The following is a 51196-nucleotide window of genomic DNA, read 5'->3' on the forward strand; positions in this document are numbered from 1 at the left end:
GATCGTGGACATCATCGGGGTGATCGACGGCATCGCCTTCCAGACCAATATCCTGGCCCTGAATGCCGCCGTGGAAGCGGCCCGCGCCGGCGAACAGGGTCGCGGCTTCGCGGTCGTCGCCACCGAGGTGCGCAACCTGGCGCAACGCAGCGCGGCCGCCGCCAAGGAAGTCAAGCAACTGATCGATGCTTCCGTGGACAACGTCGAAGCCGGCACGCGCCTGGTGGAACGTGCCGGCGAGACCATGGAACAGATCGTGACCAGCGTGCAGCAGGTCACCGATGTGATGGGCGAGATTTCCACCGCCAGCCATGAGCAGAGCGTGGGCATCGAGGAAGTGCACAAGGCCATCGCCCTGATGGATCAGGTCACCCAGCAGAATGCCACCCTGGTGGAGCAGGCCAGTGCAGCCGTTTCCAGCCTGCAGGACCAGGCCCAGCACCTGACCCGGGCGGTCGACGTATTCCAGCTGGCACCGCCCTCCGCCTCCGCGGTGCCAGCCGCCGCGGCAGCGGCCGCCGCAATGACGGTCGAGGTCAACCCGCCCCGCACCCTGGCCGGCCATGCGGCTTCGCCGCTGCGCCTGGTGGCGGCTGGGGATCACGGCAATGGCTGACATCGTCCCGGCCCGGCCGAACGATGAACTGCAGCGCCTGGCGGCGCTGCATGCCTTGCATCTGCTCGATACCGGCTCTTCCGAAGACCTGGACAACATCACCCGCCTGTGCCGCTCGCTGTTCGGCGTCAACGGTGCGTACGTGTCGCTCATCGATGCCGATCGCCAGTGGGTCAAGTCGCAGAGTGGTCCGGACATGTGCGCGCCCTCGCGCGAACTGTCCTTCTGCGATCACACGGTGAGCCGACGCGCGCTGATGGTGGTAGAAGACGCCAGCACCGATCCGCGCTTCGCCAATAATCCGCTGGTGGCGGGGCCGCCCTACATCCGCTTCTATGTGGGCGCGCCGCTGCTCACGCCGGAGGGCCACGCCATCGGCGCGCTGTGCGTCACCGATACCGCGCCGCGCAGTTTCGATGCGGCCCAGCGCAAGCAATTGCAGCAGCTGGCGGCGCTGGCGATGGCGCAGATGCTGCTGCGGCGGGCCATCGGCCGCGTCGATCCGCTCACGGCCATGCCCAACAAGTACCAGTTGCGCGAAGACCTGGCCTCCCTGGCGCCGGCAGGCGAGGTGCCGGCCGACGAGCCGGTGGCCACCCGGGCGCTGGCCTATATCGACATGCCGGATGCGCACACCTCCTTCGAGATCGCCAGCGTGCTGGGCTCGCGTATCCACGACGAACTGATCCGCAACGTCGGCGCCCGCCTGCAGGCACTGGTGCTGGGCAAGGGCGATGTCTATCACATCAGCGACGGTCGTTTCGCGCTGCTGTCGCACGCCGGTAAGGCCGAGCAGATGAGCCACCACCTGCGCAGCATGAGCACGGCGCTGGAGCAGCCGGTCGACAGCATGGCCGTGCCGCTGAACCTGCCCAGCTATGGCGGCATCGTCGAACTGCAGCAGACCCCCGAACAGCTGCGCGATGCCCCGCGCAAGGCGGTGGCGGCGCTACATGAAGCGCTGGCCAGCCGGCGCCGCTGGGCCGACTACGATGCCGACGCCGACGTCATGCACCAGCGCCGTTTCCGCCTGCTGCACGACATTCCCGAGGCACTGCTGCCCGAGCGCCAGCCGGGTGGCGGCCTGGCGCTGGCCTACCAGCCCAAGCTGGACCTGCGCAGCAACCGCTATCACGGCGGCGAAGCGCTGCTGCGCTGGCAGCACCATGAACTGGGGCCGATCTCGCCGGCCGAATTCATCCCGCTGGTGGAGCGCACGGCGCTGATCCGGCCGGTATCGGAATGGGTGATCCAGGCCGCCCTGCAACAGATGGCGACATGGAACAGCGAGGGCATGCCGGTCAAGCTGGCCATCAACCTGGCCGCGCCCAACTTCGAGGAATCCGACCTGATCGGCCGACTCGAACGCGGCTGCCGCGATGCCGGCATCGATCCGGCCATGGTGGAGATCGAATGTACCGAAGGGGTGTGGATGCACAGCCCGGCGGTGCTGGCGCTGCTGCACGAGATCCGCGCCCTGGGCATGGGCCTGGCGCTGGACGACTTCGGCACCGGCTACAGCAATTTCGCCTACCTGCAGCAGGTACCGGCCTCGGTGGTCAAGATCGACCAGTCGCTGATCCGCCATCTCGACACCCGTCAGCGTGATCGCCGCATCGTGCAATCGCTGATCGCGCTGGCCAAGGAACTGGACTACCGGATCGTGGCCGAGGGTGTGGAAACGGCCGAGACCCTGGAACTGCTGCGCAACTGGGGCGTGGACGAGGCGCAGGGCTATTACCTGGCCCGGCCGCTCACGCCGGAGGCGTTCTCGGCCCACGTGCGGGCAGCGGCCTGAGGATCGACCACCGGCCCGAGGGGCCGGTGCGGGACCGCTAGCTGCCAGGCGGCCCCTGCTCTTCCAGCTTGCGATACAACTGCTGGCGCGAAATGCCCAGCCGGCGCGCGGCTTCGGCACGGTTGCCGCCAGCCGCCGCCAGTGCGCGCTCCAGCATCAGCTTCTCCACCTGCGCCACCGCCGCTGCCAGCGGCCCGTCCCAGTCGATGGCCGCGCCCTGTATCGCGCCCGGCACGGACGGCCCCGGCAGGGCGATATCCTCGACCTCGATGCAGCTGCCATGGCTCATCACCGCCGCCCGCTCCATGGTATTGCGCAGTTCCCGTACATTGCCCGGCCAGCCATGCTGCAGCAGTCGCCGCGCCGCGGCCGCGCTGATGCGCTTGGGCTGCTCGCCGCCATGCTGGCGCAGGAAATGCTCGGCGATGGCCAGGATGTCCCCCGGCCGCTCACGCAGCGGCGGCACCAGGATAGGCAATACCTGCAGCCGGTACCACAGGTCCTCGCGGAATCGCCCCTCACGGATTTCCTGCGGCAAGTCGCGGTGGGTGGCGGCGATCACGCGCACATCGACCCGCAACGGCTGGCTACCACCCACCGGGGTCAGCTCCCGTTCCTGCAGCACGCGCAGGATCTTGGCCTGGGTCGGCAAGGCCATGTCGCCGATCTCGTCCAGAAACAGGGTGCCGCCATCGGCTTCCTGGAAACGCCCCATGCGGTGCTGGGTGGCGCCGCTGAAGGCGCCCTTGACGTGGCCAAACAGCTCGCTCTCGATCAGTTCGGCGGGAATCGCGGCACAATTGACGGCCACGAAGGCGCGCGCCGCCCGGCTGCCGTTGCGATGCAGGGCGCGTGCCACCAGCTCCTTGCCGGTGCCGGTTTCGCCCAGGATCAGCACGGTAGCATCGCTGGTGGCAGCACGGCCGATCTGCTTGAAGACCTGGCGCATGGCTTCGCTGTCGCCCACCAGCTGGTTGCGTTCGCTGGCGGCGGCAGTGGCGGCGACCGCCTGCCCGGCGGCGTCCGGTGAGGCCGCCGCACGCTGGCGCAGGGCCCGTTCCAGGGTCTCCACCAGGGCCACGCGCGGCACCGGTTTGGTGAGGTGATCGAAGGCGCCCAGGCGGATCGCTTCGATGGTGTTGTCGCCGCTGGCATAGGCGGTAAGCATGATGCAGGGCACGGCAGCGATGGCCGGCGCGCGCTGCAGGAAGACCAGGCCATCCTCGTCCGGCATGCGCAGATCGACGATGGCCACGTCGATCGGGTGCGCCGCCAGCAGACGCAGGCCGGCGGCGGTGCTGCCGGCCTCCAGCACCTCGTGGCCGAGATCGCCGACGGTCTCGGCCAGGCTGCTGCGAAAGGCGATGTCGTCATCGACGATCAGGATGCGCGCCATGGCAACTCCATATCGAAACGGGCACCACGCGCGGTGGTGGCCAGGGTGATGCTGCCGCCATGCGCATGCACGATCTCGCGCACCAGTACCAGTCCCAGGCCGGTGCCGCCGCTGCGCTGGCTGACGAAGGGATCGAACAGGCTCTCGCGCAGTTCGGGCGCCACGCCGGGGCCGTCATCGGCGACCCACAGCAGCAGGCGGGCATCCTGCACCAGGCGCGCGCCGATCTGGATAAGGCCGCCGGGCTCGCAGTGGGCCAGCGCATTGAGCAGGAGATTGTCCAGGGCGCGCGCCATCTGTACCGGGTCCAGGGCGGTGGTGCTCAGGCCGCCGGCGAAGCTGGGTAGGTTCAGCGCCGTGTCCAGGCGCAGCTGCTTGCGTTCGGCCAGCTCGGCATGGGCCTGGCGCCGTTCCTCGATCCAGGCGCCCAGGTCGATGCGCTGGCGCTGCACCTGGAACGGCTGGGCCAGCGCCAGCAGGCTGGCCACCAGCGCGTCCAGCCGTTCGGTCTGGCTGACCACCATTTCCAGCGCGCCGGTGACGCGCGCCGCGCGCACCTGGGCCGGCGCAGCCAGGGCGTTCTCGGCCTTCATGCGCATGGCGCCGATGGGATTGCGGATTTCGTGGGCCATGCCGGCCGCCACCCGGCCCAGCGTGGCCAGCCGCTCGGCATGCGAGAGCTGGCGCGACAGCCGTTCCGACTGGCTGCGCCAGCGGCTGAGGGTGCTACCCAGCCAGGCCCCGCTGGCGATGACGAAGGCCAGCAGCAGCGCGATGGCCACCAGCAACTGGTTGAGCACGCCGGCACTCATCACCGGCACCCGCTTGAGGGTCCAGCCCACCAGCGGCACCCCGCCCAGCGCGACCGGGCAGGCGGCGAACACCACCGCCTCGCGCAGGCCGGGCCGCACGTCGGTCACGCCGGTGGCGCCATCGAGGGCGCGCTGGGCGGTGGCGACGATGCGTTCCATCTCGGCCCCGGGCGGATCGCGCTTGATGCCGCTGCCGTCATAGGTGGGAAAGGCATAGGCCACCACCTCGTGCTGCGGATGCCAGAATCCGCCCTCGACGCCGGCCTGGTCGCGCAAGGACAGGTCGATCACCGCCTGCATCAGCGAACGGGCCGGCAGGCCGTCGGCGCCGGGCTGGCGCGGCGTACCACCGGCGCTGCCCGACAGCGCATGGGCCAGGCCGGCGCTCATGGCCGCGCAACTCACGGCGGCCTGGCCGGTAGCCTGGCTGATCTGCGAGGACGCGCCCTGGCGGCTCAGTTGCAGCAGCAGGAAGGCCAGCACGAGCGCAATCAGGGCGATGAAGGCCCACAGGATGACCAGGTCGCGCTGGATGGTGTTCTTGATGTTCAGGTGACCTCCGGAAGGCAGGGGGCGGGTCGCTTTTCGTGGCGCTCGCATTTAAACATGAATGCCGCCCCGCTGATAAGCCATCTGACAGGAAGGGCCGGATCGCGGTTCATCTTTTGTTGCAACTCAATCACGTTGCCACCGATCAAGATGGAAGCTGTTTTTGCTTTGTGCGTTAATTGCGCCTGGGGTCAAGCAGGGGGACATAAAATTAAGCAGTTGAAGAAATACCTGGTGGTGGTATTGGGTATCGCCATGTTGATGGTGGTCATCATGTGCGCCACTACGCTCTACCAGAGCTACCGCCAGACACGACTGTCGGCCGTGGCCAATGCCAGCAATGTGACCCTGATCGCGCAGCGGGCGATCTCGCGCAACATGGAAGTGCTGTCGCTGTCGCTGGATACGCTGGCCTATCGCTACCAGCATCCGCTGGGCGGCCGGCGCCTGGACGATGCCCAGCGCTATGCCTATCTTTTCGGCAGCACCGCCAATGTCAGCCATATCGCCGTGATGGCGGTGATCGACGCCAGCGGCACGGTGCAGGCCAGTTCACGCCGGCGCCAGGGCGATCCTGCGCCCAACTACGGCGACCGCAGCTACTTCCTGGCCCATCGCGATTCGACAGCGGTCGGGCTGTATGTCTCCAAGCCCATCCTCGCCAACCTGGCCAATGCCGGCCATGATGTGCGGGTGGTGGTGTTGTCCAAGCGGCTGTTCAACCAAGACGGCAGCTTCGGCGGCATCGTCGTGATGGCCCTCGATCTCAGCTATTTCCGGGAGCTGTTCGAAGGCCTCTCGCTGGGTGCCGATGGCGTGATCTCGCTCTATTCCGACGATGGCGTGGCCTACATGCGGGTGCCCTTCAGCGAACAGGTGATCGGTCGCGACCTGAGCAACAGCGCCAACTTCCAGCGCATCCAGAGCGCCCTGCAGCACGAGGAAGGCAGCTTCTTCGCACGCGCCCACAGCGACGGCGTGGAGCGGCTCTACACCTTCCGCCGCATTCCGGATTCGCCACTGATCCTGTTCGTGGGCTATGCGGAACAGGCCATCTTCAAGAGCTGGTACAAGACCCTCTATGCGGTCATCCTCTCGCTGTTCATCTTTGGCTTGCTGTCGGCCTATCTGCTCTCGCACGTGCGCCAGGAACTGCGCCGCCGCGTGGCCACCGAGCGGCGGCTGGAAGAACTGGCCCTGACCGACGGCCTGACCGGCCTGCTCAACCGCCGTGCCCTGGACGAAGCCCTGCAGGCGGCCTGGGAGCGCTGCCGGCGCAACCTCAATTCGACCTTCTCGGTGCTGTTCATCGATGTCGATCATTTCAAGCCCTATAACGATACCTACGGTCACAAGCTGGGCGACACGGTGCTGCAGGAAGTGGCGCGCACCATCAGCGAGAACCTGCCGCGTCACACCGATTGCGCCGGTCGCTATGGCGGCGAGGAATTCGTGGTGCTGCTGGAACTGACCGATGCCGAAGGTGCGCGCCTGATGGCACAACGCCTGTGCGACGCGGTCTACAGTCGCCTGATCGTACATGCCAGCAGCCCGTTGCGGGTGGTGACCATCAGCGTGGGCGTGGCCACCTTGCAGCGGGCGCATCATCGCCGGGTGGAGGACGTGCTCAATGCCGCCGATGCCGCGTTGTACCAGGCCAAGCGGGACGGGCGCAATACGGTGCGGGTGAGCGCCATGGATTGAGCGCCGGGCGGCACGTGGCGAAAAAAAAGCGCCGTTTTCACGGCGCCCTGTTCGCATCGCCGGCCCGTCCGGGCCGGCTCGCTCAGACCTCGCTCACATCCAGCGGTGCTTCGGTCTTCTCGATCACTTCTTCCTTGGTGACACCGGAAGCCAGTTCGATCAGCTTCAGGCCACCGGGGGTGACGTCGATCACGCCCAGGTCGGTGATGATGCGGTTGACCACGCCCACGCCGGTCAGCGGCAGGTTGCAGTCGTTCAGGATCTTCCTGGACGTGCTGCCGTCCTTGGCCTTGGCCACGTGCTCCATCAGGACCACCACGCGGCCGACACCGGCCACCAGGTCCATCGCACCGCCCATGCCCTTGACCATCTTGCCGGGAATCATCCAGTTGGCTAGGTCACCCTTGGCCGAAACCTGCATCGCGCCCAGGATGGCGATGTTGATCTTGCCGCCGCGGATCATGCCGAAGGAATCGGCCGAACTGAAGAAGGACGAGCCAGGGATGGTGGTCACGGTCTGCTTGCCGGCGTTGATCAGGTCGGCGTCGACCTGATCTTCGGTGGGGAAGGGGCCGATGCCCAGCAGGCCGTTCTCGGACTGCAGCCACACTTCGATATCGCTGGGAACGTGGTTGGCCACCAGGGTGGGCAAGCCGATGCCCAGGTTCACGTAGAAGCCGTCCTGCAGTTCCTTGGCCGCGCGGGCAGCCATTTCATCTCGGGTCCATGCCATTTTCTGTGTCTCCTCTTATGCGCGCACGGTGCGTTGTTCGATGCGCTTCTCGGGCGTGGCATTGACCACGATGCGATGCACGAAGATGCCGGGGGTGTGGATCTGGTCCGGGTCCAGCTGGCCCACTTCCACCAGTTCTTCCACTTCCACCACGGTGACCTTGCCGGCCATGGCGACATTGGGGTTGAAGTTGCGGGCGGTCTTGTTGAAGACCAGGTTGCCGGCCTTGTCGGCCTTCTGCGCCTTCACCAGCGACACGTCGGCCACCAGCGAACGCTCCATCACATAGCGCTCACCATCGAATTCGCGCACTTCCTTGCCCTCGGCCACCAGGGTACCGACACCGGTCTTGGTGAAGAAGGCGGGGATACCGGCGCCGCCGGCGCGCAGCTTCTCGGCCAGCGTGCCCTGCGGGGTGAATTCCAGTTCCAGTTCGCCGGCCAGGTACTGGCGTTCGAACTCCTTGTTCTCGCCCACGTAGGAGGCGATCATCTTCTTGATCTGGCGGGTGGACAGCAACTGGCCCAGGCCGAAACCATCGACCCCGGCGTTGTTGGAAATGGCGGTCAGGTTCTGCGCGCCCGAATCACGCAGGGCGGCGATCAACGCCTCGGGGATGCCACACAGGCCAAAGCCGCCGACCGCAATGGTCTGGCCGTCCTTGACGATGTCTTTCAACGCGGTGGCCGCGTCTGGATACACTTTGTTCACGAGTCTCCTTTCGGCTCTTGTCTTGCGAGCAGGGTTGCAAGCTGCTGGCTGGAATGCCAGTTTAAACAGGGATGGGCATCGGAGCTTCTCTTTCGCGCCGCGCCATGGCGGTACCGGGCTCCGATTAGCGCCAATTATCATAGGTCAGGTGAAATAAGCCATACAATACGGTAAAAATACCTGGCGCAATGCAGCATAGCACCGCCGGGTTCGAGGGACCTAGCCAGCGACTTGCGGCATACAGCGCAGCATATTCATGATCCAGCCACTTCCTATCGATTTCGAACAGGTTTTCATGCACGCGCCCATCGGCATGTGCGTCTCGCACAATCGCGTCATCCAGCAGGGCAACCTGGCGATGGCGGCAATGTTCGGCTACGAGGTGGAACAGTTGCGGCAGAAATCCTTCCAGGAAATCTATCCCACCGCCGACGAGTTCGAACGCACCGGCCTGCGCCTGGTCCCCATCCTCAACGAAAAGGGCTTCTATTCGGACGAGCGCATCATGAAGCGCTCCAACGACGAGATGTTCTGGTGCCATGTCACCGGCCATGCCCTGAACCGTGATAACCCGCATGCGGCCGGCATCTGGACCTTCGAGGATGTGAGCGCCAAGCGACCCATCGCGCCCGGTCTGACGCCGCGCGAACGCGAGATCGCGGCGCTGCTGGTGGAAGGCAAGACCAGCAAGCTCATTGCGCGCCAGGTGGAACTGAGCCCGCGTACGGTGGAAATGCATCGCGCCCGCCTGATGCGCAAGTTCGCCGCCTCCACGTCCTCCGAACTGGTACACAAGCTGCTCAGCATCACCCCCTGACCGAGCCTGACCCTCCCGCTCAGAACGGTTGCCCGGCGAAGCGCTGGGCCAGGAAGTCGAGCATGGTGCGCAAGGTCGCCGGCATATGCTTGCGCGAGGCATAGACGCCATACATGCCCAACTGCAGCGGCTCGTAATCCGCCAGCAACTGCACCAGCCGTCCGCTGGCCACCAGCGGCGCCACCGTATAGGCCGGCATGTGGCCGATACCGACCCCGGCCAGCACCGCCTGCAGCAGCACCGTCACCTCATTGGCACTGATGCTGCCGCCCACGGCGACGGACTGGGTCTTCGGCACCGGCCGGCGCTTGCCGCCGCGGGCGTTTTTGCTCTTGGGATCGAACTGCCACAGGCTGCGACCCACATAGGAATGGGTCAGGCAATTGTGCAAGGCCAGTTCTTCCACCTTGCGCGGAGTGCCATGGCGCGCCAGGTAATCCGGCGCGGCGCAGATGATCGAGCGGCATACGCCCAGCGGGCGCGCGATGAGATTGGGTTCCAGCCGGTTGGTCATGCGGATGGCCAGGTCGATGCGTTCTTCCACCAGGTTGACGGTTCGGTCCAGCGCCAGCAAGTCCACCGCCACGCCCGGATAGCGGCGGCCATAGTCCACCACCGCCTGGATCAGCTGGGTCTGCGCGAAGGACGTGCTGGCGGTGATGCGCAAGAGCCCGCGCGGGGTCTCATCGGGCGCCTCCAGCGCATGGCGCATGTCATCGGAAAACTCCAGCATCTGGCGGCAGCGCGGCAATATCTCGTTACCGGCCGGCGTGAGCGACAGGCGGCGCGTGGTCCGGTGCAGCAGCCGTGCGCCGACCCAGTCTTCCAGCTCCGCCACGTAGCGCGACACCACCGGCCGCGACAGGTCCAGCTGTTCGGCCGCCGCCGTCAGGCTGCCGCTGTCGACCACCGTCACGAATACCTGCATGGCCATCAAGCGATCCATGTCCCGCCTTTCGATCTGCACGTTTTTGGAAACAAACTATGATCGATTATGCTGTTTTTCGACATGCAAAGCGATCCTAAGATGGCGACTCAGCGTACCGATACGCTTGCTCCCACTGAAATCCCGAAAGGAAACCTCATGAAAATCGCAGTCATCGGCGCCTCCGGCAATGTCGGCACCCGCATCGTGGACGAAGCCCTGCGTCGCGGCCACAACCTCGTCGCCATCGCCCGCGATGCCGGCAAGATCGCCCAGCGCACCGGCGTGACCGTGGTCGCGGCCGACGTCAAGGACGCCACCAGCCTGGCATCAGCCATCAAGGGTGCCGACGTGGTCGTCTCCAGCGGCCGCTTCACCAGCTTCGGCGCAGCCGACCTGCTGCCGGCCGTGAAGGCGGCGGGCGTCAAGCGCCTGGCCATTGTCGGCGGCGCCGGCAGCCTGGAAATCGCACCTGGCATAGCCCTGATCGACACCCCGGAATTCCCGGAAGAGTACAAGCCGGAAGCCGCCGGCGGCCGTGACTTCCTGAACGCCCTGCGCGGCGAACAGCAACTGGAATGGACCTTCCTGTCGCCCTCGGCCCTGTTCATCGCTGGCGAGCGCACCGGCCAGTTCCGCCTGGGCCAGGACCAGTTGCTGGTCGGCGCCGATGGCAAGAGCTGGATCTCCTATGAAGACTTCGCCGTCGCCCTGCTGGACGAACTGGAACAACCGAAGCACGTCCGCACGCGATTCACGGTAGGCTACTGAGCCAGGCACCACCCCGGGCCTGATGGTGAAACATCCTCAGGCCCGACATCGATTGATCCAAGAGGAACCCCATCATGACCACCCCCGCCACCGCTCACGACACCATGCTCCACTACATCCACGATCCGCTGTGCGGCTGGTGCTATGGGGCTGCGCCGCTGGTGGCCGCGGCCCGCGCCGTGCTGCCGGTGCAGGCCCATGGTGGCGGCATGATGGCCGGCCGCAACCGCCGCCGCGTCGACGCGCAGTTGCGCGACTACGTGATGCCGCACGACCACCGCATCGCGCAGATGACCGGACAGGCATTCGGCGAGGACTATTTCAATGGACTGCTCAAGGACACCGATGCCGTCTTCGATTCGGCGCCACCGATTGCCGCCGTGCTGGCGGTGCAATCCATCCAGGGCGAGGCAGCCGGACTGGACATGCTGGCGGCGATCCAGCGCGCGCATTACCAGCAGGGGCGGCGGATTTCGGACGTCAGTACGCTGACCGAACTGGCCCAGGCGCTGGGCATCGACGCCGCCACCTTCACCGCCGAACTGCAACGCGTGGGGCAGGAAGAACTGGACGACCACATCGCGGCCAGCCGTGAATTGCTGAACTACGTCGGCGGACGCGGCTTCCCCACCTTCATCTTGCAGCGGGGCGATACGCTGGAAGTGCTCGACACCGGCCGCTGGCTGGGGCAGCCCGAGCAGTGGGCCGCCTACCTGCGTGACGAAACCGGAACGATCAGCTCGACATCGCCAGCGCAGGAAAGCACGCCGCTCCAATGCGATGTGCAGACCGGCCGCTGCGACTGATCACGACCGTCAGACCGGCAGGCCCAGTGCGCGCAATTGTGCGCGCGTCTGCGCAGCCTCGACATGATGGATGCCATGCCAGCCCAACGCCCGGCAGGCATCGATATTCTTTTGCGCATCGTCGATGAAGACCAGCTGCTGCGGCTGCAGCGCCGGCAGGTGGCGGCCGTAGCGTTCCAGCGCGATCTCGTAGATGCGCGCCTCGGGCTTGATGCAACGCTCGTCGCCCGATACCACGATATCCAGGAACAGCTGCATGAAGTCATGGTTGTCCCGTGCATGCGGATAGGTCTCGGCGGACCAGTTGGTCAGACCGAACACCGGCACCTGCTGCGCATGCAGTTCGCGCAGCAGCGCCACACCCTCCGGCAACGGGCCGCGCAACATCTCCACCCAGCGACCGTAGAAGGCCCGGATCAGGGCTTCGTGCTGCGGATGCTGCCGTACCAGCAGCTCGGTGGCATCGGCCAGCGTGCGGCCGCCATCCTGCTGCACATTCCATTCGGGTGAGCAGATGTGGGTGAGGAAGTGGTTGCGCTCTTCTTCATCGGCGATCAGCTGGCGATACAGATGCTGGGGATTCCAGTCGAACAGTACGCCGCCGAAATCGAAGACGACGGCGCGAATGCCGCTTGCTGTTGAAAACGTCATGGTCAGGGTCCTGAAGGAAAAATCGTATAAGACTGACGGTTGAGTCGGTGGCGTAGTGTACTTCGTGCGGTGGCATGTGCCTGAGCAGGATCACTCTTCGCCATCCCGCGCCGGGCCGCTGCATGGCCTCACCAGGTTCCCGAAGCAGTGATGCGCCAGGTCGGCATCCCGGCGGCAATGCCAGGCCTGCTGGAACGCAAAGGGCGGCAGAGCGAAGATAGAGGAGCATGCCCCGGAGGCTGACTGGCACGGCGCAGCCTGCCGCCGAGGGGCTCTGCAAAACCGACGGGGAGGTTTCCTGCTGACCGGCTTGACCGGGAATACTTCAGGCGGACAAGAGACGCTTCTGAAAGCGCTTCAATGCGTCGGTAAAGACTTCCGTCTGGTCCAGGGCGCGCGCCAGCACCAGGGCGCCCTGGATGCCGCCGACCACTTCTTCGGCCAGGACCCTGGCTTCCTTCGGCTTGCGTCCACTGCGCACCAGCGCCGCGGCCAGGGCATCGATCCAGGCAACAAAGTAATCGCGGACAATCGTGGCAAAGCGGTCGCGCTCATTGCCGAGCGCGAACACGCCGACCAGGCAGACGCGACGTCCGGAAAGGAAGTAGCGAGCGACATCGTCGAACATGGCCTTGATGCCTTCGACGGCATTTTCGCGCTCGTTCAGCGGATCGAAGACATGCTGCCTGAACCACTGATCGACGTGGTCCAGCACGGCCTCGGCCATTTCCTCCTTGCCGCCGGGGAAGAAGTGATAGATGCTGCCCTTGCCCAGCCGGGTTCCTTCGCTGATGCGCGCCAGGCTCGCACCTTCGAAGCCATAGGTGCGAAAGACTTCCGCCAGCAGCGGGATCACGTCGTCCCTTTCCGCAATTACTCTCGCCATTCATCTTCCTTAGAAACCGAAATCGCTCAGCCCCGGATGATCGGCTGGACGCGGGCCGCTATTGTCCCACAGGAATTTGCGTTCTTCCGGCTTGATCGGATGCTCGTTGATGCAGGCGTGACGGTGATGCATCAGCCCGTTCTCGTCGAACTCCCAGTTTTCGTTGCCGTAGGCGCGATACCACTGGCCGGAGTCGTCGTGGTATTCATAGGCGAAGCGCACGGCGATGCGCGCGCCGTCGAAGGCCCACAGTTCCTTGACCAGGCGGTAATCCAACTCGCGCGTCCATTTGCGCTTGAGCAGCGCGGTGATGGCCTCGCGCCCCTGGGCAAATTCAGCGCGGTTGCGCCACCAGCTGTCTTCGGTATAGGCCAGTGCGACTTTGTCGGCATCGCGGGTGTTCCATCCGTTCTCGGCGAGACGGACTTTTTCGATGGCGGTTTCGCGGGTGAAGGGCGGAAGCGGCGGGCGGATCGACATGGCATTTCTCCTTTAATTGACCTTTCGGAACACTATGTACCGTTCGGTACAGTGAATATAAACGGCGCGGCTTTTCTTTGCAAGCTGTTTGTCCTGACGTGGGGCGACCACAACAGCGAGCTGTCGTTGCTACTGGAATGGATTCTCTGGATGATCGACGGCACCGGCACAACGGCGCGGTCGCGATATCGTCTTGATCGGGCTGCCTGGCGCGCATCCCGGCGGGTCGCCGGGGCGCGTGGCGCAGATGAGGTGGGAGACCGGATTCTTCGACAGAAGACCTAAAGCCCGCGCAGGAAATCAAACAACTCCGGCCCATCCGCATAGCCCACATTGAAGCGGAAGCTGGTCTTCTCCGGCGCTGCCAGATGGAAGAAATCCCCCGGCGCCAGCCAGATGCCCTTCTGGCGCGCGCGGTCGGCGATCTCGCGGGCCGACAGTTCGCAACCCTCGATGGTGGCCCAGGTGAACATACCGCCGCGCGCCGCCGTAAAGGGCGTCAGGCCGACTTCGGTGAGCTTGGCATTCAATGTGGCCTGGGCGTTGAGCAGGGTCGCATTGAGGGTCTGCACATGGCGCCGGTGATGGCCTTCGGTGAGGACGTTGTGCACCAGTCGTTCGTTGATCTCCGAATTGGTCAGCGTCAGCACCATCTTGGTATGCACGATCTGCCGTGCCAGTTCGCGCTGGCAGGCGATGTAGCCCACCCGCAGCGAGGGCGCGATGGTCTTGGAATAGCTGCCCACGTAGATCACCCGCTGCAGACCATCGAGCGCGGCCAGCATGGGGTCGGTGGCCTGGCCGAGTTCGCGGAAGATGTCGTCTTCCACCACCCAGAAGCCATGCCGCTCGGCCGCCTGCAGCACACGCATGGCGCAGGCCGGGGTGTAGGAGGTGCCGGTCGGGTTCTGCAGCACGCTGGTGGTGAAGAACATCTTGGGCCGGTGTGCCCGGGCCAGCGTTTCCAGCTGCTCGGTATCGACCCCGCCCGGAGTGCGCGGCACGCCGATCACGTTCAGCCCGGCCAGGCGCAGCATGGCGATCAGGTTGCAGTAGCCGGGGTCGTCGATCATGACGGTGTCGCCGGGCTGGGTCATGGTGCGGATGACCAGGTCCAGGGCCTGGGTGGCGCCGTGGGTGGTGAGCACCTGTTCGATGCCCAGCTCCAGTGCCCAGTGGCCGAGGAATTGCGTGATCAGCTGGCGCAGCGGGGCATAGCCGTAGGGGTGACCATAGCCCACCTGCTGCGCGCCGGGCGAGCGGATGATGCGGCGCTCGGCCTGGTGCAGGCCTTCGTCGTTGAGCCACTTGCCGGGTAGCCAGCCGCAACCGGCCTTGATGGGCACGCGTTCGTCGGCAAACATTTCCGAGAGCAGCCAGGCCGAGTCGATCACCGGTTCATGCGGGACGAACACGGCGCGAGCGCCCGTCTGGCCAGCGCGTGCGGCCACGAAGAAGCCGGCGCCACGGCGTGCCAGCAACATGCCGCGTGCCACCAGTTGTTCATAGGCTTCGACCACGGTGGAGGCGCCGATGGCGTGGCTCTGGGCGAACTGCCGGACCGAGGGCAGACGTTCGCCGGAGCGCAGTTCGCCGGCTTCGATCAGGCCGGCCAGGCCGTCGGCGACCTGCTCGACCAGGCGGGCCGCAGTATTGCGTTGCAGATCGAGTTGCAGAGGCGCTCGCGGGAGCTTGGCCATGCTGATCCTTTCGGGCGAATGGAGCCCATGATGTCCACTGCATTGCTGCAATCGGAAAATGTGTGTTGTGAAATTCTGAACTGTATTGCTCTGCCGACGGCGGCGGAGCGGGCTCATCATTCTGCTGCCCTCCCCTGCTGGATAAAGGCTGCTGAGCCATCGACACCCGCCGACCGGACAGTGTCGTTCCCGGCGGATAACTCAATACAGTTTATTGCTTTTAACAATACAGTTTCAGATCAAAATCAAAAGTGTAGCTAACAATACTGCCAGTGTCTGGCAATAATCAAGCACTCCCTGCTGGTTTCTCCATTTACCCTTTCCATTGGTGCCTGCCATGTCCAGTCAAGACCATTCGCATCCTTCCAGCCTGTCGGCCTACTGGATGCCCTTTACCGCCAACCGCAACTTCAAGGCCGCACCGCGCATGCTGGTCTCGGCCGAGGGCATGCATTACCGCGATGACGCCGGCAATGCCATCCTGGACGGCACCGCCGGCCTGTGGTGCGTGCCGCTGGGCCACGCCCACCCCAAGATCGTCTCGGCCGTGCAAAAATCGGTGGCCACGCTGGACTACGCGCCCTCCTTCCAGCTGGGTCACCCCAGCGCCTTCGAACTGGCCGAACGCCTCAAGGCCTATACCGGCAACCGCTTCGCCAACGTGTTCTATACCGGCTCCGGTTCGGAAGCGGTGGATACGGCGCTCAAGATCGCGCTGGCCTATCACCGCGCCAAGGGCAATGCCACCCGTACCCGCCTGATCGGCCGTGAGCGCGGCTACCACGGCGTGGGCTTCGGCGGCATGTCGGTGGGCGGCATCGGCGGCAATCGCAAGACCTTCAGCACCGCGCTGCTGCAGGGCGTGGACCACCTGCCGCACACCCACAACCTGGAAAAGAACGCCTTCACCAAGGGCGAGCCGGAATACGGCGCGCACCTGGCCGACGAGCTGGAACGCATCGTCGCCCTGCATGACGCTTCCAACATCGCGGCCGTCATCGTCGAGCCGGTGGCCGGTTCCACCGGCGTGCTGATCCCGCCCAAGGGTTACCTCAAGCGTCTGCGCGAGCTGTGTACCAAGCACGGCATCCTGCTGATCTTCGATGAAGTGATCACCGGCTTCGGCCGCCTGGGTACGCCCTTCGCCTCCGACTACTTCGATGTCGAACCGGACATCTTCACCACCGCCAAGGGCCTGACCAACGGCGTGGTGCCGATGGGTGCGGTGTTCGTGAAGAAGGAAATCCACGACGCCTTCATGAACGGCCCGGACGGCATCGAGCTGTTCCACGGCTACACCTATTCCGGCCACCCGCTGGCCTGCGCCGCGGGCCTGGCTTCACTGGACGTGTTCGAGACCGAAGGCGTGCTGGACAATGCCCAGGCCGTGGCCGACTACTTCCAGGAGGCGGCCCACGCGCTGCGCGGCCTGCCGCACGTGATCGACGTGCGCACCATCGGCCTGATCGCCGGTATCGAACTGTCATCCATCCCGGGCCGCGTCGGCGCCCGTGCCTACGACGCCTTCGTGCGCGCCTTCAACGACGGCATCCTGATCCGCGTGACCGGCGACATCATCGCCCTGTCGCCGCCGCTGATCATCAACAAGCAGCAGATCGACGAACTGTTCGGCAAGCTGGCGGCCATCCTCAAGACCCTGGCCTGATCCCTCACTACGACGCAAGAAAGATTCATGGAAAAGATTGCACACTACATCGGCGGTCAGCGCGTCGATACCAAGAGCGGGCGCTACGCCGATGTCTTCAACCCGGCGCTGGGCGTGCCGGTGGCGCAGGTGGCGCTGGGCACGGTCGATGAGGTCGATGCCGCAGTGAAGGCAGGCGTAGCGGCCTTCCCGGCTTGGTCCAATACCCCGCCGCTGACCCGGGCGCGGGTGCTGTTCCGCTTCCTGCACCTGATCCAGCAACGGGCCGACGACTTCGCCCGCATCATCGTGCGCGAACACGGCAAGACCTTCTCGGATGCCCAGGGCGAAGTGGCGCGCGGCATCGAGATCGTCGAGTTCGCTGCCGGCATTCCGCAGATGCTCAAGGGGGAATACACCGACCAGATCGCCCGTGGCATCGATGCCTGGTCGATGCGCCAGGCACTGGGCGTGGTGGCCGGCATCACGCCGTTCAACTTCCCGGCCATGGTGCCGATGTGGATGTTCCCCATCGCCATCGCCTGTGGCAACTGCTTTGTGCTGAAGCCTTCCGAACGTGACCCCTCGGCCGCGCTGCTGATTGCCGACCTGCTGCAGGAAGCCGGCCTGCCGGACGGCGTCTTCAACGTCATCCAGGGCGACAAGGTGACTGTCGATGCGCTGCTGGACCACCCGCAGGTCAAGGCCATCAGCTTCGTCGGCTCGACCCCGATTGCCGAATACATCTATGCCCGTGGCTCGGCCAAGGGCAAGCGCGTGCAGGCCCTGGGCGGCGCCAAGAACCATATGGTGGTCATGCCCGACGCCGACATGCAGCTGGCCGTGGACGCCCTCATGGGTGCGGCCTATGGCTCGGCCGGCGAGCGCTGCATGGCGATCTCGGTGGCAGTCGCCGTCGGCAGCGCCGGTGACGAACTGGTGGCGGCCCTGGCCGAGCGTGCTCGCAAGCTGAAGATCAACGAAGGCATGGCCGCCGGTGCCGAGATGGGTCCGGTGGTGACGGCTGCCGCCAAGGAACGCATCGAAGGCCTGATCGGCCGTGGTGTCGAAGAAGGCGCCACGCTGGTGGTGGATGGCCGTGGCTACCAGGTGCCGGGCTTCGAAAAGGGCTTCTTCGTGGGTGGCACCCTGCTCGACCACGTCACGCCGGAAATGACGGTGTACAAGGAAGAAATCTTCGGCCCGGTGCTGTGCGTGCTGCGCTGCCCCGACATCGCCAGCGCGGTGGAGCTGATCAACGCCCACGAGTATGGCAATGGCGTGGCGGTCTATACCCGCGACGGTGGCGTGGCGCGCGAGTTCGTGCGTCAGATCGAGGTCGGCATGGTGGGGGTGAACGTGCCGCTGCCGGTGCCGATGGCCTTCAGCAGCTTCGGCGGCTGGAAGCGCAGTCTCTTCGGTGACCATCACATGTACGGACCGGAGGGCGTGCGCTTCTACACCCGGGCCAAGGCGGTGATGCAGCGCTGGCCCAATACCGCCAGCGCAGGTGCGGAATTCGCTTTCCCGCAGATGAAATAAACAGGACAGACGGCATGAAATTTTCATGCCGTTTTTCTTTGGTGCGGACGCAGGCGCAGGTATGCTGAGGCAGCATCCAGGAATGGCATGATGCAACTCACGCAAGCAATGGTGCAGAAAACGTCAGCCGCTGGTGCAAACAAGGAGACCCTGAACCCACAGGATAAGAATCGTCAGTGCGGCCTGCACCAAAAGCAGATACGCTGGCGAAAAGCTTAGAAAATACAGACCGTCGTGGCAGATCGGTGGACACACACCGACAGCACGGGACAACGGCAAACTATCTGGAGACACGCTCATCGGAGCGGCAGGAGGAGCCCTCATGCAGGCTCACGCCAAGCGGCGCAAATGCGCGCCGCTGCTGCGTTTTTTGCAATCACGATCTCTGCTTTCCGCGCTTTTCGGAAGGCAGCACACCCCTATGGTTCCAGGCTTTTCCGCCGGTTTGTGGCGGTGGCTTCTTCACGTCTGCGCAATCCATCGATGTCCATCATTTCCTAAGTTTCATGGGAGCGATGGGCATGGAAATTGCGTTGATGGGCAGTAATGCAGTGTTGCGCATTTCCATGGATGTCATCTGTCTGTCATCTGTCAATCGTTAGCTTCGAGGGAGAAACAAGCATGATCAGCCGTCGCAATTTCCTGAAACTGTCCGCCCTGGCCGCACCCGGCGCACTGACCTACCACGATGTGTTTGCCCAGGCCGAGAGCATCGCCTTCGGCTGTCCTGTGCCGATGTCGGGCCCCTTCGCGGCCAACGGCAAGTTCGCCGACATGGGCATGAAGCTGGCCCTGCAGAAGTACGGCAAGGTGCTGGGCAAGAACACCAGCTATACCAACCTCGACACCGAAGGCAAGCCGGCCACGGCCGTACGCAAGATGCAGGAAACCATCGAGAAGGGCACCCGCTTCTTCGCCGGCGGCATCCTCTCCGGCGAGGCGCTGGCCATGGGCAAGGAAGCCGACAAGGCCGGTGCGGTCTTCATCACCACCGCCGGTGCCGACGAGATCACCGGCAGCGACTGCAATCGCTCCACCTTCCGCTGGTCGGTGCCGACCTTCGGTGCCATCGAACAGACCGTGCGTCCGCTGCTGGAAAAACTGCCCAACGCCAAGCGCTGGTACACCATCACGCCGCAGTACGTATTCGGCGAAGGCCTGCTGTCGGCGGCCAAGAACATCTTCAAGGAAAAGGGCATCGAACACGTCGGCAACAGCTACCACTCGCTGACCGAGAAGGAGTTCTCCGGCTATCTGACCAATGCCATGGCCGCCAAGCCGGACGTGCTGCTGCTGCTGAACTTCGGCTCGCAGTCCTCGGACACGCTGCGCCAGGCCGTCAGCTTCGGCATGAAGAACAACTGCACCATCCTCATGGCCTGGGCCTCGGGGCTGGAACAGTTCGAGACCCTGGGCGCGGACATCTGCGACGGCGTCTACTTCGGCGCGCAATACTGGCATGCCATCGATTCGCCCTTCAACAAGGAATTCGTCAAGCTGGTCAACGACAACCTGAAGATCGATCCGAACTACAGCCTGGCCGGTTCCTACATCTGTACCAAGATCATCCTGGACGCCATCATCAAGGCCAACAGCACCGACCCCAAGGCCGTCATCGCGGCCATGGAAGGCATGAAGTACGAGGGCCTGACCGGCACCGAGGAAATCCGCAAGGGCGACCACCAGGTGATCAAGAACTACTACCTGCTCAAGGGCAAGGCCAAGTCCAAGATGGCCAACAAGAACGACTATGCGGATATCGTCTCCTCCGGCAAGTCCTTCCTGCCGCTGGAAAAGACGCAGTGCAAGCTGTGATTGAGCGGTGTGGCTGTGCCGACGTCTGGCACTCCCCTACCCGTTCGGACTGAGTAGCCGCGCCAGCGGCGTATCGAAGGCGCGACGCCCGGCCAACCAGGACGTAGCGCCTTCGATACGACCCTGCGGGTCTACTCGGTCCGAACGGTGAGCGAGGCATTACCGAACTTCCTTGTTCCCTCACGAGGTTCCATGAACATCTATCTGCTGCAGATCGCCAATGGCGTAGGCATCGGCATGCTCTACTTCCTGCTGGCGGTGGGCCTGTCGATCGTCTTCGGCCTGCTGCGCTTCGTCAATTTCTCGCATGGCGCCTTCTTCCTGCTGGGCGCCTACCTGTGCTTCCAGGTCACCGACCTGGGGCTGAACTTCTGGTGGTCGCTGCTGCTGGCGCCGCTGGCCGTGGGCCTGTTCGCCTGGGTGGTGGAGCGCTTCGTGCTGCGCCACGTGTATGCCCTGCCGCATCATTTCCACATCCTCTTCACGGTCGGCATGGCCCTGGTGATCCAGGAAGCGGTGATCTCCGTCTGGGGGCCGCTGGGCAACAATGTCTCGCCGCCCGACGTGCTGCAGGGGGTGGTGATGTGGAGCGGTTTTGTCTATCCCAAGTACCGGCTCTTTGTCATCGGCCTGACCGCCGTGATGGCGCTGCTGCTGTGGTGGGTGCTGGAAGGTACGCGCCTGGGGTCGATCGTGCGCGCCGGTTCGGAATCGACCGAGATGGTGTCGCTGCTGGGCCTGAACATCAACCGCATCTTCAGCCTGGTGTTTGCGCTGGGGGCGGCCACCGCTGGTCTGGCGGGCGCACTGGCGGCGCCGATCCGGGGTGCCGATCCCTTCATGGGGGTGGAGGCGCTGGGGATTGCCTTCGTGGTGGTGGTGGTCGGCGGGCTGGGCAGCTTCTGGGGGGCGCTGATCGGCGGCATCCTGGTGGGCATCGTGCAGAGCGTGATGAGCACGGTCTGGTCCGAGGGCGCACACCTGATGATCTATGTCGCCATGGCGGCCGTCATGCTGCTGCGTCCGAATGGCCTGCTGGGCCGGCCGGGCGCGGCCTGAGCTTTTCTGCACGGGAGTTTCCATGAAACAGATTGCGCATTTCCGTTACACCCTGCTGGCCGCCGCCGTGGTGCTGCTGCTGCCGCTGCTGCTCAGTTCAGGCACGCTGGCCACCGAAGTGCTGGTGTTCGCGCTGGCCGCGCTGGGCTGCAACCTGCTGCTGGGCTATACCGGACTGATGTCCTTCGGCCAGGGCATCTTCTTCGGCGTGGGCAGCTATACGGCCGGTGTGGTGCTGCTGCAGCTGAAGCTGGCGCTGCTGCCCTCGCTGGCGCTGGCCGCACTGGGCGGCGCGCTGGTGGCCTTGCTGGTGGGCTGGTTCTCGATCCGCCAGCGCGGCACCTACTTCGTGATGCTGACGCTGGCCTTCGCCCAGATGTTCTACTTCCTGGCCTATACGCTGAAGGACGTCACCGGCGGTGACAACGGCCTGCTGGATATCCCGCGTCCGCCGCTGGCGCTGTTCGGCCTGACGCTGCTGCCGACTACCTCGTCGTGGCAGTACTACACGGTGGTGGCCATCCTGTTCGTGCTGGTGTTCTGGCTGCTGCAGCGGGTGGTCGATTCGGTGCTGGGCAAGACCTTGCTGGCGGTGCGCGAGAACGAGGCGCGTGCCTCGGCGCTGGGCTATGACGTACGGCTGCTGAAGCTGGCTGCCTTCGTCATCTCGGGTGCGGTCACGGGGCTGGCCGGTGGCTTGCACGCGATGATGACCGGGGTGGCGCCGCTGTCCAACATCGAGTACCACACCAGCGAGGCGATTCTGGTGATGACCGTCATCGGCGGCACCGGCAACCTGTTCGCCTCGCTGCTGGGTGCCAGCTTCTACGTGCTGGTGGGCAACTGGCTCTCCAGCCTGTGGCCGCGCTGGCTGATGCTGCTGGGTCTGCTGCTCATCGCAGTGAGCCTGTACATGCAGAAGGGCCTGTTCGGCCTGGCGGTGAAGATCATCGATGCCGTGCGCGGCAACAAGGAGCGTGCCGTGACCGCGAGCCAGGAGAAGCACCCATGAGCCGCCCCATCCTGCAAGCGGTCAACGTGACCAAGCGCTACGGCAAGTTCACCGCCGTCAACGGTATCACGCTCGATATCGAAGGCGGCACCGTGCATTCGGTGATCGGCCCCAATGGCGCGGGCAAGACCACGCTGTTCCATACCCTGACCGGGACCACGCCCATCACCGAAGGCAGCATCCTGGTGGAGGGCGAGGAAGTGTCACACCTGCCGGGCAACCGGCGCGTGCAGAAGGGACTGGCGCGCTCGTTCCAGGTGACCAGCCTGTTCCCCAACCTGAGCGTGCGCGAAAACCTGCGGCTGGCAGCACAAGGTCGCGCTCCATTGGCCGCACTCAATCCCTGGAAGCGGGCCGAGCAGTTCGAAGCGGCCTGCGCGCTGGCCGATACGCTGCTGACGCGCCTGTCGTTGCAGGCGGTGGCCGAACGCGCCTGCGCCGAACTGTCGCACGGCCAGCAGCGCCGGCTGGAAGTGGGCATGGCCATGGCCGGGCGACCCAAGGTGATCTTCCTGGATGAGCCGACCTCGGGCATGGGCATCGACGACATCGCCGAGATGAAGCAGTTGATCCACGGCCTGCGCCACGACTATACGGTGGTGCTGATCGAACACAACATGGACATCGTGATGGACATTTCCGACCGCATCACCGTGATGCAGCTGGGCCAGATCCTGGCGCAGGGCAAGCCGGCCGAGATCCGCAACGACGAACGGGTGCGCCTTGCCTACCTGGGCAGCATGATCACCGGAGGCAAGGCATGATCCTGCAAGTACAAGACGTTCACGGCTACTATGGCAAGAGCCACATCCTGCAGGGCATCTCGCTGGAGGTCGATGCCGGCGAGGTGGTGACGCTGCTGGGGCGCAATGGCGCCGGCAAGACCACCACCTTGAAGAGCATCGTCGGCGTGGTGCCACCGGCGCAGGGACAGATCCTGTTCGAGGGCCAGCGCATCAGTGGCCTGCCTTCGTACAAGATCGCCGCGCGCGGGGTATGCCTGGTGCCGGAGCATCGCGGTATCTTCAAGCTGCTGACCGTGGAAGAGAACCTGACCATGGCCGCGCGCAAGGAGTCGGCCTGGGGGCTGGAAGAAATCTATACCATCTTCCCGCGCCTGAAGGAGCGCCGCAGAAACGGCGGCGGCCAGCTCTCCGGTGGCGAGCAGCAGATGCTGGCCATCGCGCGGGCGCTGATGACGCATCCCCGCGTGCTGATGCTGGACGAGCCGGTGGAAGGCCTGGCGCCGGTGATCGTGGACGAGATCGTGGCGCAGATCAGGGAGATCAAGGCCACCGGGATGTCCATCATCCTGGTGGAGCAGAATCTGGAAGTCTGTACGCAACTGGCAGACCGCCATTACATCGTCGAACAGGGACGCATCGTCTATAGCGGCAGCAACGATGCCTTCCTGGCCGACAACCGGGTCAAGGACCGTTATCTGGGCGTCAATCTGGCGGCATGAATGACGATGGAGCGTCCTTCGATACGCCGCTGCGCGGCTACTCAGGTCAAACGGGGTGGGGATGGCTTTACGCACGCGTGGTGGCGTCCCCTCCTCCCGTTCGGCCTGAGTAGGCCGAAGGCCGTATCGAAGGATTGCCTGTGGCAAAACCAAACAAGGAATCGACAATGGACATGAAAACACAAGCCCCCACCCTGCGCGTCGATGGCGCGCGACTGTGGGATTCACTGATGGAGCTGGCCAGGATCGGCGGTACGCCAAAGGGGGGCGTGTGCCGCCTGGCGCTGACCGACCTGGACAAGCAGGGCCGCGACCTGGTCACCTCCTGGGCGCGTGCCGAGGGCATGAGCGTGGTGGTGGACCAGATCGGCAACATCTTCATGCGCCGGCCCGGCCGCAACAATGCCCTGCCACCGGTGATGACCGGTTCGCACATCGATACCCAGCCGACCGGTGGCAAGTTCGACGGCAACTATGGCGTGCTCTCGGGCATCGAGGTGATCCGCACGCTGAACCAGCATGGCATCCAGACCGAGGCTCCCATCGAGGTGGCGGTCTGGACCAACGAGGAAGGTTCGCGCTTCGTGCCGGTGATGATGGGCTCGGGCGTCTTCTGCGGTGCCTTCACGCTGGAACATGCCTACAACGCCACCGATATCGATGGCAAGAAGGTGCGCGATGAACTGGAGCGCATCGGCTACATCGGCGACCAGGTCTGCGGCGACCATCCCATCGGCGCCTACTACGAGGCCCACATCGAACAGGGGCCGGTGCTGGAAAATGCCGACACCGTCATCGGCGTGGTGCCGGCGGTGCTGGGGCTGTCCTGGTACGACTGCACGGTGACCGGCTTCGAATCGCACGCCGGTCCGACACCGATGGAAATCCGCAAGGATGCGTTGCAGGTGTCTACCTACATCATGCAGGAGGTGGTGGCCATCGCCCATCGCTACGCGCCGTATGGCCGGGGCACGGTAGGCCAGGTACAGGTGATGCCCAACAGCCGCAACGTGATCCCGGGGCAGGTGAAGTTTTCCATCGACCTGCGCAACGTGAGCGACGAAACGCTCAACCGCATGCATGAAGACCTGGTGGCCTACCTGGAGGCGATGCGCCAGAAGACCGGGCTGTCCATCGAGCTGGAGCGGGTGTCCTACTTCCCGCCCTGCCCCTTCCATCCGGATTGCGTGGACAACGTGCGCGCCGCTTCGGCCGCGCTGGGCTACAAGACCATGGATGTGGTTTCCGGCGCCGGCCACGACGCCATCTACGCGGCGCGCCTGGCGCCGGCCGGGATGATCTTCGTGCCGTGCAAGGACGGCGTGTCCCACAACGAGATCGAGGACGCCCGCCCCGAGCACCTCGAAGCCGGCTGCAACGTGCTGCTGCAGGCCATGCTGGCCAGTGCCGGCGTGGTCAGGGATTGATGCAGGAAAGTGATCATGAAACCGAAAATCGTCATTGCACGCATGAATCACGAGACCAATACCTTCTCGCCGATTCCTACTCCCCTGGACGCCTTCGCCCCGCAATGGGACGAGGCGGCCTACCGTGACCAGAAAGGGGCGCGCACGGCCATGGGCGCCTTCCTCGATATCGCCGAGGGATTGGGCGCGGAGATCGTCACGCCGCTGGCAGCCTGGGCCAATCCCAGCGCCGCCGTGGCGGCCGATGCCTATACCGTGATGTGCGACGGCATCGTGCGGGTCATCGAGGCCGGCTGCGATGCCATCCTGCTGGACCTGCATGGCGCCATGGTGGCGGAGAACGCCGATGATGGCGAAGGCGTACTGCTGGAACGCATCCGCCGCATCGCCCCGCATACGCCACTAGGGGTGGCGCTGGACCTGCACGGCAATGTCACGCCCAGAATGGTGGCCAATGCCGACGTGATCGTCAGCTTCAAGACCTATCCGCACGTCGATATGTACGAGACCGGCGAGCATGCCGGTCGCCTGCTGGTGGCCCTGCTGCAGCAGAAATCCCGCCCGCGCCTGGGCTGGCGCCAGGTGCCGGTGCTGTCGGCCACGCTGACCAGCAATACCTCGGCCTCGGCCATGCAGCGCGCGGTGGAGGCGGCCAAGCAGGCCGAGCAGCGGCCGGGCGTGCTGGCGGTCTCGGTGCTGGCGGGCTTCCCACTGTCGGACTTCCATGATGCCGGCATGTCGGTGGTGGTGGTGACCGAGAACGATGCCGCACTGGCTGATGCCGTGGCCGACGAGATCGGCCGCCAGATCTGGGCCGAGCGCGATGACTTCGTCTATGACAGCCTGCCGCTGGCGCAATCGCTAGCGCAGGCCCGGCAGCTCGCCGAAGCTGCCGGCAGCGGTCCCGTGCTGTTGCTGGACCATAGCGACAACGTCATGTCCGGTGGCACCTGCAACACCATGGACGTACTGGAAGCGGCGCTGGCGGCCGGCCTGGACGGCATTGCCGTCGGTCCCATCAGCGACCCCGAGGCGGTGGCGCAACTGGTTGCTGCCGGCGTCGGCGCGCAGCTCACGCTGGCGGTGGGCAACAAGGTGGCACTGAGCGCCCAGGGCATCACCAAGGTTCCGCCGGTCTATACCGGCAAGGTGCTAGCCATCAGCGATGGCCGCTTTACCGTCACCGGACCGATCTATACCGGCTCGACGCTGCAGATGGGACGTAGCGTGCTCCTCGATATCGGTACGGCGCGCATCGTCGTCACCGAGGAACGGGTGGAGCCCTACGACCTGGGCGTATTCACCAGCCTGGGGCTGGACCCGGCACAACAGGCCTTCCTGATCCTGAAGTCGCGCATGTATTGCCGCCCGGTATTCGTACCGATCAGCCGCGCGCTGGTGGAATGCGATTCCGACAGCGGCGGGCCGACCAGTGCCAATTTCAGGCTGTTCCCCATCAAGAAGATACGGCGTCCCATCTATCCACTGGACGCACAGATGGACTGGTAGTCCTCTCATCACTCCTCTGAGCATGCAGGCAGCCAGGCAGGCTGCCTGCCATGCTGCAATGGCATCTCGCAACAGTCCCCCAAAAGTACATGGTGCAATCGTCGCCCCCCGTGGTAGGCTGACCTGCTCTGCCCCTGGATCCTGATGACCGGGTGCGCAGACAGGGAAATCGTTTATATCTTTATTGCATCTCCGCAGCGGCGCTCACGACGACAACTATTCACCAACGCCAGGCCGTTGCGGCAACCTTGGGAGGACGACATGAAGAACCTCAAGATCGGCGTGCGCCTGAGCATCGGTTTCATTTCCTTGCTGATGCTCATGGCAGTGATGGTGGGGCTGGGGGTATGGCGCCTGGGCAGCATCGGCGACGCCTCCGATGACATGACCCGCGTGGCCCTGGCCAAGGAGCGCGACTCCGTGCAATGGCATGCCGCCATCAAGGAAAACGGGGTGCGCACCCTGGCGGTGATGAAGTCCGATGACGATGCCTTCCAGGCTTACTTCCAGAAACAGATCGATGCCCAGTCGGCCCAGATCAGCCAGCTGCAGAAGCGGGTCGAGGCAGCCATCGTGGACCCCGAGGAAAAACGGCTGTTCGACGAAGTGGGCAGGCTGCGGGCCGCCTATCGCGCCACGCGACAAAAGATCTTCGACATCAAGACCGCCGGTGATGATGCCGGGGCGCGCGTGATGACCGATACCACGCTCATCAAGATGATGGATGACTACGCCGACGGCGTGCTGCGCTATGCCGAATTCCAGAAGAAGGCCATCGACGCGGCGGCCGCGGAGATCCATCACAACTACCGCGCCGGACGCAGCATGTTGCTGGTACTGGGGGCCATCGAGATCGCGCTGGGGGCGCTGCTGGCCTGGGTGCTGACGCTGAGCATCACGCGACCGCTGACGCAGGCCATCGCGGTGGCCGAGACGGTGGCCGCGGGTGACCTTACCTCGCGCATCGACAGCAGCAGCCGCGACGAGACCGGCAAGCTGCTTGCCGCCCTCAAGCGCATGAACGGCAACCTGCGCGACATCGTGGCACGCGTACGCAGCGGGACCGATACCATCACCACCGCCTCGACCCAGATCGCCACCGGCAACCTCGACCTGTCGGCGCGTACCGAGCAGCAGGCCGGCTCGCTGGAAGAAACCGCCTCGGCCATGGAACAGCTGACCTCCACCGTCAAGCAGAATGCCGACAATGCGCGCCAGGCCAACGCGCTGGCCGCGCAGGCCTCGCAGGTCGCCAGCCGGGGGGGTGCGGTGGTGGATCAGGTGGTGCAGACCATGGGGGCGATCCATGCCTCGTCGCAAAAGATTGCCGACATCATCGGCGTGATCGACGGCATCGCCTTCCAGACCAATATCCTGGCGCTCAATGCGGCGGTGGAAGCAGCCCGGGCCGGTGAACAGGGGCGCGGCTTTGCGGTGGTGGCCTCGGAGGTGCGTTCGCTGGCGCAGCGCGCGGCAGCGGCGGCCAAGGAAATCAAGGTGCTCATCGACGAGTCGGTGCAGAAGGTCGACGATGGCAGCCGCCTGGTGGAACAGGCCGGCGGCACCATGCAGGAAGTGGTACAGAGCGTGGTGCGGGTGAGCGAGATCGTGCGCGAGATCACCCTGGCCAGCCAGGAGCAGAGCGACGGCATCGAACAGGTGAACCTGGCCATCACCCATATCGACGAGGCCACGCAGCAGAACGCGGCGCTGGTGGAAGAAGCCGCCGCGGCGGCGCGCTCCATGCAGGACCAGGCGAGCGCGCTGACGCAGGCGGTCAGCGTGTTCCGCCTGGACGCGACGGCACTGGTGGTGATCGATCAGCGCGGGACGTTGCCCTCGACCGTGGTGCGATAGAGCGTGCGACGCAGGTGCTGCGGGGTGATCGCGGCGTAGTGCTGGGTGCTGCGGTTGTCCCAGAACACCAGGTCATGCGCCTGCCAGTGGTGGGTGTAGACGTTGGCCGGGCGGGTGATGTGGGCGTGCAGTTCCTTCAGGAGGGCATCGCTTTCGTCACGCGGGATGCCGACGATGTGCGAGGTGAAGCCTTCGCTGACGAAGAGGATCTTGCGCCCGCTCTCGGGGTGGGTGATCACCACCGGATGCTCCACCGGCGGCACTTCGTCGATCTGCTGTTGCGTCAGCGGTGCGCGCCACGGCGAAAGCTTGCGCAGGCGCTCGTAGCGATAGACGTAGGAGTGCACGGCGCGCTTGCCGTCGAGCAGGGTCTTCAGTGCGGCAGGCAGGCTGTCCCAGGCGGCGGCGGTGTTGGCGTAGAGCGTGTCGCCCTGCTCGGCCGGCAGTTCCTGCGAATGCAGCAGGGCGCCCAGGCTGGGACGGGGCATATAGGAAAGGTCGGAATGCCAGTCGGCGCCGGCGTCGACTAAGCCGATGGGCTTGCCGTCCTCGACCACGTTGGAGACGATCAGGATTTCCGGATGGCCGGCCAGGTGGAAACGGTTCAGCACATGCACCTGCAGCGGGCCGAAGCGGCGGCTGAAGTCGATGTGCTGCTCCGGCGTGATGCGCTGGTCGCGGAACACCACCACCCCGTGTTGCACCAGGGCGCTGCGGATGCGCGCCAGTTCCGGGGCTGAGACCGGCAGGTTCAGGTCGAGACCGAGGATTTCCGCGCCCAGCGGGGCGTCGAAGGGACGGATCTCGAATTGCTGTTGGGTCTGCTGCGTGCGTTCCGGTGTGGCGACCGACATGGGGGCTCCTCTTGCGCTCTGGCCTGACGATCCCGGACGCGGCTGCCCGGGCAGGAAAGTCCTTATTACACCCTCCGGGGCATAGACCCAGCAAGGAAGAAGAATTCATATCCTTATGCGCCGAGCGAGATACGGCATGCCGCTACAATAGCCCGCATGAAACAACGCCCGCCCTTTCCTTCACATTTGCCTGAATCTGCCCCGCAAAAGACGCACAGACTGCCGCCGCGCGCCGATGTCGCCGGATTGAGCGTCGAGGAAATGGCGGCGCGCAAGCAGGCGCGTGACCAGCGCGATGCGCAGATACGCGGCGTGGCCTCGGTGGCCGGGATGCGCCAGGCCATCCGCGAGGCCAGTGCCGTGCTGCCAGCGGTACAGGCGATCCCGCGCATCGGGCCGCAGAAGACGGCGGCTTTCCGCGAGCGCGCCCGCGCCGGCCTGCCCTTCATCATGACCGGCATGACCAGCCGCTGGCCGCTGGCGGCGATGGACATGGATACACTACGCCAGCATTTCGGCACCCTGCCGGTACGGGCCAGGGTGGGGGACTACATCAACACCGCCTTCGCGCCGGACCGGGCCATGCAGGACATGACGCTGGTCGACTATCTGGAGCAGGCCTTGCGGGACGAGAGCGGACTTCCGCCCTATCTCGGCAACCTGGAACTGCGTGAACTGAATGCACTGTGCCACTGGCCCAATGTCTTCGAGAAGATGGGCCCGCCGCGCTTCTGGATCGGCCCGGCCGGCTGCATCACGCCGCTGCATTGCGACTATGACGACAATGTCTTTGCCCAGCTGTGGGGCCGCAAGCGGGTCTGGCTGGCGCCGCCGCATCATGACCGGTATCTGTATCCGAAGGAGGCCAACGCCATCCTGTTCGGCTCGCCCTTCGATCCCGATCATCCGGACCTGGAGCGCTTTCCGCTGGCGCGCCAGGCGGCGCTGGTGTGCTGCGAAGTGCAGCCGGGGGAGATGCTCTACATTCCGGCCGGCTGGTACCACCAGGTCAGCTCACTGACGTTTTCGCTGTCCAGCAATCGCTGGGCACGGGGCCGGCCGCTGGTGTTGTCGGGCGCATGAAAAAACCCCACGCCTGTTGCCAGGAGTGGGGTTCGTTCATGGGCAGCGCAGTGCTGAAGGATCAGCCTGCCAGCTTCTTGCGCAGCAATTCGGTCAGCTGCGCCGGGTTGGCCTTGCCACGGGTGGCCTTCATGGCCTGGCCGATCAGGGCGTTGATGGCCTGCTCCTTGCCGGCGCGGAATTCGGCGACCGACTTTTCATTGGCGGCCAGCACCTGGTCCACGATGGCTTCCAGCGCGCCGCTGTCGGAAATCTGCTTCAGGCCCTTGGCCTCGATGATGTCGTCTGCCAGACTGTCCTTGTCGGACTTGGCTTCCCACATGCCGGCGAAGACTTCCTTGGCGATCTTGTTGGAGATGGTGCCGTCGGCGATGCGCTTCAACAGCAGGGCCAGTTGCGCGGCCTTGACGGGAGCATCGGCGATGTCGGTATCTTCGCGGTTCAGGGTCGAGGCAACGTCGCCCATGAGCCAGTTGGCGGCCGGCTTGGACTGATCCTTGCCGGCGGCGGCGACCACGGCTTCGAAGTAGGAAGCCATGCCCTTGGACTGGGTCAGCACCATGGCATCGTATTCGGGCAGGGCGTACTCGGCCACGAAACGCTCGCGCATGGCGGCAGGCAGCTCCGGCATGGTGGTCTTGACGCGGTCGATCCACTCCTGCGAGATGGCCAGCGGCGGCAGGTCGGGGTCGGGGAAGTAGCGGTAGTCCTGCGCGTCTTCCTTGCTGCGCATGGAGCGGGTTTCCTTCTTGTCCGGGTCGTAGAGGCGGGTTTCCTGGACCACGGTGCCGCCGTCTTCGATCAGCTCGATCTGGCGACGCACTTCGTAGTTGATGGCCTCTTCCAGGAAGCGGAAGGAGTTCAGGTTCTTGATCTCGCAGCGGGTACCGAATTCCTTCTGGCCGACCGGACGCACGGAGACGTTGGCGTCGCAGCGGAAGGAGCCTTCCTGCATGTTGCCGTCGCAGATGCCCAGCCACACCACCAGCGAGTGCAGCGCCTTGGCGTAGCCAACGGCTTCAGCGGCGCTGCGCATTTCGGGTTCGGTGACGATTTCCAGCAGCGGCGTGCCGGCGCGGTTCAGGTCGATGCCGGTCATGCCCTGGTAGTCCTCGTGCAGGGACTTGCCGGCGTCTTCTTCCAGGTGGGCGCGGGTCAGGTTGATGGTCTTGATCTCGGTCTTGCCGTCCTTCTCGACGGCAAACGACATGGTGCCACCCTGGACCACGGGGATTTCGAACTGGCTGATCTGGTAGCCCTTGGGCAGGTCAGGGTAGAAGTAATTCTTGCGCGCGAACACCGAGCGCGGCGCGATGGTGGCGCCGATGGCCAGGCCGAACTGGATGGCGCGTTCCACCGCGCCCTTGTTCAATACCGGCAGTACGCCCGGCAAGGCCAGGTCCACCGGGCTGGCCTGGGTATTGGGCTCGGCGCCGAAGCGGGTCGAGCTGCCGCTGAAGATCTTGGATTGGGTCGAAAGCTGCGTGTGCGTTTCGAGGCCGATGACGACTTCCCACTGCATGATGTTGTCCTTGCGAATGCTGTTGTTGGTGACGGACGCTGGTGGCTGGCCTCAGGCCGGCTCGCGCAGGTGCCAGTCGGTGGCCTGCTGGAACTGGTGCGCCACGTTCAAGAGGCGCGCCTCGTCGAAGTAGTTGCCGATGATCTGCAGGCCGACCGGGCGTTTGCCGTTCTTTTCACCCTGACCGAAGCCGCAGGGAATCGACATGCCCGGCAGGCCGGCCAGGCTGGTGGATAGCGTGAAGATGTCGGCCAGGTAGTTGGCCACCGGGTCGTCGGTCTTGTCGCCGAGGTCCCAGGCGACGGTGGGCGAGACCGGGCCCATGATGACGTCGCACTGGCGGTTCTCGCCGGCCAGGGCGCGCTGGAAGTCTTCGGCGATCAGGCGGCGGATCTTCTGGGCCTGCAGGTAGTAGGCGTCGTAATAGCCATGCGAGAGCACGTAGGAGCCCACCAGGATGCGGCGCTTGACCTCTTCGCCGAAGCCTTCGGCGCGCGACTTCTTGTACATGTCGGCCAGGTCCTTGTAGTCGGCGGCACGGTGGCCGTAGCGCACGCCGTCGAAACGCGACAGGTTGGACGAGGCCTCGGCCGGGGCGATCACGTAATACACGGGGATCGACAGTTCGGTCTTGGGCAGGGAGATATCGACCAGGGTGGCACCGAGCTTTTCGAATTCGGCCAGCGCGCCGCGTACGGCCGCTTCCACGTCGGCAGCCAGGCCGGCGCCGAAGAATTCCTTGGGCACGCCGATGCGCAAGCCTTGCAGGCTCTGGTTCAGCGAGCGGGTGAAGTCTTCCTTGGGGCGCTGCAGGCTGGTGGAATCACGCTCGTCGAAGCCGGTCATGGCGTTCAACAGCAGGCCGCAATCCTCGGCGGTCTTGGCGATCGGGCCGCCCTGGTCCAGCGAGGAGGCGAAGGCGATCATGCCGTAGCGCGAGACGCTGCCATAGGTCGGCTTGATGCCGGTGACGCCGCACAGCGAGGCCGGCTGGCGGATCGAGCCGCCGGTGTCGGTGGCGGTGGCCGCCGGCGCCAGGCGCGCGGCCACGGCGGCGGCCGAGCCGCCCGAGGAGCCGCCGGGGATGGCGGTCTTGTCCCAGGGGTTCTTCACCGGACCGTAGAAGGAGTTCTCGTTGCTGGAGCCCATGGCGAACTCGTCGCAGTTGAGCTTGCCCAGGGTGACGGTGCCGGCGGCGTTGAACTGTTCCACCACGGTTGCGTCGAAGGGGCTCACGTAGTCCTGCAGCATGCGCGAACCGGCCGTGGTGCGCCAGTTGCGGGTCACGAAGATATCCTTGTGGGCGATCGGGATGCCGGTCAGGGGGCCGGCCTCATTGCCCGCCAGGCGGGCATCGGCGGCCTGCGCCTGGGCCAGCGTGAGGGCGCGGTCCACATGCAGGAAGGCGTTCAGGTCGCTGGCCTCGATGCGGTCCAGGAACAGGGTCGCCAGTTCGGTGGCGGAAATCTTGCGCGCTTGCAGTTGCGCGGACAGTTCTTTGAGGGTGAGCTTGTACATGGAATTGGTTACGCTGCGGTCTTGCGGGCCGGCTGGGCCGGGAACGGTCAGGTTCGGACAGGTTAAGCCCGGTTTATTCGATTACCTTGGGTACCAGGTACAGGCCATCCTGGGTGGCCGGCGCCGGCTGCTGGTAGTCCTCGCGGCGATTGGACTCGGTGACAGCGTCCTCGCGCAGGCGCAGTGCCAGCATCGGTTCGATGGCGGCAATCGGGTGCGACAGCGGCTCCACGCCGGAGGTATCGATGGCTTTCATCTGCTCCACCAGGGCAAAGATGCCATTGAGCTTTTCCAGCGTTTCACCGGCCTGGGCGTCGGTCAGCTCCAGTCGGGACAGGTTGGCGATGCGTTTGACGTCGGAAAGGGCAAGTGACATGGTCGAAAGGACGCGCCGGGCGCGCCGCAGGATGTTGAAATGGGAAGACCCGTAGCCGGTCAGGCCGGAAGCTGTTTCCGGGGCCTCGGTGCCGTCGGCAAATGGGCTTGCGCGGCGCCCCGGCCGGGTCGTGGCTGTATCGCGTGAAAAACGGCAAACCCGCGCCAGATGGCGGTCGGAAGGTCTCGCGATGCGGATATTTTTGGCAGGCCGGCTTGCTGGTTTCTCTGGAATTATAAGGTAGAATGTCGGATTAATGCCTTGCTGGCGCCTGATTTTCGCGTCGCCGCAGCATGAACGGACACCTCCCCCTATCAAAAAGCTAGGCGCCCCGTGCCGGGCGCATCAGGACAACTCATGTTTGGATTTCTCCGCAGTTACTTTTCCAACGATCTGGCGATCGACCTCGGCACCGCGAACACGCTGATCTACGCGCGCGGCCATGGCATCGTGCTGGACGAGCCTTCGGTCGTGGCGATCCGCCAGCAAGGCGGCCCCAACGGCAAGAAGACCATCCAGGCAGTCGGCAAGGAAGCAAAGCAGATGCTGGGCAAGGTGCCCGGCAACATCGAGGCGATCCGCCCGATGAAGGACGGCGTGATCGCCGATTTCACCGTCACCGAGCAGATGTTGAAGCAGTTCATCCGCATGGTGCACGACTCCAAGCTGTTCCGCCCCTCCCCCCGCATCATCATCTGCGTACCCTGCGGTTCGACCCAGGTGGAACGCCGCGCCATCCGTGAATCGGCGCTGGGCGCCGGTGCTTCCCAGGTGTACCTGATCGAGGAACCGATGGCCGCGGCCATCGGCTCGGGCCTGCCGGTCTCGGATGCCACCGGTTCGATGGTGGTGGACATCGGCGGCGGTACCACGGAAGTGGGCATCATCTCGCTGGGCGGCATGGTCTACAAGGGTTCGGTGCGTGTGGGTGGCGACAAGTTCGACGAAGCCATCGTCAACTACATCCGCCGCAACTACGGCATGCTGATCGGCGAACAGACCGCCGAAGCGATCAAGAAGGAAATCGGCTCGGCCTTCCCGGGTTCGGAAGTCAAGGAAATGGAAGTCAAGGGCCGCAACCTGTCCGAAGGTATCCCGCGCTCCTTCACCATCTCCAGCAATGAAATCCTGGAAGCCCTGACCGATCCGCTGAACAACATCGTTTCGGCCGTGAAGAACGCGCTGGAACAGACCCCGCCGGAACTGGGCGCCGACATCGCCGAAAAGGGCATGATGCTCACCGGCGGCGGCGCGCTGCTGCGCGACCTGGATCGCCTGCTGATGGAAGAAACCGGCCTGCCGGTGATCGTCGCCGAAGACCCGCTGACCTGCGTGGTGCGCGGCTCGGGCATGGCGCTGGACCGTATGGACAAGCTGGGTTCGATCTTCTCGGCCGAGTAATCCGGCATGACCCACGGCCGGCCCGGCAGCTTCAGGCCCGGCCGGCCACTGGCAGTATCAGCAAGAACCGGCGGCGATGTACCGCCGGATGAGCGGGGAACCGATACGTTCGATATGACGCAGTCCAGACCGACTTGTCACGCCTTGCGCACCCCATGTGCGCATCCGGGGCAGGCACGGCTGGCGCTGGGTCGGGTGAACGCCTCGGCTCCCCTTTTTGTTATCGTTTTCGACGCAGGAAGTGAGTTCTCCGCCTGCAGACGGCCGCGCCACGCGGCCCTGCCGGCGGCCTGACGCCATGGAAATCCCACCACTCTTCAAGCAGGGCGCCTCGGCCCGGGTGCGCGTGACCGTCTTCGCATTGCTGTCGGTCGTGATGCTGGTGGTCGACGCCCGCATGCACGTACTGGGTACGCTGCGCCAGGCGCTGGGCACCGCGCTCTATCCGTTCCAGACGGTGGCCATGATCCCGCGCGATGCCATCACCAATTCGAGCGACTATTTTTCCTCGATGGCCTCGCTGCAGCGGGAAAACCACGAGCTGCGCCAGCAACAGATCGTCAATGCCCAACTGATGCAGCAGGAGCGCCTGCTGGCGGCGGAAAATGCCCAGTTGCGCAAGCTCCTGGACATGCAGCAGAAGGTGCCGGTCAAGTCCATCGTCGGCGAGATCCTGTACGACGCCCGTGACCCGTTTACCCGCAAGATCATCCTCAACCGTGGTTCACAGCAGGGCGTGACGGCGGGCCAGCCGGTGATCGACGAGGTCGGTATCGTGGGCCAGGTGACGCGGGTGTTCCCGTTCACCTCGGAGGTCACGCTGCTGACCGACAAGGATCAGGCCATCCCGGTCCAGGTCCTGCGCAACGGCCTGCGCAGCGTGGCCTACGGCCGTGGCCAGACCGGCGCGCTGGACCTGCGCTTCATGCCGGCCAATGCCGATATCCAGAAGGGTGACGTGCTGGTGACCTCGGGCATCGATGGCGTCTATCCGCCGGGCCTGTCGGTGGCCAGCGTGGCGCTGGTGGAGACGCGCTCGGCCGATTCCTTCGCCCGCATCGTCTGCCGCCCCCTGGCCGGCATTGACCGCCATCGCCAGCTGCTGATCCTGCTGGTGGAACAGAACCTGCCGCCGCGCCCGGAGCCGGACGTGATCGACGAAAAGTCGGCCAAGCTCTTCAAGCGCCGCCTGCGTGACAGCACCCGCGACAACAGCGCCGAGGAAGCCGGCACCCCGGCCAAGGACAAACCGGCCGAAGAACGCAAGGGCGGCGCCAACGTGACAGCGCCGGCCAAGCCGGCCGCTGCAGCCACGGCTGCCACACCTGCTGCTGCGCCCGCAGCCACCCCGAGCGCCAAGCCGGCCGCCAAGGAATCCGCACGATGAACAACCAATACATCCTCCTGCCGGCCAGTCCGCTGTTCATCGCGTTCAGCCTGATCGTAGCCTTCGTGCTCAACCTCATGCCCTGGGGCCAGATGGTCGGCGTACCCGACTTCGTGGCGCTGGCGCTGGTGTTCTGGAACATCCACCAGCCGCGCAAGGTGGGCATCAGCGTGGCCTTCCTGATGGGCCTGCTGATGGACGTCAACGAGGCCACCCTGCTGGGCGAGAACGCGCTGGCCTATACCCTGCTGTCCTACTTCGCCATCATGATCCACCGCCGGGTGCTGTGGTTCCCGCTGCGCACGCAGGCGCTGCACGTGCTGCCGCTGATGCTGCTGGCACAGGCGGTGCAGCTGGTGATCCAGCTGCTGGTGACGGGCAAGTCGCCGGACTGGTTCTATTTCAGCGAGAGCCTGGTGTCGGCGCTGCTGTGGCCGGTGGTCAGCCTGCTGCTGCTGGCGCCGCAGCGCCGCGCCGTGAATCGCGACGAGAATCGCCCCATCTGAGGGGCCAGGTGCAAGCAGCATGACCGAATTCAAGAATACCGCGCATGAGCTGAGGCTGTTCCGCATGCGCCTGCTGGCGGCCAGCGTGCTGGTGCTGGTCTGCTTCAGCCTGCTGCTGGCGCGTTTCCTGTGGCTGCAGGTGGTGCGTCACGATGCCTACGCTGCCCAGGCCGAGGAAAACCGCATCTCGGTGGTGCCCATCGTGCCCAATCGCGGCCTGATCCTGGACCGCAACGGCGTAGTGCTGGCACGCAACTATTCCGCGTACACGCTGGAAATCACGCCTTCCAAGATCAAGACCAACATCGATGACCTGATCGACGAGCTGGGCACGATCGTGGAAATCCAGCCGCGCGACCGGCGTCGCTTCCGCCGTCTGCAGGAAGAATCCAAGAACTTCGAAAGCGTACCCATCCGCACCCGCCTGACCGACGAGGAAGTGGCCAAGTTCACGGCCCAGCGCTATCGCTTCCCCGGGGTGGAGGTGCAGGCCCGCCTGTTCCGTCAGTATCCGTACGGCAAGACTGCTGCCCACGTGATCGGCTACATCGGCCGCATCAGCCAGCGCGATGCCGAGCGCATCGCCGATTCCGACGACGAGGCCAACTACAACGGCACCGACTACATCGGCAAGGAAGGCCTGGAAAAAAGCTACGAAAGCCAGCTGCACGGCACCACCGGCTACGAGGAAGTGGAAATCTCGGCCAGCGGACGGGCGGTGCGCTCGCTCTCGCGTACCCCGGCCACGCCCGGCAAGAACCTGATCCTGTCCATCGACATCGAGCTGCAGAAGGTGGTGGAGGAGGCCTTCGGCGACCAGAAGGGGGCGCTGGTGGCGATCAATCCGGCCACCGGCGATATCCTGGCCTATGTCTCGCAGCCCTCCTACGATCCCAACCTGTTCGTCGAAGGTATCGACCAGCAGAGCTGGGACGAGCTCAACAAGTCGCCCGACCGGCCGCTGCTGAACCGCCCCCTGTCCGGGGTCTACTCGCCCGGTTCAACCTACAAGCCCTTCATGGCGCTGGCCGCGCTGGAGCTGGGCAAGCGGCGCCCGCAGGACGCCATCCGCGATCCGGGCTATTTCATCCTGGGCAACCACCGTTTCCGCGATGACAAGGAAGGCGGCCACGGCATCGTCGACATGTACCGCTCGGTGGTGGTGTCCTGCGATACCTACTACTACATGCTGGCCAACGACATGGGGGTCAACGCCATCCATGACTTCATGAAGCCCTTCGGCTTCGGCCAGATCACCGGCATCGACCTGGAACACGAGAAACGCGGCATCCTGCCCTCCACCGAGTGGAAACGCAACGCCTTCCGCAAACCCGAGCAGAAGCGCTGGATCGCCGGCGATACGGTCTCGCTGGGCATCGGCCAGGGCTACAACAGCTTCACTCCGCTGCAGATGGCCCAGGCCACCGCCATCCTGGCCAACAATGGCGTGGTGATGAAGCCGCACCTGGTCAAGATCATCGAGGATGGCGTGACCCACGAGCGCACCGAGACCGTGCCCAAGGAAAGCTACCGCATCCCGTTGAAGCAGGAAAACATCGACTTCATCAAGCGCGCCATGGTCGGCGTGGTCAAGGAAGGCACCGGCGCGGCCGCCTTCCGTGGCGCCCCGTACGAGTCGGGCGGCAAGACCGGTACGGCGCAGGTGGTCAACATCGCCAAGAACCAGAAGTATGATTCCAAGAAACTGTCCCGCATCTACCACGACAACGGCCTGTACATCGGCTTTGCCCCGGCCGACGCGCCGCGCATCGCGATTGCCGCCGTGGTCGAGAACGGTGGCTGGGGCGCCGGCGTGGCCGCGCCGCTGGTGCGCAAGGCCATGGATTACTTCATGCTGGGCAAGCGCCCCAACGAGCCGATCAAGTCGGTCGCGCCGGAGGCGGTGAGCCCGGATGCCCCGGTCGAAGGTCCCACCACCGAGGACAACGCCAATACGCCCACGGTCCAGCCGGATGTGCAGGAATGAGGGCGCGCAGCATCTGAACCGAACACCGGCGCGCCGCCATCCGGTGCGCATGGCCCGACATCGCAACAACGCAGTACGTACCAGGAGCCGGCATGAGCCTGCAACGTCCGCCCCTTTGGCAAATCATCAAGCCGCACCTGACGGTGTTCGACGGCGCGCTGTCGCTGATCGTCTTCCTGATCCTGTCGGTGGGCATCGTGACCCTGTATTCGGCCGGGATGAACTTCCCTGGCCGGGTCGAAGACCAGTTGCGCAATATCCTGGTGGCATTCATCGTCATGTGGGCCGCCGCCAACGTCTCGCCGCAGCTGCTGCTGCGGCTGGCGGTGCCGGTCTATACGGTGGGGGTGACCCTGCTCATCGCGGTGGCCCTGTTCGGCATCATCAAGAAGGGTTCGCGCCGCTGGCTCAATATCGGCATGGTGGTACAGCCCTCGGAAATCATGAAGATCGCCATGCCGCTGATGCTGGCCTGGTATTTCCAGAAACGGGAAGGCATGCTGCGCTGGGATGCCTTCGTGGTGGCGGCGATCCTGCTGCTGATCCCGGGCTTCCTGATCATCCGCCAGCCCGACCTGGGCACCGGCCTGCTGGTGCTGGCGGCCGGCTTCTACGTGATCTTCTTCGCCGGCCTGCCGTGGAAGATCCTGCTGGGCCTGGTCGTGGCCGGCGCGGCCAGCCTGCCGGTGGTGTGGTCCTTCATGCACGATTACCAGCGCCAGCGCGTGATGATGCTCATCGATCCGACCTCCGACCCGCTGGGCAAGGGCTTCCACATCATCCAGTCCACCATCGCCATCGGCTCCGGCGGGGTGACCGGCAAGGGCTGGCTGATGGGCACCCAGACGCACCTGGAATTCATTCCCGAACGCACCACCGACTTCATCTTCTCGGTCTATTCCGAGGAGTTCGGGCTGATCGGCAACATCGTGCTGCTGGTGCTGTACCTGCTGCTGATCGGACGCGGCCTGATGATCACGGCCAATGCGCCCACGCTGTTCACCCGCCTGCTGGGCGGGGCCATCACCATGATCTTCTTCACCTACGCCTTCGTGAACATGGGCATGGTCAGCGGCATCCTGCCGGTGGTGGGGGTGCCATTGCCCTTCATGAGCTATGGCGGCACCGCCCTGGTGACGCTGGGGCTGGGCGCGGGCATCCTGATGAGCATCCAGCGCCATCGCAAGCTGGTGCAGAGCTGAGCGGGCGGCGCCCGATCACTGCTGTCCATCCGGCAACTCCGGCAGGGGTCGTGAACTTGCGGCACTGACGAGTTGTCAGCTTGGGTGCATTGCACTCTGGTATCGTTGCGAACATTCCGGCCGGGCCAGGCTGCACAGGCCCGGCGCATCGACTGTTGACCAAGGACAGGCTATGGGAACTCCCACTCTAGAACATCACCACCGCCTCGCCCCCTGCGGCCAGGCCCTGCGCTGGGGCACGCTGCTGCTGCCGCTGCTGCTGGCTGCCTGCGGCACCTCCCAGCAGGCCACGCGCCAGACCGCGCAGGCGCCCTCGACCCCGGTCAAGGCCTCCGGCGGCCGTCCCTCCAATGTCCCGGCCCTGCCGGCGGCGGGTTCCGGACGCGGCGGCTATTACAAGGATGACGGCCCGGGCGACCACATCCCCGACGGCCTGCTCGACGTGGCCGATGCCGAACCGCAGGTGGAGCCCATCTCCAGGGCGGCCAGCCGGCCCTATGCCGTGTTCGGCAAGACCTACGTGCCCATCACCGACAACCAGCCTTTCATCCAGCGTGGCATCGGCAGCTGGTACGGCAAGAAATTCCATGGCCAGAAGACGTCCTCGGGCGAGCTGTACGACATGTACAAGATGACCGCCGCGCATCCCACGCTGCCCATCCCGTCCTACGCCCGGGTGACCAACCTGAAGACCGGCAAGCAGGTCATCGTGCGCATCAACGACCGCGGGCCCTTCCACTCCAGCCGCATCATCGACCTGTCCTACACCGCCGCGCTGAAGCTGGGCTACCTGGGGACCGGCAGCAGCGAACTGGAAGTGGAACGCATCCTGCCCGAAGAGGCGCAACGGATGGCCGATGCGCGCCGCAACGGCACCACCCTGGCCGCCGACGACCCGATCAACCGGGTCTCCGGCAATAGCAACGGCAATGGCAGCGGGGTGTCCACCGGCGCGGTCGAGATCAATACCGTGAGCGCCCAGGGCCTGCCGCCGCAGCCCACGGTGGCAGCGGTGCAGCCGATCAATGCCAGCACCAGCAGCGCCGCCGGCGGCGCCGGTCTGGCTGGAGGCGGTGGCATCATCAATGCCGTGGCCAGCGGTTCGGCGCCCTCGCCGGCGATGCCCCAGGCGGTGCCGCTGACGGCTGGCTACTACCTGCAGTTCGGCGCCTATTCGCAGGAAGCCAATGCCCTGGTGGCGCGCGACAAGCTGCTGCCCAGCCTCTCGGGCATCGTCGACAGCATGCAGGCGGTGCAGGTCAACGGCCTGTATCGCCTGTATGCCGGTCCCTATCCGACCCGGCCGGCCGCCCAGAACGCCGCCATGCTGGTGCGCCAGCGCAGCGCCGGTACGCCCTTCATCGTCGAGCGCTAGGGCTGTTCATCCTCCGCGTCCTGCCGCAGTTGCAGGGCGCGTTCGTACAGGGCGTTCTTTTTCTGGCCGGTGATCTGTGCCGCCAGCGCGGCCGCCTGTTTCAGCGGCAGTTCTTCCAGCAGGATGCGCAGCACGCGTTCGCCCTCGGCATCCTCGTCTTTGGCCGGCGGCGCGCCTTCCAGCAAGATCACGAATTCGCCCCGCTGGCGGTTGGCGTCCTGCTCCAGCCAGGCCGGTGCCTCGCCCAGCGGGCCGCGGTGGATGTCCTCGAACAGCTTGGTCAGCTCGCGCGCCAGCACCACCTGGCGCTGCGGACCGAAGACCTGCAACATGGACTGCACGGTCTCGACGATGCGATGCGGCGCTTCATAGAACACCAGCGCCGCCTGCACCCCGGTCAGCTCCTGCAGCGCGCTCTCGCGCTGGCGGGTCTTGCTGGGCAAGAAGCCCACGAATTGGAAGCGTGCATCGGTCAGGCCCGAGGCCGACAGCGCGGTGATCGCCGCCGATGCCCCGGGCAGGGGAATCACCCGGAACCCGGCAGCCCGCACCGCATCGACCACCTTGGCACCGGGGTCGGAGACGGCCGGCGTGCCGGCGTCAGACACCAGCGCCACGCGCTGGCCGGCACGCAGGCGCTCGACGATCTTGTCGGCGGCTTCGCGCTCGTTGTGTTCGTGGGTGGCCATCAAGGGGCGGGACAGGCCATAGCGCTGCAGCAGCTGGCTGGTATTGCGGGTATCCTCGCAGGCCACCGCGTCGGCGATACTCAACAGGTGCAGGCCGCGCAGGCTGATGTCGCAGACATTCCCGATGGGCGTGGCCAGCACATATAATGCCGACACCGGATAGGTCTGCTGGGCGGCATCCTGCAGGATGGCGGCGGCTACGCTGGAATTCTGATTCATTGGAGGAGGCGGGATGTTCACAGGTTTGAAGAAAATGACCGCGCATGCGGCGCTGCTGGCCGGTTTGCTGGCGCCCTGGATGGTGGCGCAACCGGCTGCGGCAGCCGACAGTGTACCCCTGCTGGCACAGGCTGCCACTCCGACCTTGCCTTCGGCCACCAGCGATCCCGCACCGGCGATGCTGCCGCCGGGCAGTTCGCCGGAAATGCAGTCGGCCGCCAATGCCCTGTCGGCTCCCCCGCCGGCCGCCCTCCCGATCCGCATGGCGCTGCTGCTGCCAGGCCGCAGCGGTGCCTTCGGTGCTGCCTCCGATGCGGTACGCACCGGCTTCCTGACCGCCTATGCGCGCCAGAAGGAAAACATCCAGCTGGCCATCGTCGATACCGGCGATTCTGTGCCCGACATGCAGCGCGCCTACGACGAGGCGGCCGCCAAGTACGACATCGTGATCGGTCCACTCTCGCGCAGCGCCGTGACCGCCGTGGCCCAGAGCGGTCGCGTCTACAAACCCACCATCGCGCTGGCCCAGCCGGACATGAATGGCGAAGCCGACCTGCAGTTGCCGCCGCAGATGCTGGCGGTCGGCCTGTCCATCGACGAAGAGGCGCGCCAGGTGGCCAACTGGGTGGAAAAGGAAAAGGCGCCGGGCAAGATCTTCGCCATCGCCACCAACATCGCCTGGCAAAAGCGCGCCGCCCGCTCCTTCCAGCTGCGTGCCCGCCAGCTCGGCCTGCAGGTCGAAACACTGGAACTGAGTACGCCCGCCAATGCCCTCTCCGCACCCGGTCTGGCACAGCTGGCCAAGCGGGTGGAGCAGGAAAAGCCGGCCCTGATCTTCGTCGCCCTGGATGCGGCACAGACCGTGCAGCTGCGCAGCGCCGTGGGCAACGAGCTGCCACTGTACGGCACCTCCCAGATCAATCCCTACACCCTCAAGCGCGACAACCCCAACGACAAGCTACCCGAGCTGGATGGTGTGCGCCTGCTCGACATCCCCTGGCAACTGCAGCCGGACAATGTGGCCGTGACCCGCTATCCGCGCCCGGCGATCAATGACGGCGAGCGCCCCAGCCCCGACCTGGCGCGCCTGTATGCACTGGGCATCGATGCCTATCGGGTCGCCTACGGCATCGCCCAGAAGCAGTCCAGCTTCGATATCGATGGCGTTACCGGGCGCCTGACGGTCAACATGATCGGCGGCGGCACCACCTATTTCCAGCGCCAGGAGACCCAGGCGGTGTATCAGGATGGCTGGCCGGTGCCGATGGCCGACCAGTACTGACACCGCCATGGCGCTGCACGACCTGTTGCGGCGGACCGCACGCCAGCGCACCGGCGACGCGGCCGAGGACCAGGCGCTGGCCTACCTGCAACAGCAGGGCCTGCAGCTGGTGGAGCGCAATTTCCGCTGCCGCGGCGGCGAAATCGACCTGATCCTGCGCGAGGGCGCCACGGTGGTCTTCGTGGAAGTGCGGGCCCGCGCCAGTGCCGCCTTTGGCGGGGCTGCAGCCAGCGTCACGCCAGCCAAGCAGCGGCGCCTGCTGCTGGCAGCCCAGGTCTGGCTGCAGGCCCAGCGCCAGACGCCGGCCTGCCGCTTCGACGTGATCGCGCTCGAAGGCGGTCAGTTGCAGTGGCTGCGCAACGCCATCGATGCCTGAGCGAAGATTTGCAGCGGGTCGCCGCTGGCGTATCATGTGCGACCGGATTCCGGAAACTTCTCTTTACGAATTGCACGGACTTGGCCGCGTTCAAGTCCTCTATAATCGCAGCCACTATGACAAATCCCCGCATCCTCGCCCATTTCCAGGAAAGCGCCGACCTGAAGATGAAGGCAGCCAGCGTACTGGCGCAACCGATCGAACAGGCAATTGAACTTATGTTCACCGCACTGTCGAATGGCAACAAGATTCTTGCCTGTGGCAACGGCGGATCGGCCGCCGACAGCCAGCACTTCGCGGCCGAACTGGTGGGCCGCTTCGAACGCGAGCGCCTTCCGCTGCCGGCCATGGCTCTGACCACCGACACCTCCATCCTCACCGCTGTGGGCAACGATTACAGCTACCAGGAGATTTTCTCGAAGCAGGTGCAGGCCTTCGGCCAGGCGGGCGACGTCCTGCTGGCCTTCTCCACCTCGGGCAATTCGGGCAACATCCTGGCGGCCATCGAAGTGGCCCACGAACGCGACATGCGCGTGGTGGCGCTGACCGGCAAGGGTGGTGGCAAGATCGGCAAGGTCCTCACCGATGCCGATGTGCATATCTGTGTGCCGCATGACCGTACCGCGCGCATCCAGGAAGTGCATCTGGTATCCCTGCACTGCATTTGCGACGGTATCGACGTCGCGCTTTTTGGAGATGATGCGAATGAGTGATGCACGATCGTTGTTCACACGGATGCGCCGCCCGCTGGCGGCGGTGGCCCTGGGCGGCATGCTGGCACTGAGCCTGCAGGGCTGTTTCGCGGTGTTGGCCGGCGGTGCGCTGGCGACCACCTTCGCCGCCACCGACCGCCGTACCCTGGGCGCGCAGACGGAGGACAAAGCGATCGTGGTCAAGGGCGAAGCCCGCATTCCCGAAGTGGTGGCCGCCGGCTCCCACGTCAACGTGACCGCCTTCAACCGCAAGGTGCTGCTGTCCGGCGAAGTGCCCGACGAAGCCTCCAAGGCCGCCGCCGAGCGCGAAATCAAGGGCATGCAGAACGTCGAGACGGTGTACAACGAGCTGCAGGTGGGGCCGTCCTCCAGCTTCGGCTCGCGCTCCAGCGACGCGCTCATCACCAGCAAGGTGCTGGCCAGCCTGGTGGATGACAAGTCGCTGTATTCCAGCGCCTTCAAGGTCACCACCGAGCGTGGCATCGTCTACATGATGGGCCGCGTGACCCAGCGCGAAGGCCAGCGCGCCGCCCAGATCGCCAGCGGCGTGTCGGATGTGACCAAGGTGGTCACGCTGTTCGAATACATCACCGAAGAACAGCTGCAGGATTTCCAGCGCAAGCCGGCCAGCGAGAACAAGTCCACCAGCTGATCGGCCATCGCTGAAAGCCTCTGATGCAAGTCAAACCGCCGGCCCGTCCGGCGGTTTCCAATTGGGGCGCAGCCCGCAGGATCGGGCGGCGCAGTCTATAATGACCGGATAAGCGACCGGGGCCATGCCCCTCCCTCGAATCCGGAATGCGGAGTTTTCCATGCAAGCACAGGCAAATGCGTCCCAACGCGGCCTCATGATCAAGCTGGCAGCCCTGGTGGCGGTGGCCGCAATCGCCGCCTTCGCCTACTTCAAGGTCAATGCCGGCAACGCCGCGCCCGATGTCACCTTTACCAAGCTCGATGGCCAGCAGGTGGCACTCAAGGACCTGCGGGGCAAAGTGGTGATGGTCAACTTCTGGGCCACCAGCTGCACCACCTGTGTGGGCGAAATGCCGCAGATGATCGAGACCTACAACAAGTTCAAGGACCGTGGCCTGGACTTCGTGGCCGTGGCCATGAGCTATGACCCGCCCAACTACGTGCTGAACTACACCGAGACCCGCAAGCTGCCCTTCAAGGTCGCCCTCGACCCGCAGGATACCTTGGCCAAGGCCTTCGGCGACGTCAAGCTGACCCCCACCACCTTCGTCATCGGCAAGGATGGCAACATCATCAAGCGTTATGTGGGCGAGCCGCAGTTCGCCGAATTGCACCAGTTGCTGGAGAAGGCGCTGGCGGCGGCCTGATCCCTCCTACCCCTTCGCCCATGTAAAGCCGGCTTTCAAGCCGGCTTTTTCGTTTTCGGTTTCCGGATGACAACTAGAAGGAACATCCCCGCCTGTGTCGCAGTCCAAGAAATTCATATTGTCGCCATGACAAGCACTTGCGTGCGCCTGCCGACACATTCGACAACATCAGGAGGCTGCCATGAAATTCCGGACCATTTTCCTCATCGTGCTGCTGGCGCTGGTCGCCATCTTCGCCGCCGTCAACTGGACGGCCTTTACCGCCACCACCACCCTGTCGCTGATCTATACCGAATTCCAGGCGCCGCTGGGAGCCGTGATGCTGGGGGTGGTGATCGTGCTGACGGCCTTCTTCCTGCTCTACATCCTGGCCCTGCAGACCAGCGTGATGCTGGAGAGCCGGCGCCTGACCAAGCAGCTGGAAGCCCAGCGCACGCTGGCCGACCAGGCCGAGCACTCGCGCTTCAACGACTTGCGCAGCTACCTCAAGACCGAGCTGGAACAGCTGCAGCGCCGCCAGACAGAGCAGCAGACCCTGCTGGCGCAACGCCTGGATGCCCTGCAACGCGACATCCACCAGCGCGTGGAGCAGACCGAGAATGCCGTGGCGGCCCAGGTGGGTGAACTCGACGACCGGCTGCAACGCCAGCACGTGGCGGGGGCCATCAAGCCGCTATGATCCGTAGCTGAAGAAGCAAAAGGCTGCATCAACGAAGATGCAGCCTTTTGTTCATCTTTGACGCCTTTTTGCGCCTTTTGGCGCAAACTCAGACGCCGTAACGTGTGCGATAGGCCGCCACCGCATCCTTGTACTGGGTCAGGCGCGCATCGCCGCCGGTGGAGATGTACTCGAACAGGTCATCCAGGTTGCCGATGGAAATGACCGGCATGCCGTATTCGCGCGCCACTTCCTGCACGGCCGACAGTTCGGACAGGGCGCCATCCTTGCCCGAGCGCTCCATGCGGTCCAGTGCGATCAGCACCGCACAGGGGGTGGCGCCGGCGGCGCGGATCATGTCCACCGATTCACGCACCGAAGTGCCGGCCGAGATCACGTCGTCGATGATGACGACCTTGCCCTGCAGCTTGGCGCCGACGATGGTGCCGCCTTCACCGTGGTCCTTGGCTTCCTTGCGGTTGAAGGCGAACGGCACGTTGCCTCCCATGCCGGCCAGCGCCACGGCGGTGGCCGAGGCCAGCGTGATGCCCTTGTAGGCGGGGCCGAACAACATGTCATATTCCACGCCGGAATCCTGCAGGGTCTGGGCGTAGAAGCGCGCCACCTGCGCCAGCGTCGCGCCTTCGCTGAACAGACCGGCGTTGAAGAAGTAAGGCGAGGTACGACCTGCCTTGGTGACGAATTCGCCAAAGCGCAGCACGCCGGCCGACACCGCGAATTCAATGAATTCCTGTCTCAAGTTGCTCACAATGCATTTCCCGGGAAGAGTCAAAACGGAAGGAGCCGGCCTGCACGCTTGCCGACAAGCAAGCGGAGGTGACGGCGAAGCCTTCATCAGGCCGCCATTTTAAATGATTCACCCTATCGGTTATGCTACCGGCCTGATTGAACACTCTCCCGCAGCAAGCAAACAGGAATCCCATGCCAAAAATCGTCTCCGCCAACCTCAACGGAATCCGCTCGGCCGCCAAGAAGGGCTTCTTCGAATGGCTGCAAAAGGAAGCGCCGGACTTCGTCTGCGTGCAGGAACTGAAGGCCCAGGCGGCCGACATGACCGATGAATTCCTGGCCCCGGCCGGTTATGTCGGGCATTTCCACTATGCCCAGAAAAAAGGCTACTCGGGCGTGGGCGTCTACAGCCGCCGCCAGCCGGATTCGGTGCGCATCGGCTTCGGCAATACCGAGTTCGATGATGAAGGCCGCTATGTGGAATGCGACTATGGCGACCTCACCGTGATTTCGCTCTACGCACCCTCGGGCTCCTCCAGCGAGGAACGCCAGGAAGCCAAGTTCCGCTTCATGGAAGCCTTCCTGCCGCACCTGATGGACCTGGAAAAGAGTGGCCGCGAAGTCGTCATCTGCGGCGACTGGAACATAGCCCACAAGGAAATCGACCTGAAGAACTGGAAGAGCAACCAGAAGAATTCCGGCTTCCTGCCGGAGGAGCGCGCCTGGATGACGCGCATCTTCGACCAGCTGGGCCTGGTGGACGTGTACCGCCGCCTGCATCCCGAGACCACCGGCGAGGCCTACACCTGGTGGAGCAATCGCGGCCAGGCCTGGGCCAACAACGTGGGGTGGCGTATCGATTACCACGTCTCCACGCCGGGCATCGCCGCCAAGGCGGTGAGCGCGGCGATCTACAAGGAGCAGCGCTTTTCCGACCATGCGCCGTTGACGGTGGTCTACGGCGACTGAACACGCGCCAGCCAACCCACCTCCTCCCGTTCGGACTGAGTCGCGGCGCAGCCGCGTATCGAAGACGCGCCGGACGGTGGTCCATGGAGCGCCTTCGATACGGCCCTGGCGGGCCTACTCAGTCCGAACGGAAAGTAGCTGAAAAATCGTTCGCAAAAAAACAAAAGCCCTCGCACTGTGACGTGCGAGGGCTTTGTCGTTTCAGACCAGCAAAAATCAGGCGTCCGGTGCTGCCGCCTTCTTCGGGGTGGCCTTGCGCAGTGCCGGCTTCTTGGCCGCTGCTGGCTTGGCTGCCGCCTTGGTCTTGGTGGCCGTGGTCTTGGTCGCCGTCTTCTTGGCGGCTGGCTTGGCTACCGCCTCATCCGCACCGTCACCGGCTTCGGCTGCAGCGGCCTTGCCCTTGGCCGGTGCCTTGGCCTTGCGTTCCTCGAACTCGAAGCTGATCTTGCCGTCCTTGCCGCGCACCAGGAAGGCCTTGAACGGCCGGCGGGTACGTTGCGAGATGAAGCCCGGCAGCAGGTCGGTCTTGCCGTCGTTCAAGAGCTTGGCCATCTGCTCGGGCAGGATTTCCTGCTGCAGGATGATGCGGCTGCTGCGGAAGTCGCAGGCCTTGGGCTTGGCCACGGTCTTTTCGCAGACATAGGCCAGGCCCATCTCGTAGACGCCGCTGCCGCACTTCGGGCAGGCGCCCAGCGGGGTCTGTTCGCTGAAGTCCACCGGTTCGCCGCCCTCGCCATCGGCCTGATCCTGGCCGAAGTCGAATTCCAGCTTGTAGTTCTTGATCTCTTCGTCGCGCGAAATCTTCAGGATGGCCGCGAACGGACGGCCCATCTTCGAGCGGAAACCCTGCAGCGGGCCGATGGTGCGGGTCTGCAGCAGTTCTTCCACTTCGGCGATCTCGAACTGACGACCACCAGGCACCTTGCTCATCGAGAATTCGCACTTGGTGCAGGCGAAGCGACGATAGTTTTCCTTCACCACACCACCGCAATTGGGGCAAGGCGTCTGCAGGGTCGCGTAGTCGCCGGGGATGGTGTCGTTGTCGTATTCCTTGGCGCGCTTGACGATGATCTGGGTCATCTGCGCGATCTCGCGCATGAACTCGTCACGGCTGATCTTGCCGCGCTCCATCTGGGCCAGCTTGTGCTCCCACTCGCCGGTCAGTTCCGGTTCGGTCAGTTCATCCACACCCAGGCCGTGCAGCAGCGTCATCAGCTGGAAGGCCTTGGCGGTGGGCATCATCTCGCGGCCTTCGCGCAGCAGGTACTTTTCGTTCAGCAGGCCTTCGATGATGGCCGCACGCGTGGCTGGCGTACCCAGGCCCTTGCCGGCCATGGCCTCGCGCAATTCGTCCGAATCCACCAGCTTGCCCGCACCTTCCATGGCCGACAGCAGCGTGGCTTCCGTGTAGCGGGCGGGCGGCTTGGTGACCAGGCCGTTGGCAGTGACCTTGTCGGTCTTGACCTTTTCGCCCGGGGCCACGGCCACCAGATTGCCGCCGCCTTCCTTGTCCTTGTCGTCTTCCTCGACCTGCTTGCCGTAGATGGCCAGCCAGCCGGGGTTGATCATGACCTTGCCTTCGCTCTTGAACTGGTGACCCGACACTTCCGTGAAGCGGGTGGTCACCTGGAACTCGGCCGGCGGGAAGAACACCGCCATGAAGCGGCGCGTCACCAGGTCGTAGAGCTTCTGTTCCGGTTCCGACAGGTTCTTGGGCACCTGGGTGGTCGGGATGATGGCGAAGTGGTCGCTGATCTTGGTGTTGTCGAAGATACGCTTGTTGGGCTTGACCCAGCCTTGCTTCAAGATCTGCTTGGAGAACTGGTGGTAGTTGTTGTTCTCCGAGAGCGCCTCCATCGTGTCCTTGACGGTGTTGATGTAGTCCTCGGGCAGGTGGCGCGAATCGGTACGCGGGTAGGTCAGCACCTTGTGCTTTTCATACAGCGCCTGCGCGAGGCCCAGCGTGTTCTTCGCGGAGAAGCCGAAACGGCCGTTCGCCTCGCGCTGCAGGCTCGTCAGGTCGAACAGCAGCGGCGACAGTTGCGTCGACGGCTTCGATTCCTCGCTGACCGTGCCGATCTGGTCGCGACATGCGGCGACGATCGTTTCGGCGGCCGGCAGGCTCCAGAGGCGCGAGTCGCGCTTTTCCGGATCGAACTCGTCGCGCTTGAACTTCGGATCGAACCACTTGCCTTCGTAGAAACCGGCCGCGCACGCGAATTCGGCGCGCACTTCCCAGTAATCGCGCGGGACGAAGCGGCGGATTTTCTCTTCACGTTCGACGACGATCGACAGCGTTGGCG

At 64.8% G+C, this 51196-nt stretch carries 46 protein-coding genes; 30 read left to right on the plus strand and 16 right to left on the minus strand.

The annotated features are described in order from the left end of the window. On the plus strand, positions 1 to 616 hold a 616-nt coding region (locus tag VE092_RS12095; RefSeq protein WP_324877049.1), incomplete at its 5' end, for a methyl-accepting chemotaxis protein. Then, positions 609 to 2414 (plus strand): GGDEF and EAL domain-containing protein, encoded by a 1806-nt coding sequence (locus VE092_RS12100; protein ID WP_324877051.1) that lies wholly within the window; start codon positions 609 to 611, stop codon positions 2412 to 2414. The genes VE092_RS12095 and VE092_RS12100, both read left to right, overlap by 8 nt. A gap of 37 nt (positions 2415 to 2451) precedes the next feature. On the opposite strand, the gene VE092_RS12105 is transcribed toward VE092_RS12100, so the two are convergent. Further along, on the minus strand, positions 2452 to 3810 hold the full coding sequence (locus VE092_RS12105; RefSeq protein WP_324877053.1) for a sigma-54 dependent transcriptional regulator: 1359 nt from the start codon (positions 3808 to 3810) through the stop codon (positions 2452 to 2454). Beyond that, entirely contained in the window at positions 3795 to 5222 is a 1428-nt protein-coding gene (locus VE092_RS12110; protein ID WP_324877055.1) for an ATP-binding protein, read from the minus strand. The genes VE092_RS12105 and VE092_RS12110 overlap by 16 nt, the downstream gene beginning before the upstream one ends. Positions 5223 to 5321: 99 nt before the next feature. Between VE092_RS12110 and VE092_RS12115 the strand changes: the two genes are divergently transcribed. Beyond that, positions 5322 to 6875: a sensor domain-containing diguanylate cyclase gene (locus tag VE092_RS12115; RefSeq protein ID WP_414653478.1), complete on the plus strand. Its 1554-nt coding sequence runs from the start codon at positions 5322 to 5324 to the stop codon at positions 6873 to 6875. Between the two features lie 82 nt (positions 6876 to 6957). On the opposite strand, the gene VE092_RS12120 is transcribed toward VE092_RS12115, so the two are convergent. Both VE092_RS12120 and VE092_RS12125 read right to left on the minus strand, forming a co-directional pair. Further along, on the minus strand, positions 6958 to 7608 hold the full coding sequence (locus VE092_RS12120) for a 3-oxoacid CoA-transferase subunit B (RefSeq protein WP_008333506.1): 651 nt from the start codon (positions 7606 to 7608) through the stop codon (positions 6958 to 6960). Between the two features lie 15 nt (positions 7609 to 7623). Next, complete coding sequence (locus VE092_RS12125) at positions 7624 to 8319, minus strand: CoA transferase subunit A (protein ID WP_006461144.1); 696 nt, start codon at positions 8317 to 8319, stop codon at positions 7624 to 7626. 256 nt (positions 8320 to 8575) lie between these two features. Between VE092_RS12125 and VE092_RS12130 the strand changes: the two genes are divergently transcribed. Next, the gene (locus VE092_RS12130) at positions 8576 to 9136 is read left to right on the plus strand and encodes a PAS and helix-turn-helix domain-containing protein (RefSeq protein WP_324877059.1); all 561 of its coding nucleotides are present in this window, start codon (positions 8576 to 8578) and stop codon (positions 9134 to 9136) included. A 19-nt stretch (positions 9137 to 9155) separates the two neighbouring features. Here VE092_RS12130 and VE092_RS12135 read toward each other — a convergent pair whose 3' ends face one another. Next, the gene (locus VE092_RS12135) at positions 9156 to 10082 is read right to left on the minus strand and encodes a LysR family transcriptional regulator (RefSeq protein ID WP_324877061.1); all 927 of its coding nucleotides are present in this window, start codon (positions 10080 to 10082) and stop codon (positions 9156 to 9158) included. Between the two features lie 138 nt (positions 10083 to 10220). Between VE092_RS12135 and VE092_RS12140 the strand changes: the two genes are divergently transcribed. Together VE092_RS12140 and VE092_RS12145 are read left to right on the plus strand one after the other, a co-directional pair. Beyond that, positions 10221 to 10832 carry an NAD(P)-dependent oxidoreductase gene (locus VE092_RS12140; RefSeq protein WP_324877063.1) on the plus strand — a complete coding sequence of 204 codons (612 nt, stop codon included), beginning with the start codon at positions 10221 to 10223 and terminating at the stop codon, positions 10830 to 10832. Between the two features lie 74 nt (positions 10833 to 10906). Beyond that, positions 10907 to 11638: a DsbA family protein gene (locus VE092_RS12145; protein ID WP_324877066.1), complete on the plus strand. Its 732-nt coding sequence runs from the start codon at positions 10907 to 10909 to the stop codon at positions 11636 to 11638. 9 nt (positions 11639 to 11647) lie between these two features. On the opposite strand, the gene VE092_RS12150 is transcribed toward VE092_RS12145, so the two are convergent. From VE092_RS12150 to VE092_RS12165, 4 genes are all read right to left on the minus strand, one after another. Then, positions 11648 to 12289 carry an HAD family phosphatase gene (locus tag VE092_RS12150; protein WP_324877068.1) on the minus strand — a complete coding sequence of 214 codons (642 nt, stop codon included), beginning with the start codon at positions 12287 to 12289 and terminating at the stop codon, positions 11648 to 11650. A gap of 325 nt (positions 12290 to 12614) precedes the next feature. Continuing rightward, on the minus strand, positions 12615 to 13175 hold the full coding sequence (locus VE092_RS12155) for a TetR/AcrR family transcriptional regulator (protein WP_324877070.1): 561 nt from the start codon (positions 13173 to 13175) through the stop codon (positions 12615 to 12617). Positions 13176 to 13184: 9 nt separating this feature from the next. Then, complete coding sequence (locus tag VE092_RS12160; RefSeq protein ID WP_324877072.1) at positions 13185 to 13655, minus strand: nuclear transport factor 2 family protein; 471 nt, start codon at positions 13653 to 13655, stop codon at positions 13185 to 13187. Between the two features lie 281 nt (positions 13656 to 13936). Next, complete coding sequence (locus VE092_RS12165) at positions 13937 to 15355, minus strand: PLP-dependent aminotransferase family protein (protein WP_324877074.1); 1419 nt, start codon at positions 15353 to 15355, stop codon at positions 13937 to 13939. Positions 15356 to 15692: 337 nt separating this feature from the next. Here VE092_RS12165 and VE092_RS12170 point away from each other — a divergent pair, with 337 nt between their 5' ends. The 10 genes from VE092_RS12170 to VE092_RS12215 all read left to right on the plus strand — a co-directional run bounded on the left by VE092_RS12170 (position 15693) and on the right by VE092_RS12215 (position 28686). Then, positions 15693 to 17021 carry an aspartate aminotransferase family protein gene (locus tag VE092_RS12170; protein ID WP_006461130.1) on the plus strand — a complete coding sequence of 443 codons (1329 nt, stop codon included), beginning with the start codon at positions 15693 to 15695 and terminating at the stop codon, positions 17019 to 17021. A gap of 27 nt (positions 17022 to 17048) precedes the next feature. Next, a complete protein-coding gene (locus tag VE092_RS12175; protein WP_324877077.1) occupies positions 17049 to 18542 on the plus strand; it encodes a CoA-acylating methylmalonate-semialdehyde dehydrogenase in 1494 nt (497 codons plus the stop codon). Positions 18543 to 19163: 621 nt separating this feature from the next. Further along, complete coding sequence (locus tag VE092_RS12180; RefSeq protein WP_324877079.1) at positions 19164 to 20357, plus strand: ABC transporter substrate-binding protein; 1194 nt, start codon at positions 19164 to 19166, stop codon at positions 20355 to 20357. 192 nt (positions 20358 to 20549) lie between these two features. Next, entirely contained in the window at positions 20550 to 21416 is an 867-nt protein-coding gene (locus tag VE092_RS12185) for a branched-chain amino acid ABC transporter permease (protein ID WP_006461126.1), read from the plus strand. A gap of 22 nt (positions 21417 to 21438) precedes the next feature. After that, positions 21439 to 22428: a branched-chain amino acid ABC transporter permease gene (locus VE092_RS12190; protein ID WP_324877083.1), complete on the plus strand. Its 990-nt coding sequence runs from the start codon at positions 21439 to 21441 to the stop codon at positions 22426 to 22428. Next, a complete protein-coding gene (locus tag VE092_RS12195; RefSeq protein WP_006461124.1) occupies positions 22425 to 23192 on the plus strand; it encodes an ABC transporter ATP-binding protein in 768 nt (255 codons plus the stop codon). Before VE092_RS12190 ends, VE092_RS12195 begins: the two co-directional genes overlap by 4 nt. Continuing rightward, on the plus strand, positions 23189 to 23893 hold the full coding sequence (locus tag VE092_RS12200; protein WP_324877086.1) for an ABC transporter ATP-binding protein: 705 nt from the start codon (positions 23189 to 23191) through the stop codon (positions 23891 to 23893). The genes VE092_RS12195 and VE092_RS12200 overlap by 4 nt, the downstream gene beginning before the upstream one ends. A 167-nt stretch (positions 23894 to 24060) precedes the next feature. Continuing rightward, complete coding sequence (locus VE092_RS12205; protein ID WP_324877088.1) at positions 24061 to 25320, plus strand: Zn-dependent hydrolase; 1260 nt, start codon at positions 24061 to 24063, stop codon at positions 25318 to 25320. Positions 25321 to 25335: 15 nt separating this feature from the next. Continuing rightward, a complete protein-coding gene (locus tag VE092_RS12210; protein WP_324877090.1) occupies positions 25336 to 26829 on the plus strand; it encodes a M81 family metallopeptidase in 1494 nt (497 codons plus the stop codon). 261 nt (positions 26830 to 27090) lie between these two features. Further along, positions 27091 to 28686 (plus strand): methyl-accepting chemotaxis protein, encoded by a 1596-nt coding sequence (locus VE092_RS12215; RefSeq protein ID WP_324877092.1) that lies wholly within the window; start codon positions 27091 to 27093, stop codon positions 28684 to 28686. On the opposite strand, the gene VE092_RS12220 is transcribed toward VE092_RS12215, so the two are convergent. Continuing rightward, positions 28650 to 29540, minus strand: coding sequence for a TauD/TfdA dioxygenase family protein (locus VE092_RS12220; RefSeq protein WP_077234842.1), 891 nt, complete (start codon positions 29538 to 29540; stop codon positions 28650 to 28652). The genes VE092_RS12215 and VE092_RS12220 overlap by 37 nt on opposite strands. Before the next feature lie 156 nt (positions 29541 to 29696). Here VE092_RS12220 and VE092_RS12225 point away from each other — a divergent pair, with 156 nt between their 5' ends. Continuing rightward, positions 29697 to 30623 carry a cupin-like domain-containing protein gene (locus VE092_RS12225; protein WP_324877095.1) on the plus strand — a complete coding sequence of 309 codons (927 nt, stop codon included), beginning with the start codon at positions 29697 to 29699 and terminating at the stop codon, positions 30621 to 30623. Between the two features lie 61 nt (positions 30624 to 30684). Here VE092_RS12225 and gatB read toward each other — a convergent pair whose 3' ends face one another. The 3 genes from gatB to gatC form a co-directional block, all read right to left on the minus strand. After that, positions 30685 to 32145, minus strand: coding sequence for an Asp-tRNA(Asn)/Glu-tRNA(Gln) amidotransferase subunit GatB (gatB, locus tag VE092_RS12230; RefSeq protein ID WP_324877097.1), 1461 nt, complete (start codon positions 32143 to 32145; stop codon positions 30685 to 30687). Positions 32146 to 32196: 51 nt separating this feature from the next. Beyond that, positions 32197 to 33663, minus strand: coding sequence for an Asp-tRNA(Asn)/Glu-tRNA(Gln) amidotransferase subunit GatA (gene gatA, locus VE092_RS12235; RefSeq protein WP_324877099.1), 1467 nt, complete (start codon positions 33661 to 33663; stop codon positions 32197 to 32199). Between the two features lie 73 nt (positions 33664 to 33736). Further along, positions 33737 to 34039, minus strand: a complete 303-nt coding sequence (gene gatC / locus VE092_RS12240; RefSeq protein WP_324877101.1) for an Asp-tRNA(Asn)/Glu-tRNA(Gln) amidotransferase subunit GatC — start codon at positions 34037 to 34039, stop codon at positions 33737 to 33739. A gap of 357 nt (positions 34040 to 34396) precedes the next feature. Here gatC and VE092_RS12245 point away from each other — a divergent pair, with 357 nt between their 5' ends. The 6 genes from VE092_RS12245 to VE092_RS12270 all read left to right on the plus strand — a co-directional run bounded on the left by VE092_RS12245 (position 34397) and on the right by VE092_RS12270 (position 41897). After that, on the plus strand, positions 34397 to 35440 hold the full coding sequence (locus tag VE092_RS12245; RefSeq protein WP_006465688.1) for a rod shape-determining protein: 1044 nt from the start codon (positions 34397 to 34399) through the stop codon (positions 35438 to 35440). Positions 35441 to 35738: 298 nt separating this feature from the next. Then, positions 35739 to 36827: a rod shape-determining protein MreC gene (gene mreC / locus VE092_RS12250; protein WP_324877104.1), complete on the plus strand. Its 1089-nt coding sequence runs from the start codon at positions 35739 to 35741 to the stop codon at positions 36825 to 36827. Next, the gene (mreD, locus tag VE092_RS12255; protein WP_077234836.1) at positions 36824 to 37333 is read left to right on the plus strand and encodes a rod shape-determining protein MreD; all 510 of its coding nucleotides are present in this window, start codon (positions 36824 to 36826) and stop codon (positions 37331 to 37333) included. The genes mreC and mreD overlap by 4 nt, the downstream gene beginning before the upstream one ends. Positions 37334 to 37352: 19 nt before the next feature. Then, positions 37353 to 39320 (plus strand): penicillin-binding protein 2, encoded by a 1968-nt coding sequence (gene mrdA / locus VE092_RS12260; protein WP_324877106.1) that lies wholly within the window; start codon positions 37353 to 37355, stop codon positions 39318 to 39320. Positions 39321 to 39412: 92 nt separating this feature from the next. Next, complete coding sequence (gene rodA, locus VE092_RS12265) at positions 39413 to 40522, plus strand: rod shape-determining protein RodA (protein WP_324877108.1); 1110 nt, start codon at positions 39413 to 39415, stop codon at positions 40520 to 40522. Between the two features lie 172 nt (positions 40523 to 40694). Then, positions 40695 to 41897, plus strand: coding sequence for a septal ring lytic transglycosylase RlpA family protein (locus VE092_RS12270; RefSeq protein WP_324877110.1), 1203 nt, complete (start codon positions 40695 to 40697; stop codon positions 41895 to 41897). On the opposite strand, the gene rsmI is transcribed toward VE092_RS12270, so the two are convergent. Then, positions 41894 to 42805: a 16S rRNA (cytidine(1402)-2'-O)-methyltransferase gene (gene rsmI / locus VE092_RS12275; protein WP_324877113.1), complete on the minus strand. Its 912-nt coding sequence runs from the start codon at positions 42803 to 42805 to the stop codon at positions 41894 to 41896. The two genes, VE092_RS12270 and rsmI, sit on opposite strands and share 4 nt — an antisense overlap. A gap of 13 nt (positions 42806 to 42818) precedes the next feature. On the opposite strand from rsmI, the gene VE092_RS12280 reads away from it, so the two are divergent. The 6 genes from VE092_RS12280 (at position 42819) to VE092_RS12305 (ending at position 47195) form a co-directional block, all read left to right on the plus strand. Next, on the plus strand, positions 42819 to 44087 hold the full coding sequence (locus tag VE092_RS12280; RefSeq protein WP_324877115.1) for a penicillin-binding protein activator: 1269 nt from the start codon (positions 42819 to 42821) through the stop codon (positions 44085 to 44087). Positions 44088 to 44094: 7 nt separating this feature from the next. Further along, a complete protein-coding gene (locus tag VE092_RS12285; protein WP_324877117.1) occupies positions 44095 to 44463 on the plus strand; it encodes a YraN family protein in 369 nt (122 codons plus the stop codon). A gap of 116 nt (positions 44464 to 44579) precedes the next feature. Next, a complete protein-coding gene (locus VE092_RS12290; RefSeq protein ID WP_324877119.1) occupies positions 44580 to 45176 on the plus strand; it encodes a phosphoheptose isomerase in 597 nt (198 codons plus the stop codon). After that, on the plus strand, positions 45169 to 45828 hold the full coding sequence (locus VE092_RS12295; RefSeq protein WP_324877121.1) for a BON domain-containing protein: 660 nt from the start codon (positions 45169 to 45171) through the stop codon (positions 45826 to 45828). The genes VE092_RS12290 and VE092_RS12295 overlap by 8 nt, the downstream gene beginning before the upstream one ends. Positions 45829 to 45988: 160 nt before the next feature. Beyond that, a complete protein-coding gene (locus tag VE092_RS12300) occupies positions 45989 to 46516 on the plus strand; it encodes a TlpA disulfide reductase family protein (protein ID WP_324877123.1) in 528 nt (175 codons plus the stop codon). Positions 46517 to 46697: 181 nt separating this feature from the next. Continuing rightward, positions 46698 to 47195: a LapA family protein gene (locus tag VE092_RS12305; protein ID WP_324877125.1), complete on the plus strand. Its 498-nt coding sequence runs from the start codon at positions 46698 to 46700 to the stop codon at positions 47193 to 47195. A gap of 88 nt (positions 47196 to 47283) precedes the next feature. Here VE092_RS12305 and pyrE read toward each other — a convergent pair whose 3' ends face one another. Further along, positions 47284 to 47943 carry an orotate phosphoribosyltransferase gene (gene pyrE, locus VE092_RS12310; protein ID WP_324877127.1) on the minus strand — a complete coding sequence of 220 codons (660 nt, stop codon included), beginning with the start codon at positions 47941 to 47943 and terminating at the stop codon, positions 47284 to 47286. 173 nt (positions 47944 to 48116) lie between these two features. On the opposite strand from pyrE, the gene VE092_RS12315 reads away from it, so the two are divergent. Beyond that, positions 48117 to 48893, plus strand: a complete 777-nt coding sequence (locus VE092_RS12315; protein ID WP_077234825.1) for an exodeoxyribonuclease III — start codon at positions 48117 to 48119, stop codon at positions 48891 to 48893. Between the two features lie 216 nt (positions 48894 to 49109). Here VE092_RS12315 and VE092_RS12320 read toward each other — a convergent pair. Continuing rightward, a partial coding sequence (locus tag VE092_RS12320; RefSeq protein WP_324877130.1) for a DNA topoisomerase III occupies positions 49110 to 51196 on the minus strand: 2087 nt, incomplete at its 5' end.

The sequence above is a fragment of the Herbaspirillum sp. genome (genome assembly GCF_035644555.1).
In the GTDB taxonomy this organism is placed as follows: domain Bacteria; phylum Pseudomonadota; class Gammaproteobacteria; order Burkholderiales; family Burkholderiaceae_D; genus Herbaspirillum.

Excerpts from the sequence above, each read along its gene's own strand:
- VE092_RS12100 (WP_324877051.1), top strand. The coding sequence starts at position 609 with ATGGCTGACATCGTCCCGGCCCGGCCGAACGATGAACTGCAGCGCCTG.
- VE092_RS12105 (WP_324877053.1), bottom strand. The coding sequence starts at position 3,810 with ATGGCGCGCATCCTGATCGTCGATGACGACATCGCCTTTCGCAGCAGC.
- VE092_RS12110 (WP_324877055.1), bottom strand. The coding sequence starts at position 5,222 with ATGCGAGCGCCACGAAAAGCGACCCGCCCCCTGCCTTCCGGAGGTCAC.
- VE092_RS12115 (WP_414653478.1), top strand. The coding sequence starts at position 5,322 with ATGGAAGCTGTTTTTGCTTTGTGCGTTAATTGCGCCTGGGGTCAAGCA.
- VE092_RS12120 (WP_008333506.1), bottom strand. The coding sequence starts at position 7,608 with ATGGCATGGACCCGAGATGAAATGGCTGCCCGCGCGGCCAAGGAACTG.
- VE092_RS12130 (WP_324877059.1), top strand. The coding sequence starts at position 8,576 with ATGATCCAGCCACTTCCTATCGATTTCGAACAGGTTTTCATGCACGCG.
- VE092_RS12135 (WP_324877061.1), bottom strand. The coding sequence starts at position 10,082 with ATGGATCGCTTGATGGCCATGCAGGTATTCGTGACGGTGGTCGACAGC.
- VE092_RS12140 (WP_324877063.1), top strand. The coding sequence starts at position 10,221 with ATGAAAATCGCAGTCATCGGCGCCTCCGGCAATGTCGGCACCCGCATC.
- VE092_RS12145 (WP_324877066.1), top strand. The coding sequence starts at position 10,907 with ATGACCACCCCCGCCACCGCTCACGACACCATGCTCCACTACATCCAC.
- VE092_RS12150 (WP_324877068.1), bottom strand. The coding sequence starts at position 12,289 with ATGACGTTTTCAACAGCAAGCGGCATTCGCGCCGTCGTCTTCGATTTC.
- VE092_RS12155 (WP_324877070.1), bottom strand. The coding sequence starts at position 13,175 with ATGGCGAGAGTAATTGCGGAAAGGGACGACGTGATCCCGCTGCTGGCG.
- VE092_RS12160 (WP_324877072.1), bottom strand. The coding sequence starts at position 13,655 with ATGTCGATCCGCCCGCCGCTTCCGCCCTTCACCCGCGAAACCGCCATC.
- VE092_RS12165 (WP_324877074.1), bottom strand. The coding sequence starts at position 15,355 with ATGGCCAAGCTCCCGCGAGCGCCTCTGCAACTCGATCTGCAACGCAAT.
- VE092_RS12170 (WP_006461130.1), top strand. The coding sequence starts at position 15,693 with ATGTCCAGTCAAGACCATTCGCATCCTTCCAGCCTGTCGGCCTACTGG.
- VE092_RS12175 (WP_324877077.1), top strand. The coding sequence starts at position 17,049 with ATGGAAAAGATTGCACACTACATCGGCGGTCAGCGCGTCGATACCAAG.
- VE092_RS12180 (WP_324877079.1), top strand. The coding sequence starts at position 19,164 with ATGATCAGCCGTCGCAATTTCCTGAAACTGTCCGCCCTGGCCGCACCC.
- VE092_RS12185 (WP_006461126.1), top strand. The coding sequence starts at position 20,550 with ATGAACATCTATCTGCTGCAGATCGCCAATGGCGTAGGCATCGGCATG.
- VE092_RS12190 (WP_324877083.1), top strand. The coding sequence starts at position 21,439 with ATGAAACAGATTGCGCATTTCCGTTACACCCTGCTGGCCGCCGCCGTG.
- VE092_RS12195 (WP_006461124.1), top strand. The coding sequence starts at position 22,425 with ATGAGCCGCCCCATCCTGCAAGCGGTCAACGTGACCAAGCGCTACGGC.
- VE092_RS12200 (WP_324877086.1), top strand. The coding sequence starts at position 23,189 with ATGATCCTGCAAGTACAAGACGTTCACGGCTACTATGGCAAGAGCCAC.
- VE092_RS12205 (WP_324877088.1), top strand. The coding sequence starts at position 24,061 with ATGGACATGAAAACACAAGCCCCCACCCTGCGCGTCGATGGCGCGCGA.
- VE092_RS12210 (WP_324877090.1), top strand. The coding sequence starts at position 25,336 with ATGAAACCGAAAATCGTCATTGCACGCATGAATCACGAGACCAATACC.
- VE092_RS12215 (WP_324877092.1), top strand. The coding sequence starts at position 27,091 with ATGAAGAACCTCAAGATCGGCGTGCGCCTGAGCATCGGTTTCATTTCC.
- VE092_RS12220 (WP_077234842.1), bottom strand. The coding sequence starts at position 29,540 with ATGTCGGTCGCCACACCGGAACGCACGCAGCAGACCCAACAGCAATTC.
- VE092_RS12225 (WP_324877095.1), top strand. The coding sequence starts at position 29,697 with ATGAAACAACGCCCGCCCTTTCCTTCACATTTGCCTGAATCTGCCCCG.
- gatB (WP_324877097.1), bottom strand. The coding sequence starts at position 32,145 with ATGCAGTGGGAAGTCGTCATCGGCCTCGAAACGCACACGCAGCTTTCG.
- gatA (WP_324877099.1), bottom strand. The coding sequence starts at position 33,663 with ATGTACAAGCTCACCCTCAAAGAACTGTCCGCGCAACTGCAAGCGCGC.
- gatC (WP_324877101.1), bottom strand. The coding sequence starts at position 34,039 with ATGTCACTTGCCCTTTCCGACGTCAAACGCATCGCCAACCTGTCCCGA.
- VE092_RS12245 (WP_006465688.1), top strand. The coding sequence starts at position 34,397 with ATGTTTGGATTTCTCCGCAGTTACTTTTCCAACGATCTGGCGATCGAC.
- mreC (WP_324877104.1), top strand. The coding sequence starts at position 35,739 with ATGGAAATCCCACCACTCTTCAAGCAGGGCGCCTCGGCCCGGGTGCGC.
- mreD (WP_077234836.1), top strand. The coding sequence starts at position 36,824 with ATGAACAACCAATACATCCTCCTGCCGGCCAGTCCGCTGTTCATCGCG.
- mrdA (WP_324877106.1), top strand. The coding sequence starts at position 37,353 with ATGACCGAATTCAAGAATACCGCGCATGAGCTGAGGCTGTTCCGCATG.
- rodA (WP_324877108.1), top strand. The coding sequence starts at position 39,413 with ATGAGCCTGCAACGTCCGCCCCTTTGGCAAATCATCAAGCCGCACCTG.
- VE092_RS12270 (WP_324877110.1), top strand. The coding sequence starts at position 40,695 with ATGGGAACTCCCACTCTAGAACATCACCACCGCCTCGCCCCCTGCGGC.
- rsmI (WP_324877113.1), bottom strand. The coding sequence starts at position 42,805 with ATGAATCAGAATTCCAGCGTAGCCGCCGCCATCCTGCAGGATGCCGCC.
- VE092_RS12280 (WP_324877115.1), top strand. The coding sequence starts at position 42,819 with ATGTTCACAGGTTTGAAGAAAATGACCGCGCATGCGGCGCTGCTGGCC.
- VE092_RS12285 (WP_324877117.1), top strand. The coding sequence starts at position 44,095 with ATGGCGCTGCACGACCTGTTGCGGCGGACCGCACGCCAGCGCACCGGC.
- VE092_RS12290 (WP_324877119.1), top strand. The coding sequence starts at position 44,580 with ATGACAAATCCCCGCATCCTCGCCCATTTCCAGGAAAGCGCCGACCTG.
- VE092_RS12295 (WP_324877121.1), top strand. The coding sequence starts at position 45,169 with ATGAGTGATGCACGATCGTTGTTCACACGGATGCGCCGCCCGCTGGCG.
- VE092_RS12300 (WP_324877123.1), top strand. The coding sequence starts at position 45,989 with ATGCAAGCACAGGCAAATGCGTCCCAACGCGGCCTCATGATCAAGCTG.
- VE092_RS12305 (WP_324877125.1), top strand. The coding sequence starts at position 46,698 with ATGAAATTCCGGACCATTTTCCTCATCGTGCTGCTGGCGCTGGTCGCC.
- VE092_RS12315 (WP_077234825.1), top strand. The coding sequence starts at position 48,117 with ATGCCAAAAATCGTCTCCGCCAACCTCAACGGAATCCGCTCGGCCGCC.